Source organism: Ruegeria sp. CDSA021, from assembly GCF_059612325.1.
Genome location: NZ_JBXWQJ010000023.1, coordinates 1 through 48,862, shown reverse-complemented (window position 1 = coordinate 48,862; position 48,862 = coordinate 1). Strand labels below are relative to the sequence as shown.

Here is a 48,862-nt window from a genome sequence, read left to right as displayed (position 1 = left end):
GGCGTGTCGCAACCCGATATGACAGATGCACGAAGGTCTTCCTATCAGCAATCGCGCTGGCCGCTCTCGTCATTTACTGGCTATGAGTCCTGACCTTAGGAAGCCGCTGGTGCCAATTCCCTGCGCGCATGCCGTTCGCATGGCACGCTCTCTTGGACCTTTCCGATTGTATTGCGCTGCATTTCAGGTCTCCATCTGGCTACTCAGGTACTCACCTGTTCGACGGTAATGATCGATCAAGTGCCGGGTTGCGCTGTCTGCGTCGTGATCTAAGGCAGCGTCCAAAATCTGCTGATGCTCGGCGGTGATATCCCGTTTTTTGTAACTCGAGCCGCCGGCCGCCAGATAGCGGTAGCGAATGTTCAAGTCGTAAAGCTGCGAACAATACCGTAACAGCAACGGCAGTTTCGAGTTGTCCAGCAAAGCCATATGAAACGCTTTGTGAGTGTCTTCAAAGTCGTGCGCCCCATTCTGGCTGGCCTTTTTCATGTGGTGGTGACGCAATACAAATCTATCCTCCCATGCGGCATCCGCGTTGGCGATGGAGGCGCGCAGCGCGGTTTCCTCGAGGTTGCATCGCAGCAGCAGGATTTCCTCGAAGTTACACTTGCTCACTGGCGCAGCCCTAAACCCGCGTTGGTCAATCCGTTCAACCAACATGTCTGATGTCAATAGACTCAGCGCTTCGCGAACCGGACTGGCGCCAGTGTCCAAAAGCCCGCGGAGCTGTTCAATCTTGAGTTTTTGTCCGGGAGGCAATTCGCCCGTCAGGATCATATCGCGCAGCCTTCGATATGCACCGTGAGTGGCTGATGTCTCTTTGCCCTCGGTATCCAGCATGGCGTCCATGTCCGACCGTTCCTCTTAGAATTCGCTAATTATGGGTGCTCTTAACTGAGAGCACTCGTTCCAGTCGATAGGCCAACTGAAAGGTTCAGCGAACCTTCGTTTATCATCCAGCGGCGAAGGACAAAGCTGCGCGCCCCGCACTTGTGCATGGGATCGTTCTCGGCCAGCTTGCGGGCAGCCTCAAGGCTGTCAGCGCGATAGATGATCAGGCCCATCCCTTGCATATGTTTACCAGTCTCATCCGACATTGGCCCGGCAAAGGCCAACTTCCCCGATCGTTCCAGTTGAGCCTGATACGCCAAATGATCCTGAAGCGCTGACTTAACATCTTCCGGTGCTTTGGCGGGCGTGCTGTGCGCAACGTATAGCTCCAAGGCAAGTGCGCCACGGCTTTTCGCTTCTGATTTGTAGTCTGCCCAAGCAACCATGGCTATGCTCCAAAATATCGATATTATTTGACATATGGCAAAATAGTCGGCAAAAATCAAGCGAACTGACATGGATGGTGAAAATGAAATACCTGGTGGGAGAGACTTCGGAAGGCACTGCGGTTTTTGCTGTGAACGGTGAAAACGCTGTGAATTTAACGGTTTTGGATCCTGCCGTTGGTTCCGATCTGATGGGTTTGATAGCCATGCCTGAGCTGACCGACTCGCTGGCTGACAAAATCGCCGCTGCAGACAGCGTGCCTCTGTCGTCTATCACACCGGCCTTGCCCGTGGCCGCGCCCGGCACAATCATTTGCATGGGGTTGAACTATACGGACCACATCAAGGAAGGCGGATATGACATCCCCGAGTATCCGACGCTGTTCATGCGTGGGAAAAACTCGATCATGGCGGCAGGACAGCCAATGGTGCGGCCTGCCTGTTCTGAGAAACTCGACTATGAAGCCGAGCTTATGCTGATTGTCGGAAAACGAGGTCGCCACATCTCGGAAGAAGACGCGTTGGACTATGTCTTTGGCTACACGGTGTTCAACGATGGATCACTACGGGACTATCAGCGCAAAACCGTTCAATGGACGCCAGGCAAAAACTTTGATGACACAGGCGCCATCGGCCCTTTCACCGTAACGCCGGACGAATTGCCCGAAGGGGCATCTGGTCTGAAGATCGAAAGCCGTGTGGGCGATGAAATTCTTCAAAGCTCGAACACGGCCAACATGATTTGGGGCGTTCGTCAGGTCATTGCGACGATTTCCGAATACACCACTTTGGAGCCCGGAGACCTGATTGCGCTGGGCACACCCCCGGGGGTCGGCCACGCCAAAAAGCCCAATCCCCGTTGGTTGAAGCCCGGCGAAACCGTCGAGATCGAGATTGAAGGCATCGGTATCTGCGCCAGCCCGATCATCGACGAAAAAGAGGCCAACTCAAAGGTGGCAGCAGCATGAGCGCACCAACCGGGGCAAAGCTGGAGGCACTTCGTGCCAAGGCGCAGCAAGATCATCGCGATCTGCGCGAGCGCATTCCACGCCTGTCGGATGACGCAATCGCTTTGATCCTGCGCGACTCCAGATCGCACTACGCATGGACCGATCAGCCAGTCCCTGACGAACTGCTTGAAGAAATCTATGACATCACGATCAACGGCGCGACCAGCATGAACACCCTTCCAGCGCGCTTTATTTTCGTGAAAAGCGCCGAGGGCAAAGAGCGGCTTGCCAAGTCGCTAAAGCCAAAGAACGTGCCAAAGATGATGGACGCTCCGGTAACGGCGATCATTGCCTATGACTTGGACTTCTGGAAAGAACTGCCCTTTCTTTTCCCGCATGAAGATCGCCGCCCTCTGTTCGAGAACAACCCCAACTATGTGGCCGATACTGCATACCGAAACGGCACGCTGCAGGGCGCGTACTTCATGATCGCGGCGCGGGCCGTCGGGTTGGACGTGGGTGCCATGTCAGGCTTCTCGAACAAGATCGTCGACGAAGAGTTCTTTGCGGGTACGACACTCAAGTCCAACTTTCTTTGCAATCTGGGCTACGCGGACGAAACTGGACTGTTCCAAAAGCTGCCGCGCTTTCCGTTCGAAAAAGTTTGCTCTTATGCATAAGGAGGTGATGCCGTGGCCATGAAAGTGAAACCTGTCGTGACTTACCGCACGACAGCTCAATGCCCGACACATGCGCGCACTGAGATCCCAATTCGCGATCTGGATGTGGTTGTCGACGAACCCGTCGAACGGGGCGGAACAAATCTTGGCCCGTCTCCGACCGAAACCGCAATGGCGGCCCTGATCGCCTGTACCAACGTCATCGGGCACAAGAACGCGCACCGGTTGGGTATTGATCTTGGTACGGTGACAATCGACGCGAAATGCAGACTGGATCGGCGCGGTGTCTTGATGGAGGAGGAGATCAATGTTCCGTTTCCCGAAATTGAGCTCACCGTGAATTGTGAGACGCCCGCCAGTCAGGAGGAACTGACACGCGTGGGCGAAGAAACAGCCAAATATTGCGCCATTGCAAAACTGTTTGAAGCGGCAGGCACTGACCTGACCGTCAACTGGGTCAAAATTAACCACTAAAAAAAAGACCCGACTTTCTGGGAGGAGAGATAATGAAAAATTGGACCAAACGCAGCCTTATAGGAGCTGCTCTGACAGGCGTCATGGCCTTGCCTCTTGCCGCAGAAGAGACCATTTCCGCTGTTGTAATAGACGGTTACCCCGACCGCGCGTTGTGGGTGAAAGAATTCTCCAATTTCTTCATTCCGGAAGTGGACAAACGGCTGGCCGAGTCCGGCAGCTATAAAATGAACTGGCAAGAGAATTATGGCGGTTCAATCGTAAAGCCGAAAGGCGTTCTGGAAGGGATCCAGCTGGGCCTTGGCGACATAGGCATCGTCACAACGATCTTCCATTCCTCGAAGTTGCCCAGCCAGGGTATTTCGGGTTCGACGCCATTCGTTGCAACGGACGCGCGCGCCGTGGCCAAGGCCGTGGACGAAATCGCACGAGAATATCCGGCGATGCAAAATGAGTTCGCTGCGCAGAACCAGGTCTATCTGGCAACGGGTGTTGTTCTGGACACCTATCAGATCTTTTGCTCAAAACCGGTTGCTGCCGTCTCGGACCTGGAAGGGCGCAAGATTGCTGGTGCAGGACTCAACCTGCGTTATCTTGAGGGTATCAAAGACGCAGCTGGCGTTCGTGGTGGGCTGACGGACTTTTACAATATGGTCCAAACTGGTCTGGTTGATTGTGCGATGCTCTGGCCCGAAGCCGCCAAGACCTTCAAAATCGCCGAAGTGGCTCCTTACATGCTCAAAGCTGACTTGGGTGCCGTGAACTCCAAGACGATCACCGTGAATTCTGACTATTGGGCAAAGTTGCCAGATGAAGTCAAAGACGTTCTGAAGGCCGTCGCCATCGACTACCGGGATCACGTGGCTGGTATCGCTATGGACCGCGCAGCGGCCTCAAGAGAAGCATATACCGAAGCTGGTGGGACGATTGTCGAAGTTTCGGACGAAGACCGCGCCGCCTGGGCAAACGCCATGCCGAATGTTGCTCAGGAATGGGCGGCCACGCTGAATGAGAACGGCGAACAAGGCGACGCGATATTGGCCGCCTATCTTGGCAAGCTTCAGGACGCCGGTTTCACCGGAGTGCGTGACTGGACGGCCGAATAACCGTCCGGCGATCCGGGAAAGGGGCCTTTCATGCTGAAGACCGCAGTTGCTGGCCTGTCGCGGGTCGCCAATTCACTCGCAATCGCCGCCAATGCTTTGGGTACGCTCGTCGTTCTTGCGTTGGTGGTTGTTCTGAATGTCGACGTCATTGCACGTGGCCTGTTTTCGGCCCCACTGCGAGGCACTTATGAGATGGTGCAGTTCTCGGTCGTGATGATCGTCTTTCTGCAGTTGGCAGACGTGGTCAGGGTGGACCGGCTGACACGTTCGGACGGGTTTTTGAACCTGCTGCACCACCGACGCCCCGGCTTGACGGCCAACCTGAGGCGTATCATCAACGCGATTTCAGCGATCTTCATGGCCCTGATTGCTTATGTGACCTTTCCCGAATTCCTGCACATGTGGGAGACGCAGGACTATTTCGGAGTGCCGGGTCTTTTCACATTGCCCTGGTGGCCGGTCAAACTGGTCATCGCGTGCGGTACTGCGCTTGCCTGCGTGATCTTCCTGCTCAAGGTCGTCACGGCGCAGGACCGCCCGCAACTTATTCGCACCCCTGAACATGACGAGGCCTCAGAATGACGCCGATTGAGATTGGCCTGATCTCGGTCGTTGCCATCGTCTTTTTGATCTACGCAGGCGTCTACATTCCCATTGCTCTGGGTGTCGTCTCGTTTGTGTCGATCTGGCTGATGCGGGACAATTTCACCCTTGCGCTCAACCTGTTGAAAGTGGCGGTCGGCGATAGCGCGATGGAATACAGTTTCGCGACTATCCCGCTGTTTACGTTTATGGGCCTCATCGTTTCAAAGGCCGGGTTAGGCAAGGACATCTACGAAGTCATGACCATGCGGTTTCGCAAGGTCAAAGGCGGGATTGGAATGGCCACGGTCGGGGCCAACGCCGTCTTTGCCGCAGTTACCGGATCATCAATTGCGTCAGCATCGGTGTTCACCAAAGTCTCGGTGCCGCAGATGATGGCGCAGGATTACAACCCACGTTTTGCTGTTGGCGTGGTGGCCGGGTCATCAGTGCTGGGCATGATTATCCCGCCTTCCGCGATGCTGATCATCTACTCCTTTGTTGCTGAACAATCCGTAGGGGACATGTTCCTTGCCGGGGTTATTCCGGGGATCATGTTGGCGATCGCCTATGTTGGCGCGATCTGGGCCATGGGCCGATTCACACCGGCGTTCGTCGGTGGCCGCATCGTGGCAGATACCGAATGGATGTCCGGGCGCGAGATTGCGTCCAAAACGCTACCAACTCTGTGCATCATTACTATCGTTCTTGGCGGGATCTACACCGGCTGGCTTACTGCGGTCGAGGCAGGAGCAGCCGGGGCATTTGTCGCTTTGATCATCGCTGTCCTACGCAGGTCCATGTCCCCAAAAGCGTTCTGGGACGCGTTGCTGGAAACCGGTCATATCACAGCGGCGATCCTGTTCCTGATCACAGCGGCGTCAATCTACAGCCGCATGTTGGGACTGGCCGGGTTGCCTAACCAATTGCAGGATATGCTTGCAGGGAATTCCGCATCCTTCTGGTCGATCATGCTGCTTTATGTGCTGTTGATGCTGTTTCTCGGAACATTGCTCGACACGGCATCGATCATTCTGATCGTTGTCCCGTTGTTCCTGCCTATGGCCGAAGCGCTGGATATGTCGCTGATCTGGTTTGGGATCATCACCGTAGTCGGAGCCGAAATCGGACTTTTGACCCCGCCGCTGGGCATATCCTGCTTTGTTATCAAATCCACGATAAACGATGACCGCATCTCGCTGAAGGACGTGTTTATGGGCGCGCTTCCCTTCGCCTTTGTGATGCTGATCGTTCTGTTCATTCTGATCGAGTTCCCGATCCTCAGCCTTGCCCTGATTTAAGGAGACCAAGATGCGCTCTGTCACCAAAGACAACATCACCGACGTGTTCATGGGGTACCTGTCGAAGGACACCGATCCGCGGATGCGTGAAATCATGGGGTCTCTGGTCAGGCATCTCCACGATTTCGCCCGAGAAACCAACCTGACGCATGACGAATGGCGCACGGGAATTGCATTCCTAGAAGGTTGTGCTGCTGTGGAAACCGAGGACAGGCATGAATTCGTGCTGGCCTCGGACGTAATGGGCCTGTCATCGCTGGTGGACATGCTGCATTCAAGTCCGGACGCAACAAGCTCATCTGTTCTTGGGCCTTTTCACGTCTCTGGCGCGCCCCCACTGCCAATTGGAGGCGATATGAAGCGTCATTACGGAGGGCCGGTTCTGCTTGCAGAAGGCGTTATCCGGGATACCGAGGGTAATCCGATTGCTGGCGCTGAACTCGACATCTGGCAAACTGCGCCAAACGGAATGTACGCGAGTCAGGATGAAGAACAGGACACCTATTCTTTTCATGGTCTGATGACCACCGGTGAGGATGGTAAATACGCCTTCACAACCGTCAAACCAGTTGAATACACGGTGCCGTCGGATGGACCTGTTGGGGGCATCCTGCGCGCCTGCGGTCGTCATCCCTGGCGACCGTCGCACCTGCATTATATCGTCAAGGCACCCGGCCACAGATCTTTGGTGACCGAGATCTTTCCGGACGACGATCCATACCTGGATCAGGATACAGTGTTTGGCGTTCGGGATGACCTGGTGATGACGTATGTTGAACGACCAGCTTCAGAATTTCCCGATAACATGGAACTTTCTGGTAAGATTACCGAACCTTTCTTGTACGTGAACTTCGATGTGAAGCTTGCCAGAGTCTGAATTCTGTTGAGGATGCTTAAGGTGCTGAAACACACTTTCCTTTTAGGTGCAGCGCTGTTCTGCGGTACGGCATTCGCAGAAGAGCGACCGATCTTCGATGCACATATCCACTACAGCCATGATGCCGTAAAACTGGTGCCACCCGAACAAGTGGCCAAAATTCTCCGGGACGCGGGCGTTCGGAAAGCGCTCGTTTCCAGTTCGGACGACAATGGTACGCAACTGCTGTTGGCCGCTGCGCCGGACATCGTTGTTCCAGCGCTTCGCCCTTATCGTCGTCGCGGTGAAATCAACACCTGGATGCACGATGAAACGGTCATCGACTATCTGCAAGCAAACCTGGCCAAGAACGACTACGAAGCCATCGGCGAATTTCATGCCTATGGGGACGATATCAAAACGCCAGTTATCCAGCGCATGATTGCGATGGCAAAAGAACAGAACCTAATTCTTCACCACCACGGCGATCGCGAGGCAGTTGATTTGATCTTCGAAACCTGGCCTGAGGCACGGGTATTGTGGGCCCATTCTGGCTTTGACGACCCGGCCAGTGTGGTCGATGCCTTAGACGCCTATCCCAGGCTATGGGCCGATCTGGCCTTTCGTTCGGATATGGTTTCGCGAGGCCGCGTCGACCCAGATTGGAAGGCAGCGTTCGAAGCGCACCCCGATCGTTTCATGGTTGGTACAGATACGTTTGCACCGGAGCGTTGGTACTACGTAGGCCCTCATGCGGACTTTTCGCGTGAATGGCTGGATTTGCTTCCGGATCAGATCGCTGACAACATCGCTTTTGCCAACGCAGAGCGTCTACTGGCGTCAGAATGATCCGCTGGATTTTAGTGTTTTTGGCATCATCCGGCGCGGCTGTTGCTTGTGAAGCAGAGGGACAACGCATGGGATCGGAAACACAAAACGCACCCGCGGTGCATGTGGCTGCCACTACAATTCCCTTAGCCCAACCGTTTTCCATTTTGGTTACAATTTGCGGTGAAACTGCCGTCAGTGTGGTGCGCGTCGACGCGATCATGCCCGCTCACCAACACGGGTTGAACTACGCTCCAAAGGTCACTGCAATAATCGACAGACTGTTCCGTGTGGATGATATGCTATTCCACATGCCGGGCTTGTGGGAGCTGCAGGTGAACGTCGATTTCAGCGGGCGATCGGTATCATATACGTCTGAAATTGCGCTAAAATGAAGCTGTGGGTGACAGCTGCGTTAATAGTCCTGACGGGTGCGGTGCGCGCCGAAGTCCTTTTATCTGAAGACGAAATTCAAAAAACGCTGCCCTTCGGACCGTGGCCTCCGATTGTTCAATCGGACCCAAGCAACAGGGTTTCACGTGATTCAAGAGCGATTACGCTCGGCGCGGCCTTGTTCAACGATCCGGTATTGTCAGTCGATGGCGCATTTTCTTGCGCGAGTTGTCATGATCCTGAACAGGCATTTGCGACTTCCGAGGCACGGGCGCTTGGCCGCGTCCTGTTAGATCGAAACACACCATCACTTCGAAACCTTACTGGTCTCCGCTGGTACGGATGGGGCGGCAAGAGCGACAACCTTTGGGCAGCCAGCTTGCATCCGATCATCGAAGAACAGGAGTTGGCGCATAGTAAAGAAAGCCTAAAAACGGCCATTTCTGAGAGTTCATATGTCGATGATTATGAAACTATTTTTGGCAGTATCCAGGTTCAAGAACCAGAATTGGTGTTGGTGAATACTGCCAAAACTATATCGGCTTACCTGGAAACGTTGGGGACCGAGCGGACACAATTTGACGATTTCAGGGATGCATTGGAACGCCGAGATGTAGCGGCGGCTGCGAACTATCCGGCAGCTGCCCAGCGAGGTCTTCAGCTCTTTTTGGGACGCGGAAATTGTGTGCTTTGCCACAACGGTCCGAGATTTTCTAACAATGAATTCCACGATGCCGGCGTTCCATATTTTCTGAACGAAACCGAAGTCGACGAAGGGCGGTTCGGTGGATTGAACTTCTTACTTTCAAGCGCATACACATTAGACGGCGACTGGAGCGATGATCCGGATAGGCAAGGTGCATGGGCGGTTCGCAGTGTACGCAGGAGCCACTCCGATTTTGGGACTTTTCGTACGCCAAGCCTGCGGGGCGTGGCCGAAACCGCGCCTTACATGCATGACGGCAGCCTGATCGACTTGGATGCGGTGATCAGGCATTACAGCGAAATTGATGCAGAAAGGTTGCACGCCGACGGTGAAGCCATTCTCTCGGCGTTGAATTTGTCTGAGCGCGAGATAGCAGACTTGGTCGCATTTTTGGCGACACTGTCCAAGGTGCCTTAATACAGCTCTTGTGTTAACGGCTTGGGAATGGGCTAACTGGCTGGCAGCCTTGGCGACCGTTTGAGGTCTTGGGATCTGTGCTTCATCTCACTAAGAAAAACTACTCCTGAGGCTATTCCGATCATCGTGAACGTTTAAGCCAGCTGGGGTGCACGGCTTCGTTGAACCCAGATCTCGCTTTTCAGGTCACTGAAAAGTTTGATGGATATTGGCGGCTGTCTCACGCAGCGCTTGTTCAATTGTTGCTTTTTGTCTTGAAAACCGGGTCGTTGGTACCGGAATGGAGATTGCGTGCAAATCTCCAACCCAATCGACGAAGGAAAAACCTATTGCCGACACGCCAGCGGAATGTTCGTCCAAATCATAAGCTAGACCCTGTTCTCGGATAACAGCCAGCTCGGACAAGAACTCATCTAAGTTCCTCTGGATACCATTCCGGTTCCATTCGTTTCGAATTAGCTTGATCGCATCCTCTTTACTGAGTTGGGCAAGACACGCTTTTCCATTCGCCGTGGTGGTCAACGGAAAAACTTCCCCCACTTGCGAGACGGTTGTCAAACGGTACACGCCGGGAACCTGATCCAGAAAAACCATACCGATGCCACGCATGACTGCGAGGTCTGTTGTTTCTCCGGTCTTCTGGGTCAGTTCCGTTAATAGAAGCCGGCAGTGTTCTACAATATTGTAGTTGGCTGCGCCTGCGAGGACGCTCAGTTCAGGGCCTAGCCGCAATCCGCTTCCATTCGCGTCGGCAATAACCAATTTTTCTTCTGCAAGGGCGCTTGTGATTCTCTGTACCGTAGAGCGGGGCAGATCAACGCGGTCGGCGATTTTCCCCAAGCTCATTCCAGATTGGCTTTCCTTCAGAACACGCAGAATCGAAGCCGCTCGTGAAATAACTTGAATTCCACCTTTTTCATTTTTATCAGACACTTAAGCTGCCCTCACACTTCTTTCTGCCACCGCATGCCGGTATTGGTTATTCAAGCACAATGTATCGCAATGCGGTGCAAGTCAACCGTAATGTGAGTTTATTGTTGACCGCATTGTGGTGCGTGTGCATCATTATACGGGACAGGTGGGGAGGCCACCCAAACAATTCAAATCGACCAACGCCGCTTCGTCGGCGAACAGAGGAGATATGCCCAATGGTTGAAATCCGCGGCATCGAGTTCCAGGGCAACACCGAAAATGACATGGGGTTGGAGTTCTACAACCTTAGCCACAGATACGGGTTTCAGTGTCCGAATTGGCCCTATTTCAAAGACGTTCAGATCGACCGGAAACACTACATGGCCAAGTCGGGCGTCTTGTCGCAGACTATTACCACGACCATGCACGTGACAACGCATATCGATGCACCAGCGCACGTAGTTCAGGGAACGCCGTTCATCGACGAGGTGCCGCTGCCGCATTTCTTCGGTTCGGGACTGGTCGTCTCGGTTCCCAAAAAGAAGTGGGAGCAAATCACAGGAGATGATCTGGAAAAGGCCTGCGGGCACGCGATCCGAAAAGGCGATGTTCTGATCATTAACACAGGTTGGCACAAGCAGTACGAAGATGGTGACTACTTCGCCTACTGCCCGGGTCTTGTTCCTTCAGCCGCTGAGTGGATGATCGAAAAAGGCGTGAAAGTTGTTGGGCATGACACCCAGGCAAATGATCACCCGCTGGCAACGGCCATTGGTCCACAACGCAACGGTCCGATCCTGCCGCACCTTGAGAAAGAGTACCTTGAATGGTCGGGCGGAACCCCATGGGAGGTTGATTTCCCAGAATGGGAGCCGGTGCATAACATGCTGTTCTCAAGAGGTATACTCGGCATCGAAAATGTCGGCGGCGATCTTGATGCGGTTACCGGTAAGCGGTGCACCTTCGCGTTTTTCCCATGGAACTGGGACCGTGGTGATGGCTGCATCATCCGCCTGGTCGCGATGATCGACAAGAACCAGTCTTACCGCATCGAGGCTGGCGAAGAATTCTGAACACTCGCGGACCGATCGCTGGTTCGCTGGCGACCGCCAATTCTATTTTCCTGAGCGGAGACGAACATGCATCTAAAGCGGTTTCAAGATGCCCGGCCCTACGAAGCACCGAACCACTTTGGATGTCACGGGCTTCGATTGCAGGGGTTCGAGGAGGGCGGGCCAAAAAATCAGTGGATCGGCTTCAGCCAGTTCCTGCCTGGGGGCGGGGCGGGGCCGGACTCTACGCCGTTCGAGAAGGTCTACGTGGTTTTAGAAGGCGAGATGACCGTCATCGTTGGCGGCGCCGAAACTACTCTTGGCCCCATGGACAGCTGCACGATCGCACCGGGCGAAGTGCGAAAAATTGAAAACCGCGCAAACCACATCTGCAAAATGCTCGTGGTCATTCCGTATCCGCCAGAAAGCTGAGGACTATAAGAATGTCTAATCCACTCAAGATGTTTGACGTTAAGGGAAACGTCGCGCTGATCACAGGAGCCTCGGGCGCTTTCGGGATGGTGGCTGCGCGTGTTCTGGCCGGGGCAGGTTGCGACCTGGTTCTGGCTGCGGGCAATCAAGATGCGCTTGATGAGATTGCTAATGAATGCCAGGCGATTGGTGCAACCGTCGTCACCGTAAATACCCGTCCTGCTGACGAAGCATCATGTGATGCTTTGGTAGACGAAGCCGTCAACAACTTTGGAAAGCTGGACATTCTCGTTGTCGCGTCGGGTATGAACAAGGTTGCGCCGATCAACGAAATGGCACCCGAAACTTTTGACGCGGTAATGGATGCCAATGTAAACCAAAGCTGGTTGTTGGCCCGCGCAGCAGCGGCACAGATGAAAGCCAGCGAATACGGCAAGATCATCTTTGTCAGTTCAGCTCGCAGTATCCTTGGCCATCCGGCCGGTTACACGGCGTATTGCGCGTCAAAGGCCGCAGTAAATGGGATAACCAAAGCCTTGGGCTGTGAGTTGGGGCCGACGGGAATAACCGTCAACGCCATCGCACCCACGGTCTTCCGTTCGCCGCTGACGGCTTGGATGTTTGAGGACACCGACGAGGCCAAAGCGGTGCGTGATGGTTTCCTTACCCGTGTCCCGAAGGGTCGGCTGGGCGAGCCTGAAGACCTTGCCGGTCCGCTCCTGTTTCTCGCGTCGCGGGCATCTGATTTTTACACCGGGCATATCCTTCATGCCGACGGTGGATATACGGCGGGTTAAATGATGGCGCGCAAGAAGCAGCAGATGGCGGTGATTGGTGCAGGCCTGATGGGCCATGGCATTGCCCTGACTTTGGCAAGAGCAGGCCAATACGTCGCTATCACGGACCCCATAAGAGAAGCTCGGGATACAGTGTCTGAGCGCATTCGCGCCAGTATGGCGGCGATGGGGGATGACGAGGTTACAATCACTAAAACCCTCAAGATGATTGAGATATTTGCGACAACGGAAGGTGCGGTTCGAAATGCTGACGCCGTGTTCGAAGCCGCGCCGGAAAAACTGAATCTCAAGCGTACGATTTTTGCTGAGATCGAAAAGCATGCCCCACAGACGTGCATTCTCGCGTCCAATACATCCGTCATGCCGATCACTCAAATCATGTCTGGATTACGGCTAAAAAACCGGGCACTCGGAACGCATTGGTGGAACCCACCGCACATGATCCCGCTGGTCGAAGTCATCAAGACCGAGTGGACGGACCCTGTGATAGCACAGACGATGATCGATCTGTTGAAGGACGCTGGTAAAACACCGGTGATGGTCGAAAAGGATGTGCCCGGCTTTATTGGCAATCGTCTTCAGCACGCCTTGTGGCGCGAAGCTGTCAGCCTGGTCGAAAACGGTATCTGCGATGCGGAAGCAGTCGATACGGTAGTCAAATCCAGCTTTGGACGCCGACTAGCGGTGCTCGGGCCGCTGGAGAACGCTGACCTTGTTGGCACTGACCTGACGCTCGATATCCACGAAAATGTGCTGCACGATCTTGAGGCGCAGAGGGGACCTTCATCCTATCTCAAGTCGCTTGTTGATGCGGGCAAGCTGGGCATGAAATCCGGCGAAGGGTTCAGGAAATGGGCCGAGGGCGAGGCAGACCAAGTTCGCCAGCGCGTCGCGAACCATCTGAAAAATCTCGAGAAGACTTTGTAGGATCAATCAAACACTGGCGGGAGGCCGGTGAAGGGAGGACGCAATGACAAGGACTTTCAAAACGGCCACAAGGCGCAGTTTCATAGCTGGGGCAACGGCGGCGATTGCCGCTCCGGCCATCCTTCGGGCGACGCGCGCCTATGCTGCAAACCCGACGCTTCGGATCGGCAATGTCAGCCCGCGCACCGGACCACTGGCCGGTTTTGCCGAGGCCGATGAATATGTGCTGCAAGCCATCCAACAGGTCTTTTCGTCGGGCTTGGACAACAACGGCAAAACCTGGAATGTCGAGATCATCTCAAAAGACAGCCAGTCCAACCCGAACCGCGCAGCAGAGGTCGCCGCCGATCTGATCCTGGGCGATGAGGTCGATATCATCGTGGCGGCATCCACGCCGGACACGGTGAACCCCGTTGCTGATCAGGCCGAGATCAATGAAGTTCCCTGCATCACCACCGACTGCCCCTGGCAGCCATACTTCTTTGGGCGCAACGGTGTTCCAGGGGAGGGATTTGAAAACACGTATCATTTTTTCTGGGGTCTTGAGGATGTGATCGCAGCGTTCCTCGACATGTGGGACAAGACTGGCGTGACCAAGACTGTGGGCGGTCTTTTCCCCAACGATGCGGACGGCAACGCTTGGGGTGATCAGGAGCTGGGTCTGCCCAAGCCTCTGGCAGCCGCCGGTTATACACTCACGGATCCCGGCCGCTATCAGCCGTTGTCCGACGACTTCTCAAACCAGATCGCAGCGTTCAAAGCAGCTGGTTGTGAAATTGTCACCGGCAACATGATCCCACCAGATTTCGCGACATTCTGGAGCCAGGCGGCCCAGCAAGGGTTCAATCCGAAGGTCGTCACAATTGGTAAGGCGCTACTGTTTCCGTCCGTTATTGAATCGTTGGGTGACCGCGGCGATGGATTGTCGACCGAGGTCTGGTGGTCTCCGCACCATCCATTCTCGTCTTCGCTGACAGGCACCACTTCGAAGGAACTGGCAGAAGGGTATACGGCAGAGTCAGGTCGTCCGTGGACCCAACCGCTTGGTTTCAAACATGCTCTGTTCGAGGTCGTCGCTGATGTCATCAAAAGAGCTGATGATCTGGAAGACCCGTCTTCGATCATTTCGGCGATCACGTCCACGAACCTGAACACAATCGTCGGGCCGGTGAACTGGGGTGATGGACCGATGAATAACGTCACCAAAACACCGCTGGTTGGCGGTCAATGGCAGAAGTCCGGAGACGCGTACGAATTGCAGATTGTTGCAAACAGCACCGCGCCCGAAGTTCCGATAACGGCAGACATGAAATTGCTGGGCTGACCAGACATTCGGTGCCGATCACGGCGCCGAACCTTCCATCCGAGAGAAGCATGACAACGATCCTGAAACTCCAAGATCTGAGGAAGGCATTTGGCGCAGTCACGGTCGCCGATACGCTGAGCTATCAGGTCCAACAAGGTGAGGCGCTGGGGGTGATTGGCCCCAATGGCGCCGGTAAAACGTCGATGTTCAACCTGATCACAGGGACGCTGAAACCAAACTCTGGACGTATCGAGTTTGATGGGCAGAACGTCACCAAGTGGAGCGCGGCAAAACGCAGCCATGCAGGGATTGCACGTTCGTTTCAGGTTCCGCAGCCGTTTTCGGGAATGACTGTTTTCGAAAACGCAATGATAGCTGCAACACAGTCGGCTGGACTGCATGGGCACCAAGCTGAACGATTTTGCCTGGAAATTCTGGACCAAACGGAACTGCTGCCAAAGGCAAACGTACTTGCAGGTAGCCTGACATTGCTGGAACGAAAACGTTTGGAACTAACGCGCGCGCTATGTGCCAAGCCCAGATTGCTGTTGTTGGACGAAATCGCCGGTGGCCTGACGGAAGCCGAGTGCAAATCTCTGGTTCAAACCATCAAGGACATCCACACGTCCGGCGTCACCATCATCTGGATCGAACATGTCGTGCACGCCCTGCTGGCCGTTGTGGACCGCCTGATCGTTATCGACTTCGGAAAGAAGATCGCCGAGGGCGAGCCACAGGCAATCATGGAAAGCGCCGAAGTCAAAGAAATCTACCTGGGGATCGAAGCCGATGCCTGATCCAATTCTGCAGACACGCGGCCTGAACTCCCACTACGGCGACTTTCAAGCGCTCTACGATGTCGAACTGGACGTGGGCGAGGGCGAAGTCCTTGCCATCATTGGTGCAAATGGTGCAGGCAAGACGACCCTGATGCGGTCTATCACCGGATTGCTGACGAACGGGCCGGGGCAGATCCACTACCGGGGTCAGGATATCAGCCGTCTACGCGCGGACGAGGTTGCGGAACTTGGCCTGGCGATGGTGCCAGAGGGTCGTCAATTGTTCCCTTCCTTGTCAGTCAAAGAAAACCTGATGATCGGTGCCCAAGTTGGCCGCACAGGCCCTTGGGATATGCAAGCCGTCTATGATCTGTTTCCGATTCTTGAAGAGCGGAAAGATCAGGCCTCTACGTCGCTGTCAGGTGGTCAACAGCAGATGGTTGCCATCGGGCGCGCACTGATGGCGAACCCCGACCTGATCCTCTTTGATGAAATCAGCCTAGGACTAGCGCCGATAATTATCAAAGACATCTACGAGGCGCTGCCCGGCATCATAGGCGAGGGCATGAGCGCGATCATCGTCGAACAAGACATCACCAAGGCACTGTCGGTCTCGAGCCGGGTCTACTGCCTGCAAGAGGGCCGCGTTTCGCTTGAAAGCGCGTCTGACACCGTTTCGCGTGAGGATATCTCGCGCGCATATTTCGGGATCGAATGAAATGGAATGGCTGAACGCGATTGTGCAGGGAACTTTGCTGGGGGGGCTTTATGCTCTGTTCGCGGCGGGGCTGTCCTTGATCTTTGGAGTTATGCGGCTGGTCAATATTGCCCATGGCGACCTGATTGTGCTGGCTGCGTATCTCGGGCTGACCGTCACGACCGCGACGGGGATGCACCCGCTGGCCGCCTTAGTGATCGTTGTTCCCGCTATGGCGTCGATCGGGTATGCCCTTCAACGCGGTCTGCTGAACCAGACACTGGGCGACGATATACTTCCGCCCTTGCTTGTCACCTTTGGGCTGAGCGTGATCATTCAGAACGGGTTGCTAGAGGTCTACACCGCAGACCCCCAAACATTGAATGCCGGTGCGCTGGAAACAGCAAGCGTTGCCGTGGGCGGTGTGGCACTCGGAATCTTACCGCTTCTCACCTTCGGTATCGCCATCGCAGTGATCTGGGGGCTGCAATGGACCTTCTATCATACCGCTCTGGGACGCGCGTTCCGTGCCGTTTCGGACAATCAGGACATCGCCCAGCTCATGGGCCTTAATCGCCGACACATCTTTGGCCTGGCCATGGCTCTGGCCCTGGGCGTGACGGCAATAGCCGGTATCCTGTTTGGTATTCGGACAAGCTTTGACCCTTCAATTGGCGGCGGTCGCCTGATCTTTGGCTTTGAGGCCGTGATAATTGGTGGGCTCGGAAATCTTTGGGGCACGCTGGTTGGTGGCGTCATTCTTGGCGTCGCTCAAACCATCGGCGCCAAGATCGATCCGGGTTGGCAGGTACTTGCTGGCCATATCGCATTTCTTGTCATTCTTGCCGTTCGCCCGAACGGTCTCTTCCCGAGGATCTCCGGATGAACCTACAGGACTATTCTGTATCTCGATCATCAAATGCAGCCCGGGTTGCTGCGATCCTCGCTGCCATTGCGCTGCTTGCTCTGATCGCTGCGCCTTGGTGGGCGGGTCGCGCCGACATGCGCCTGATGGGTGAACTGTTCCTCTATCTGTCCCTTGCCACGCTATGGAACCTTATGGCGGGATACGCCGGTCTCGTGTCAGTTGGCCAGCAGGCCTATGTCGGCTTTGGCGGTTACATGCTCTTCGCGCTTACGATGTTGGGCGGGCTGCATCCATTGGCCGCCATTGCAGCTGCAGGAGTGCTGGGGGCTTTGATCTCGATCCCTGTCGCTGTTCTGATCTTCCGGCTCCGCGGCGCTTATTTCGCGATAGGTACCTGGGTCATCGCTGAAGTCTTTCGATTGAGCTTCGCACAAATCACTGCGCTTGGCGGAGGATCAGGGTCTTCGCTGCCCGTTGCCATTGTGAAATCACTGGCGTCCGGTCGTGCGATGCGAGAGGCGTTGAGTTATTGGCTGGCGCTTGGGGCCGCTGTGCTGGTGGTCACAGCCGTGTATCTCTTCCTACGCTCGCGGCAAGGGTTGGCGTTGACGGCAATTCGCGACAACGAACTGGCAGCCGGAAGTTTGGGAATCGATATCTGGCGCACAAAGTTCATCGTTTATGTCGTAACGTCGGCATTCACGGCAATGATAGGTGCGCTCATCTTTCTGCAAAAGCTGCGCATCTCGCCGGACGCGGCATTCAGCGTCAATGATTGGACTGCCTTTGTCATCTTCATCGTGGTGATCGGCGGTATCGGCACCATCGAAGGCCCGATCATAGGCACGCTGGTCTTCTTTGCCTTGCGCGAAACGTTGGCCGACCTGGGTACAACTTACCTGATCGTTCTCGGCGTGGTTGCGATCGTCGTCATGCTCAGGGCACCGAAAGGCATCTGGGGTCTCGTCCGCAGCCGCTATGACCTACAACTTTTTCCGCTGGGCTACCGCGTGAAGCACATCGGACAATCCAAGGAAAACTGAACCCATGGCCCGACAGAAAAAGACCATAATCACCTGTGCCGTAACTGGTGCAATCCACACGCCGACAATGTCGAATGCGCTGCCCTACACTTATGACGACATCGCACAACAGGCGGTTGAAGCGGCCGAGGCCGGTGCGTCGATCCTGCACCTGCACGCGCGAAACCCCGAGAACGGATCGCCATCAGTCGACCCGAGTGATTTCTCGCCTTTCCTGCCGCGCATCAAACAAGCCACCGACGCAGTTGTGAATCTATCAACCGGTGGATCACTGACATTGTCCATTCAGGATCGGATCACCCCAGCCAAGACCTTCAGCCCCGAAATGTGCTCAATGAATATGGGTTCAATGAATTTCTCGTTTCACCCATTGGCTAACAGGTATGGCGATGACGATTGGAAATTTGATTGGGAAAAGGACTATGTCGCGAACTCCGATCAAAACATCTTTCGCAATACATTCCGGGACATTCGTGAAGCTGCAGAGACCCTGGCGCCGCATGACATCAAATTCGAACACGAATGCTATGATGTCGGCCATTTGTACAACCTAAAGTTTTGTATGGATATCGGGCTATTCAAAGCGCCCATATTTATTCAATTCATCTTTGGTATCCTAGGTGGTATCGGACCTGAAGTAGACAACCTGATCTTCATGAAACGCACGGCTGATCGGCTTTTCGGTGACGACTACCGATGGTCGGTATTGGGAGCGGGAGGAGCACAGATGTCGCTTGCCACGACGGCAAGCCAAATGGGTGGCAATATTCGTGTTGGACTGGAGGACAGCTTATTCATTTCTCGTGGAAATCTGGCAGAAAGCAATGCGCAGCAGGTGTCTAAAATTCGTCGCATCGTAGAAGATCTGGGCAGTCAGGTTGCCTCGCCCGACGAAGCCAGAGAAATTCTGGATTTGAAGGGCGGCGATCGGGTAGCGTTTTAGCCGAAAAGGCGGCCGGTACATTACAAAACTATATTGTGGATTGGTTCAAGTTTAGGTTTCGACATGAGCAGCAGAATCGGTGAGAGGCCGTTGGTTGATCTGGGTCAGAAATACTTGACGTTTGGGCCAGAATTGAATGACGTGTTAAACTGATTTATTGAGGTTTTGGCCGTTGATTAAGTCCAAGATCTGTGACGTTCCACAGTAAATGTTGAACGTCACACGAACCTGACCCAATCGTGACAGTTGGGCCAGAAATGTGAAGAACGTTCGACATCAGAAGGCGCCCCCAACGTTGGACATCAGTTGAATTTGACCTTTGTGTCATTAACTGACCTAACGAGACCATTTCATACTCCCTCAGACAGTTTCGTTTGATCTGACTTCCCTTTTGGATAATCAGGGTTGATTTGCATATCAGACAGCGAAGCAGCCTTATCCTGCCAATCTGCCACGTGGCGAACGCGGGAAGGGGCGAGGCAATACTATTCGACAGGGGTGGTGCGGCCCGTAGGCGTATCCGAGGATACGGCCCTGTCTAACAGGGTTGCCCGAGGGGGAAGGCAGCGCCCTCACCCTGACGGCCTGGGGCGTTTGGCTTGTCCAAATCCCGCTGGCCCACGAAAGGAAAGTGGTGGGGAAGAGGACCTGCCGCCGTTCGCTATTGTACCATTCTGTCGAACCGCAAAGTGTAAAAGTCGGCCATAGAGCTGCCGTTCGCGCCCATGCAATACTATTTGCTAGTAACGGCAGCTTTGCACAAAAAGCGTACTTTTGGTCAAAGATGCGGTGTGTTTGTGCCGGGCTCCTGAAAGGCGAGTTTCTCCAGGAGGCCAGAGAGTTCCAACCGGAAAGTTGATTTTTTAGTTTTCCATTGCCGAAACCGGTTTCGGAACGAACAAATAGTCAGATGATAACGAATCCCAGTCCACCAAAGCATCAACCAACGTTCCGTCGCCTCTCCGCATCTGGACGGGTGAAACTGGACGAACTGGCTGATCATCTCGGTCTTTCGAAAAGCACCGTGTCGCGCGCTTTAAACGGTTATTCGGATATCTCTGAATCCACGAGAAAAAGGGTTGAAGCTACTGCTCGGAAGATGGGCTATCGCCCGCTCAGCCACGCGCAGGCGATCCGCACAGGAAAGGTGCGTGCTATCGCAATGGTCGTAAACAGCGGAGAACCAGACAGGCACAATCCATTTCTTCAGGATTTTCTGGCAGGCGCTTGTGAAGCCGCCAGCGCATTCGATTGGACGATGACAATCTCAACGGCCAAGTCCGAAAAAGACATGCTGAACGTTCTGGGGCGCCTGGTGGAAGAGCGCAAGGCTGATGGGTTCATCTTGCCAAGGACGGAAGTCGAAGACGCCCGTATCGAGTACCTGCGGGCGTCGAATGTTCCATTCATACTCTATGGTCGAACCGGATATGGGCAGACCGACCCTGATAGCGATACATCATGGTTTGATATCTCAGGCGAAGCGGCAATCTGTAGTGCTGTCACCCGCTTGTGTGCGTTTGGCCATAGTCGCATAGGCTTTGTTGGCAGCGATCCGAAATTCAATTACAGCCACCTCCGCCGCGAGGGGTATCTTGAGGGTATAAAGGCCGCTGGAATGCCAGTTGACCCTGAACTGATCCGCGAAGGCGCCCGTAGTCGAGATGAGGGGGCAACCCAAGCGCGGGCGCTGCTTGAGCTTGACCACCCGCCAACCGGAATCGTCTTTGCGACTGATCTGGCCGCCTTGGGTTCTTATTCTGTTTGCGCAGAATTTGGCCTGCAAATCGGTCAGGATGTTTCGATCCTTGGATATGACGGCATACCCGAATGCCAATATGTCAGCCCGGGGCTGACGACATTCAGTGTGGACTCAAAGCGGGCCGGCGAACGCCTTGCTGAAATGCTCATACGGCAGACCCGTGGCGAAGCACCTGAAGGTCTACGCGAACTCGGCCAAGCCGAGCTTGTAGAGCGGAAATCTGATGGACCACCGCGCCTGACACCCGAGGAGTTGGCGCACAAAGTTACTCAAATAAAAAATGGAAATCGGGGAGGAGACCGACCATGAAACTTACACCAAAGGCATCTCGACTGATGCTGAGCACATCGCTGGCGCTGGCTTTGGCGGCGGTGTCCGCTCAGGCAGATACAATTCGTTTCTGGACAACTGAAGAGCAACCTGAACGGCTTGCAAAGCAGCAGGAAATGGCGGACCAGTTCAAAGCGGAAACAGGCACTACGGTCGAGGTGATCCCGGTGACCGAAACCGATCTGGGCACCCGCGCAACCGCAGCTTTTGCCGCAGGCGACTTGCCCGATGTGGTCTATCACCCGTTGCAGTACGCCTTGCCATGGGCTGAAGCGGGAATTCTGGACACCGAAGCCGCGACTGAAGTGATCGAAGAACTGGGAACTGACACCTTCGCCCCGGGCGCACTGGGTATGGCTGCGTTCAATGATGAAACCGCCTCGGTCCCGGTGGACGGCTGGACGCAAATGGTTGTCTACCGGAAGGATCTTTTTGACGAAGCCGGTCTGGAAGCGCCCGACAGTTTCGCGGACATTCAGGCGGCACTTGAGGCGTTGCACAACCCGCCTGAAATGTATGGTTTTGTCTCAGCCACCAAGGTTGATGAGAACTTCATGAGCCAGGTGCTGGAGCATGTGTTCCTGGCAAACGGCGTCTCGCCGGTCGGGCCCGATGGGTTCCAGCCGCTGGACGAAGCCAAGACCACCGAGGTTCTGGATTTCTACAAAGCGATCTCCGAGGCATCGCCTCCGGGAGAGCTGTACTGGAAGCAATCGCGCGAGCTGTATTTCGACGGCAAGGCGGCGATGATCATTTGGTCGCCCTTCATTCTTGATGAATTGGCCGGTCTGCGCGACAGTGCCCCGCCGACGATCAATGATGATCCGACCTCTCGTGATCTGGCCAGCAAGACCGGTATCGTGACCAAACTGTCCGGCCCATCAAACGCCGATGGTGCGGCTTGGGGCGACGTGCGGTATTTTGGTATCACCAATGATGCGGACACCGACGCGGCCATGGAGTTCGTAAAGTTTGCCATGGATGACGGCTATACTCAGACGTTGGCCATTGCGCCCGAGGGTAAGTTCCCGGTACGCCGCGGCAACGCAGACAACCCGACCGCGTTCTCCGAAGCCTGGGCCGAACTGCCCGTGGGCGTCGACCGCAAAGCCCCGCTGGGCGAGCTGTATGAACAAGCCATGATCGACGAGATCGTTGGCGGTCTGGACGTGGCGCAACGCTGGGGTGTGGCTGAAGGTCAGTTGGCGCTGGCGTCGAAAATGATCAACTCTCAGGCGATCAACCGTGTTGTGCGTCAGTACATCGATGGTGAAATCGATGCGGCCGCAGCCGTTGCAGCCATGAACGACGAACTCGCCAAGGTCGAGTAACACCGCCGCTCACTGGCATCTGCAGCGGCGCGCGCGCCGCTGTACCCAACCCTTCGAGGTATCCCATGACTTCGACCACCCCACCGACCGGAACCGGGGCATTAGCCAAACGCGAAGCGCGTCTGGCCTGGACGCTGCTGGCTCCGACCGTGATCAGTGTATCGCTTGTTGTGATCTTGCCTTTGCTGGCGATTTTCTGGATCAGCTTCAAGCCATTTACCCTTTCCGATCTACGCCCACCCGCACCAGTTGTACGTGAAAGCCTGCGCGGATCGGGCGACGATCTGCGGATTGAATACCGCTTGCGCAACTCCAGTCAGGAGATCGCAATCGACGGTGTCACCCTCAGCGATGTTCTGCCCGATGGTGTCGTTGCAGGGGATGTTGCTGCTCCCTGCGTGTTGGACGGGCAAGAGCTGTTTTGTGACTTCGGCACTCTGGAAGGTGGGCAGCGCGAACGTATCCGTATTCCTGTCGCCATTGACGGCGACCCCGAGGCGTTCGAAGACGTGGTCGAAACGTCAGAACCGCGTGTGACCGGAAGCGGTCCGAATGTTCTGACCAATCTTGATTTCAGCCTCGAAAATTATGCCCGCGTGTTTGACGGGTCCGAGTTCTGGGGCGTGCTTTGGGTCACTCTGTTTTACACGGTGTTCGGGACCGTTGGCGCATTGGTCATGGGTTTGTTTGCGGCGTTGTTGCTGAACAAAAGCTTCAAGGGGCAAGGGTTCATCCGGGGGCTCTATTTGTTTCCCTATGTTGCACCGGTCATTGCAGTGGCCTTTACCTGGGTCACGCTGTTTGATCCGTTTTCGGGTTCGGCCAATGCGCTTTTGATCCAGATGGGGCTGACCAACGCACCGATCAACTTTTTCGGCGAACGCCCTCTGGCGCTGATCATGGTTACGGTGTTCGAGATTTGGCGCTATTTCCCGCTGTCCTTCCTGTTCATCCTGGCGCGGATGCAATCCATCGATAGCAGCATGTATGAAGCGGCGGACATGGATGGGGCGTCGCCCTTCCAGAAGTTCTGGTTGCTGAGCATCCCGCAACTGTTGGGTATCCTGTCGGTGCTGTTCCTTTTGCGCTTTATCTGGACGTTCAACAAGTTCGACGACATCTTCCTGCTGACCGGCGGTAATGCCGGCACCCGCACACTGACCGTGAATGTCTATGAGCAGGCGTTTGCGATCTCGAATATCGGGGCAGGTGCGGCGGTGGCCGTGGTCATCCTGCTGTGCCTGATCGCCTTCAGCTTTGTCTTCTTCCGCTACATCAGCCGTGAGGAGGGTCTTTGATGCGAAAAGGTTACATAACCGGTCCGGTTCTGGGCGCGCTCTGGCTCGTCATTATTGCCAGCACCATCGCCGTCACCATGTCTTTCGCGACTGGCGCAACCTTTCGCCCGCAGGTGGGGCTGTCCCTGGTCTGGGGGGCAGTGGCAGGTCTTACTTATGTTGCGTTTCCAGCGCGCCATGCTCTGGCGCGTCTGGCGGTCTCCGTGTTGCTTGGCTTGTCTTGTCTAAGCGGCCTGGGTCCGGTTCTGATTGGTCCCGATACGTCGGTTCAGGCCAGTTTCATCACGATCATCGCTGTTGCAGTCGTGATGCATCTGTCACTGGCCGAGATCCTCAAAGAGCTACCCTTCGCCGAACTGACACGCCATGAATTCGAAGACGCGGTGATCCGATTCTGCACTGGATTTGGCTATATCTTTTTCACGGCCATCGTCGTCATCCCATTCTACGTGATGGTGATGACCAGCCTGAAATCGCAGCAGGCGCTGTTGCAGAACCCGCTGGATTTCTCTGTTGACTTGAGCCAGGGCACCGCGTTGTTCCGCAGCTATACCGAGCTGTTCCGCGACTTCAATTTCGGCACCTATCTCTGGACGTCCTTCTACGTCTCGGTCCTGACGGTGTTCATTACACTGCTGTTCAGTGTCCCTGGTGCCTATGCCGTGGCGCGGTTCCGGTTCAAAGGGCAAAAGGCGTTTTCGCGGTCGATCCTGCTGATCTACATGGTGCCGATGATCGTTCTGGCGCTGCCGATCTATATCGCGTTTTCGATAACGGGCCTGCGGAACTCGATCCTCGGCATCGTCATGGTCTATCCGGTCACGACGATCCCTGTCGCGCTTTACATGCTGCAGGGTTACTTCCGTGGTCTGCCGACCGAAGTGGAAGAGGCTGGTCTGATGGATGGTCTGTCGCGTCTGGCCGTGATCTGGAAGATCACCCTGCCGCTCAGCCTGCCTGCGCTGGCGTCGGTTTCGCTCTATGTCTTCATGATCGCCTGGAATGAATTCCTGCTGGCCTTCATGCTGTTGGACGATCCGTCGAAATTCACCCTGACCCGAGGCGTCACGATGTTGAACTCTTCGGAAATACCCCGTCAGCACCTGATGGCCGGTGCGGTGATCGCCACCCTACCGATCATGGCGTTGTTCCTGGGGCTTGAACGTTTCATGACCAAGGGCCTCACAGCGGGGTCTGTCAAAGGATGACACAGATGAACCAACATACGAACCCCGACCGCGAGGCGCGCAATATCCTGATTGCCAACGATCGCGGAGGCTACACCATCCCGACCGAGGGGCTGTATCCATACCAATGGAACTGGGACAGCGCGATTGCCGCGCTTGGCTTTGCCCAGTTTGACCTTGACCGCGCCTGGACCGAGATCGAAACGCTGTTCACCGGGCAATGGAAAGACGGCATGGTTCCGCATATCCTGTTCCACCAGCAGGATGAAGGGTATTTCCCCGGCCCCGACGTTTGGGGATGCAATGGCCCAATCCCGTCTTCGGGCATCATCCAACCCCCCATTGCTGCGACCATGGTACGCAAAATCTGGGAACAGGATACCGCGTTTGGGGATGCTCGCATGAAGGCGCTGTTCCCAAAAATGCTGGCGTGGCATCATTGGATCATGAAATGGCGCCTTGATGAATTTGGCGCCGTATGCACGACCCATCCCTGGGAAGCGGGCCGCGACAACGCGCCCGATTGGGATAACTCCATGGCGCGTATGGACGCGTCGGATGTAGGCGAATACCAGCGCCGCGATACAAGCCATGTGAACAGTGACGATCGGCCCACAAAGTTCGATTATGACCGGTACATCAAGCTGGTTCAGATCGGCCGAGGTGCGGGGTGGGACCAGCAAGCCCTGTTGTCCCTGAACCCGTTCAGAGTCGCGGACCCCACGATGACCTTCACGACGCTACGCGCTGCACGGGACCTGCTTGCGGTCAGCGAACAGCTGGGGCTGGAGGCTGAAGGCCTCACAACCGATATCGAAAAGCTTGATACCGGCGCGCGTTCGCTTTGGAACGATGACCTAGGCAGTTTCGACTCTCGTGACGCGCATACCGGGGAAGTGGCCAACAGTGTTTCGAACGCGTCATACCTATGTTGGTACGCGGGCATCGAATCCGACCAGATGCTTGAGCGGCTGAAGTCGACGTTGGAGACCGCTCCATACCCCGTTCCAAGCTATGACCTCGAGATGCCAAAATTCGATGCGCGCAGGTATTGGCGCGGCCCGACATGGGCATTCATGAATATGATGATTGGGGTCGGACTGGCTGATATGGGGCATACACAACAGGCAGAAGAGCTGCGCCGGAAAACTGCCGAGTTGATCTCGGGTTACGGATTTGCAGAGTATTTTGATCCAAAGTCGGGCAGCCCCGCAGGTGGCAATGCATTTACATGGACAGCCGCCGTCTGGCTTCACTGGGCAGGGAGGGCCTGATGGGTAGCATCGAACTAAAGTCTGTCGAAAAATGGTTCGGCTCGGCGCAGGTTATTAAGGGCGTAAACCTCAAGATCGAAGAAGGTGAGTTCATTGTTTTCGTCGGCCCGTCTGGTTGCGGGAAATCTACATTGTTGCGAATGATTGGCGGGCTCGAGGACATTTCGCGCGGGTCGTTGTTGATCGATGACGGCGATGTCACGGATCATCCACCTTCAAAGCGCGGTCTGACTATGGTCTTCCAGTCTTATGCGCTTTACCCCCACCTGACGGTTGCGGAAAACATGGGATTTTCCCTCAAGGTGGCCGGTGTGCCAAAGGTCGAGATTAACGAGCAAGTCGGTAAGGCCGCCGAAGTTCTCAAGTTGGGGGATTTCCTGGAGAGACGGCCAAAGGACCTATCCGGTGGCCAGCGACAGCGGGTGGCCATCGGCCGTTCTATCGTGCGTGACCCGACGGCGTTTCTTTTCGATGAACCGCTTTCAAACCTTGATGCTGCGCTTCGGGTTGAGATGCGTTACGAAATCGCCAAGCTGCACCAAACTCTTAAACGCACGATGATCTACGTGACGCACGATCAGGTTGAGGCAATGACGCTCGCCGACCGGATTGTCGTTCTGGAATACGGAAAGATCGCGCAGGTCGGCACCCCACGAGAGCTTTATGAGCGCCCCGCAAACCTGTTTGTGGCTCAATTCATCGGCAGCCCGAAGATGAATATTCTACCCTGCACCACCGAAGGCGGTATCTACCGGCTGGAACACGGTGGCAGTGGCGCGTTCGACCGGTCCGGCGTTGCAACCAAACTTGGTGTTCGGCCAGAGCACATTCAGGTTGTCCCCACGGGTGAAGGTCAATGCGATGGCGTCATCGAGGTGATCGAATACCTGGGTGCAGATACTTTCTTGATCGTTGATTGTGGTGGCGAGGAAAAGGTCACAGTGCGGTTAAATGGCGATACCGATCTTGAGCCGGGGGCTAACATCGGTCTGCATTTCCCAACCGAAAAACTGCACCACTTTGGTGAAAATGGACAAGCCTTGGGGCTCAAATAACACAGTCACCAATCTGCCCTTTTCATACCACACCATTGGAAAGCTCTAGCTCTTCTCCAAGAGTCTGCAGCGAGCCTCGGATTGGATCAGGAACATCGCAAAAAATGCGCCCCTTCTACTAATCCGGGGCAAAAATCTTCCCGTCCATGCTAGTGCACTTAATCGCTAAGGGCTAAGTGGCAAAAACTATTCGGTCAGTATTGCGAGAGGGGTCCTGACATTCAGCGAGCCCGTTCTGACCAATGCTGCGCTATGCTTGAACGGCTGCTTTTGAGAATTTGAAACCTTAGGCTCGAACCCAATTTACGCGACGGTCATCTGCTCGACGGCTCTTTTTGCCGAAAACGCAGCGCCTTGCACCGTTGACTGGTCATCTTGGCCTAGAGCTTCACCGGCAAAGAAAACGCGTCCCCTTACTGGCGCCAAAATTTCAATGATGTCATCGTTGCCGTAATTCTCCATCGAGTAGCTACCCATAATGTAGCGTTCGCGGCTCCAGTTTTGGACGACACCATCAATGAATGCCTCTCTCACGACTGAACCGAAAATTTCTGTCAGTTCTGCGAGAACATCCTGCAAGAGGGCTCCATCATCCAATGATACGCGGCCGAGTGGCTCATCCGACACGGTAAAGAGCCCCAAGATGTTCTGGCTCGTCGGTTTGCCGAAAGCGGCATCGTAGTAGATCTTTTCTGACCATGTATTGGCCAAAACACTCGCACGAGACCCTTCAAACAGTATGTCGGGATAGAAGCGCTCACTGAATTTGAGGAACACTTTGAAACCGGACCCAAAACCGATGTCTTGGAGCGCGTGCAGGCTGTGCGGCGCAAGCCCATCCTGAAATGCGATCTGATCGCGTTGCAGTACGGACAACGGCACTGTGACCAACACTTTGTCTGTGTCCAGCGTCCGACCGTCGGTGAGCCGAACTGAAACCCGCGACCCTTGTTTTGAAATCTGCGAGACAGCCGCACCAACCGCAATCTTTTCACGAACCGCAGGCAGTACAAATGTCTCGAAGAAACCATACCATGTCGTGTCGAAGAATTTCACTTCCCCATAGCCGTGCCGCAGCGCATTGAAGTTTTTCAGCTTTCCGTTGTGCCAGAACTGGTATGTTTGCGGCTGGTAATTGATGGTCGCAACACCAAGATCGGTCTCGCCTTGATCAAGAATACGCCCAAGGATCTTAGGATCATCATGGATCCACTCCGCCCCAAGATCGAGGGGCACATCAGCAAATCCCGTGAGGCGCTTCAAGCGACCTCCCCATGACGGTGAGGCTTCGAGGATGTGAACCTGAACGCCGGTTCTTGTTAGATGGTAGGCCGCCGTCAATCCGGCGGCACCCGCGCCGATGATCGTGACGTGCCGGGGCTGTTGCGCCGAAATTAAACCCGGCGAGCACACTAGTGATGACGCTGCTAAGCCTGCAAAAGTTCTACGATCCATGGCTAAATCCGAATTCGTTCATCTCAAAACTGCCACTCCTTGGATGGAATGCAAAGTCTGTTTTGTCCGCACATCGGACATCGACGCTCCATTTTGTTGACCTTCGAATGACGGCTCTGAGCCCACACAGGTCCTCCAGCGTCGGTTGGTAAGAGGCGGGAGAGCGGACTTTCCAGTCATGGATTGCGATGCAGCAATAGCCACGGCGAAAACTACAAATTCGATCTTCTCAGACTCGGGAAAAGATCGAAATTTCGCAGATGCATTACAGAAATTTTTGTTAGCGCAGATGTCGCACAAAAGTGGCGGTGCCGTGACGAAAAAGACCGGGTTGCTGTCATCAAAACGTGGGGAAAGCCTCAAACAGAATGAAGAAGTGGGGCTTGTTCTTGCCACTCTCTGTATCGCTACTCGACTAGGTCTTCGAACTCAATCCGGCCGCACAGGCAGCAGATTTGCACAAAGCGCAACCTCACTAACCAACACGCTCATCACTTCTTTGAAGTAATCAATTCGCTGGCTTTTTCACCGATCATGATCGCTGGAGCATTGGTGTTCCCGCTGACGATCTCCGGCATGATCGAGCAGTCAGCTACGCGAAGATTAGTAATCCCCCTGACTTTCAAACTTGGGTCCACTACGGCATTTTCGGAGGTGCCCATCGCACAAGTTCCCGTGGGGTGATAGATAGAAACAGAGTTCGATCGCGCCCAATCCAAAGTGCCTTCGTAGTCTTCGCTGGAAAGATCGGAAGATGGTCGAAACTCTTCCGAAATCTTAGAAGCTAAGGGGTTATGCCGGGCTATACCACGTGCGATGTTCACGCCGTCGACGATGGTTCTGCAATCCGTTTCGGTCGAAAGATAGTTCGGGATGATCTTGACGTAGTCACTTGGATCAGGGCCATCCAAACGCAACTCCCCCCGGCTTTCAGGCCTGAGTTGGCAGACGGACATTGTGAACGCTGAAAATGGGTGCACGCCTTCTCCGGGGCTGTCGGCTGACCAGGGCTGGACGTGGAACTGAATGTCAGGTGATTGCACCTCGGGACGGGTTTTCAGGAACCCGGTGGCCAGACTGGCCGCCATCGTCATGGGTCCAGCACGAAATAGTGCGTATTTCAACGCGATGCGGGCCTGATTGAACAAGCTTCGCACTTCATCATTCAACGTGGGCTCGTTGCACTTGAAGACAAGGCGCGCCTGCAGATGATCCTGCAGACGTTTTCCCACACCGGGTAGCGAATGGACGGGTTCGACACCATTAGCCTTCAGGTGATCGGGATCTCCGATGCCCGACAACATCAATATCTGGGGAGAATTGATGGCACCGCCAGACAAGACAATTTCACGCCGCACTTTGATTGATTGCATTTTGCCTGATCGGTCTCGGTAAAGAAGCCCCGTTGCTTTCTTTCCGTCCAACTCTACGCGTGCCACCAAGGCATGTGTGATGATGCTCAGGTTTGGCCTGTTCTTAATGGGCTTGAGGTAAGCAACCGCAGCGCTGCATCGGCGACCATTTCGCGTGGTTAACTGAAAGTAGCCAACACCTTCCTGATCGGCCCCGTTGTAGTCAGGGTTGAACGGGTAACCCGCGGCTTGCGCAGCGGAAACCCATGCGTCGCAGATTGGTCTCTGAATGCGCATGTTCGAGACCGACAGAGGCCCGCCGGTACCATGAAATTCGTCCTCTCCGCGTTCCTGATCTTCACTGCGTTTGAAGAGAGGCAAGACGTCGTCCCAACCCCATCCGACATTTCCCATCTGACGCCAGCGGTTGTAGTCCTCTTTCTGTCCGCGAACGTAAAGCAACCCATTCAACGAGGATGAGCCCCCCAGGACCTTTCCGCGCGGCCAGTCAATCGAACGCCCGTTCAAACCTGGATCAGGTTCCGTGCGATAGCACCAGTCCACTGCGGGGTTGTGCATGGTTTTGAAGTATCCAACCGGGATGTGAATCCACGGGTTGGTATCCGGACCGCCGGCTTCCAACAATGCAACCGTTGTGTTGGGGTCGGCGCTCAGGCGATTGGCAATGACACAGCCAGAAGAACCCGCTCCGACGACTGCATAATCTACCTCCATCACTGTCTCCTCCCAAGGTTGTTGAAAAAAACTCTATGCAAATTGCTGGAACTATACTAGCATTTTTTGATACAAAACGTCTCAATAATTGCGATCAGGGAGGTAAGCAATGGAGATCGGTAAGAAACTAAGCGGTATTTCACGGCGGGACTTTTTCCGCGTGGCCGGGCGCTATGGCATGAGCTCTACACTGTTGGCTGCAGGTGGCTTTGGCGGAGCCATGAGTCTGGCCAACTTGGCACAAGCCGCGGAATCCAATTACGAAAAACGTTTCTCGAAAGAACCCAAGCACACACTGAAGTTTGGTGCATCGGGTTTCAACACGCGTAACCTGCTGATCGAACGAGCCGGAGCCATCGAGTTCGCCCGCGATCTGGAAGAGCGCACGGACGGTGAGATTCGGATCGAATTCATCGGCGACAACCAAATCTGCGGGCAGCTAAGCTGTGTCGAGAAGACTCAGCAGGGAATTGTCGACATCTATGCGGCGTCGACCCAAAACTCGGCCGGCGGCGCGCCATATCTGAACGTGCTCGACTATGCTTACATGTTCCCTAGCCGGGCGGCCCAGTATCACTTCTTCTACAGCCCGGAAAGCCAACGCATTTTGCGAGACCCCCTCGAAAAGCGTCACGGGTTGAAGTTCCTGTTTACCCATTGCGAACTGCGCGGACTGCAAATGGGCTCGACCTTTGCTGACAAGCCAACCGTCACCAAGCTGGAGGAGCTGTTCGGAACCAAGAACCGCGTGACGGGGACGCAGCTGGGCCGGATTGCCATGCAACTGCTGAACCTGAACCCGGTTCCTGTGGCGTGGGAAGAGACTTTGGACGCGCTCAAAACAGGCCTGATCGATGGGGCTGAAACATGGGCGTCGGCTGTTGCATACGCCAACATGGCGCCTGTAGTTTCGCAATCAGTTAACCTCAAGTTCTTCTGCGGCACCGAACACACATCGATGTCGGCCAAAGTGTTCGACAGCCTTGGCGGCGAGTTGCAGGATGCGGTGATGGAGTCTTCGTATTTCACTCAGGCCCTGATCCAGGGGGCTAACGAAGCGGCACTGTTGAACACGGTCGGTTTCTCGGAACCTCAGCTTCCCAACACGATCTTCGCTGAAAATGGCGTTCGTCCGGCCTTCCTGCCCGACGATCAGATCAAACTGGCCGAAGAAATGTGCGCTCCGAACTACAACCCCGAACCTTGGGCACAGTGGCGCGAGCGGCTCAACAAGTGGGCCGGTGGTATCGACACCTATCAGGAGATCTACGACATCGCGCGCGAGATCCCCGCAGACACCTTGCCGGAAAATGTCGAGCCACGCCGTTGGTGGATGGGCCAAACCTGATAAACCTGACCGAGCCGGCCTTAATTGGGCCGGCTCCGCTAAACACCGACTGGGAGGACGGGGTTCATGTCTTTATGGGCAGATATCGGCGCGATTTTCAGCGCGTTGCTCACCCGAGATTCATTCGAGATTCAAACCGCATTGGAATCTGATGCCGCCTGGGTTGTCGGCACGGTTGTTGCTGCTCTTGGCGGTCTTCTGGTGACGCTGATCTATCGCAAGGTACCCTTTGTCGAGCGCCATTTTGAGCGTTCGGTGATGGTCTATTCTTACCTTGCTATTGCCCTGATCATCTTCTGGGGTGTGATCGACCGGTTTGTCTTCAATGATCAGGAACCCTGGTCCACCACCATTCCTCCGCTTCTTTTCATGATAATGGCCTGGTTTGGCGCATCCTATAACGTCCGCTTGCGTACTCATCTCAGCTTTAGCGAATTTCGCAGCGCGATGCCACGCGGCGGGCAATTGGCTTGCCTGATTCTTGATGCCGGTTTGTGGTTCATTTTCGCGGTCATCGTAATTGTGACCACAACTCGCCTGGTCGCGCTGTCCGCATCAAACTTTCAGATTGTTTTAGGAACCGACAACATCATGCAGTGGTGGTTCCTCTTGGCAGCTCCGCTGTCATTCTTCCTGATGGTTGGCCGCGTGTTCCAAAACCTGGCCGACGATTTGCATAATTGGAAAACCGGAGAGCCGCTGATCAAGCAGGCCGTAATTGGGGCAGACTGATGACTGACGGAACTTGGGTTACATTGATATCGCTGGGCGTGACGTTCCTGTTCATGCTGGGTGTGCCGGTCTTATTGGTCATCGGTTACTGGGTGATCGGATGCTCGTTCGTCCTTGGGCTGACGCTCGACAACATGGGCGCAGAACTGCTGAACGTCTTCAACAAAGGTTTCGCCTTGTTGGCAATGCCGCTCTTCATTCTGACCGGTGACTTGATCAACAAATCTGGCATCGCGCGAAGGCTCAGCGACTTTGCTTATTCCTGTTTGGGCTGGATACGAGGTGGGTTGGCCATGGCATCGCTCGGGGCTTGTGGTCTGTTTGCAGCGATATCGGGTTCAAACTCTGCAACCACGGCAACGATCGGGTCGATGTTGCATCCAGAGATGGTGAAAGGCGGCTACGACGAACGCTTTAGCGCCGCAACCGCAGCTGCAGGCGGTACGGTTGGGATTATCATCCCTCCGTCGATTATTTTTATCGTTTACGGTTTCTTGATGAATTTGCCGATTTCGGAGCTTTTCGTAGCCGGCATTCTACCTGGGGCGCTGATGGTTTTTGGTATGCAGTTTGCGTGCTGGATCATCTGCCGGATCAATGGCTGGGGGCACCTGATACCATTGCAACTGAACCGCGTCCTCAAAACCGCATTTGGTGCGTGGCTTGGGTTTTTCGCGATCGGCTTGGTCTTGTGGGGCATCTATACAGGCAAATTCTCTCCGACAGAGGCGGCCGGGGTAACCGTCGGTTTCTGCGTCATCGCGGGATTGGTCAGCTATCCGATCAACCGGCTCATGGGTGCGCGTGGCGATGTCTCGCCCACAAACAAGAGCTTTGCCGAGATGATGGTCGTCGAAGGGTTCACCATCCCCGAGATTCCGTCCATCGTTATTCGCTCGGCGCAAATTACAGGCATTCTTGCGCCTCTGATTGCGATTTCCGTGGTCATGCAGCAAATTCTATCGCTGCTAGGCGCGCAGCAAACTATCGGAGACTTCGTGACCTCAATGGGCGGCTACTATGCTGTGTTGTTCACGTCGATGGTCATTGTCTTTTTCTCAGGCATGGTGCTGGAGAGTCTTCCGGTTACGATCATCCTGGCGCCGATCTTGGCTCCGATAGCGGTCTCCGTCGGCGTCGACCCGATCCATTTTTCGGTGATCTTCCTTGTTGGTGCGTCAATAGGTTTCATTACTCCACCATACGGTCTGAACCTTTATGTCGCATCGGGCGTGACTGGTGTGCCCTATTTTAGACTATTGCGCTATACGGTGCCTTACCTTGCAGCGTTGCTGTCTGTCTGGATTTTGGTCTCTCTGGTACCTGATCTGGCCTTGATCCTGCTGCCAAACAATTAGAATGTAGCGAAATGGCAAACGCGGACACATCGGGTAAAGAGACACAAATACCGACTAATCTTCGTTTGCTGCTTATCCTGGAAGAGGTCGCAAGGCGCGGCGTTGCGGTCAAACCGTCTGACCTGATCGAGTCTTTGGGTCTGGCGAAACCAACAATCCATCGTCTGCTTCAAACTGCCGAGACCGAAGGGTTCCTGCAACGTGACATGGATGGCCGATCCTATGGTCCCGGTCCCCGCTTGCGGCAGCTTTCGGTGAACACGGTTTCGTCAGAGCATCTGCGAACGGCCCGTCTCGCAATCCTGCGCGGGATCGCCGATGAAATAGGTGAAACCTGCAATTTGGCTATCCCGGACCGCGAAGGCATGATCTATCTGGACCGGGTAGAAACGAAATGGCCTTTGAGAATTCAATTGCCGATCGGATCGCAAGTTCCTTTTCATTGTACGGCAAGTGGAAAGATGTATCTTTCCACCCTGCGTCGAAACACTTTGGACGGGTTTCTTTCCGCACGGGCGTTAACGGCGAATACGAAAAAAACAATAACTGACCCCGAGGCCCTGCGCGCTGAAATCTTTCAGATCGCGCAAATTGGATATTCAACCGATGATGAGGAGTTCATGTCAGGAATGGCAGCCGTAGCTGTTCCGGTTTTGGATGAAAACGAAAGGTTGGTGGCCACGTTGTCTGTACACGCGCCGACGCAGCGTCATGATTTGCAGAGTTTGATCCAGTTTCAGACCTTGCTACAGGCCGGGTCAAAAAAACTACTGGGTTTGCTCGCATCGTAGAACTGCTGGTACCTAACCTCTTAGTGCGCTCAACAGCTGATTGGGTTAGGTGATATCCGATTGCCCAAATAGCGTCTTTAGCTGCTTGTGTGCAGAAAAACCAACGCGTAGTCGACGGCAAAGCAGGTGGCGCGGCGGTCGCCCTTCAAAGACGTTGTGAATGTCCGGCAAGAACCGCCCTCACATCATTGCAAAGTCTGCTGCACTAAACGTTTGTCAATGCGTTTGTGTTGTGTGCCCGGCCGAGAGCTGAAACCGGACGCGACAGCTTCAACTTTCGGCAGCCAATTGTGTTTTGCCACACGAGGTCAAAGTGACTCTGTATCCAGAGCGACATAATCCGCTATAGCTGCCCGGCTTCCACGTTGCCAAATCGCGGTTAGCCAGAAGGCAAAGGCTTGGGCGAAGCGTGTGTCGTGACCAAAGTCGCCAAAAAACTGACTTTGCTCGATCCATTGTTTTGGGTCTGCCCTGGACGCCCGGGCGGTGTTCTGCAAGTCCTGCCATAGGGGGTCGTTCGGGGGAATTTCTGAACCATCTTCTCGTAAGCCCGCGCACATCCAGCACCAAAATGCTCGGCCAATGCCAGCCCGCTCGGGTTGGCGCCCGATGCAAGTGCATCGCGCAACGACGGCAGCAAGAACGCCGGATGCCGTGAGGATCCGTCAAACGCGACCCGACGCGTTGTGTCGTGAATTGCAGCGTTAGCAAAACGTCTTTCAACCAACCCAAGATATTCGGTCGCTGTGGTTCCGGGAACAGCATCTACATAAGGAAGTATTTCTTCTGTCTGAACCTTTCTGAAAAACGCCAGGATATCCGGGTCCTGCATACATTCCGAAATCGTCGGGACGTTTAGAATTTCACCGACATTTGCAAGCAATTGATGGCCGGGCGAGTGCTTTTCAAGACCTCAATGAGTATGTGGTGATGAGGCAAAAAGCCTTCTTTCAAAGAGCTGCCTTAGGCATTTGCTCGGCCCGTATAGTGTTGAAAAACTCGTTCCTCCGTGGCGAACAAGTGAAATGGCAGAACACTGTTCTTAAAATCGCGTCAATTGCCAAGCTAGGTTTGCATTAAAGCCATCTGAAAGATCATTTTCTCAACACTACCTCCGGGCAACAGGCATCCAAGTAGGTGATACCAATTGGCCCCTCTTACGACGGCCGTTGTTCAAATTAATTGATATTAAATAACTTTTTTTGCCGAATTGAACCCTCGTGTTGCAGAAATCAAAAATCACTTGATCGAATCAAGGCGATGACTGACACTTTTTCACAAATTTAAGGTGTAAATTTTTAGCAATAGTAAAGGGAACCGGTATGTATCATGCCGTCAAATCGCAAGCCATTGGTAAGCTGCTCGTAGTTGAAGGACCGTCGCTTATCGTTTCCATCGCAATCGCTAACACCTTTTATAAATTCGGCTCCTTCTTGTTGGAGCTTCTGGCATTTCTTCCGACCTGGTTTGTTGTGAGCTTTGTTATTTCGTCCATCCTCACCCGGTTTCAGGTGCGAGGCGGGCAATAGCCCAGACTTAGCATGACAGGTTCCGATCAGGTGGAACCCGAGATTTTTTAAATGCGCTGACGTCTGCAACGTATTGGTTGGGCAGCGCGGTTCGCAGGGATGCATGCCCAAAAGTACCGTTACTCGGCACGGCGCGCCACCTGCGTGATGCGTGCCAAGCTGAGCCATGACGCAGAAGAGGGGAGGGTGCTGATATGACATGGACGTCTCAAGGACCGCGACCCGGGACGGGAGGCCAGAGTGAGGGCGTAACAGATCGCGAGATCGTCGGCGCGGTCAACGCCGTGGTGCCACACACAGCCAGCGTGGACATTCTGTATATCGGCGCGGTCAATGGTGGCGTATGGCGCACAGAGAACGCACGGGATCAACAACCTGACTGGGTCAGTCTGATGCCGAATGAAGCGTCGCTGTCTATCGGTGCTCTTTGCCAGGATCGCGATGACGCGACCCTGCGGACACTGGTCGCCGGGACCGGACGCTTCAGCAGTATGGGGCGTGTCGGCGGTGCGTTGCTGGGCGTGATGCACTCTACCGATGATGGGGCGAATTGGACGGTTCATGACAATGGCGGTCTGTTCCGATCTTTGCACATCCGCGCGATCCATGCCCATGGCGATGTGATTTTGCTGTCTGCGAATTTCAGCCATAATTCTGTCAACAGCACGGTGGATGGTGTCTACCGCTCCGGCGATGCAGGCCAGAGCTTCACGCATGTTTCGCCAAATGCGCTTGCCCCTGGGTGGTCTTTGGCTCTGGCTGCGTCCCCCAATGATGTCGACCTCATCTATGCGCACGCAGGAGCTGGCCTTTTCCGCAGTGATGACTCAGGCGTCAACTGGATCAAGATCAGTTCGGTAACCATGGACGCCCAATTGGCCAACGCGACGAATGTGCGTATAGCGCCCGGTCCGGGCGGCACTGTTTTCCTGGCGATCGCGTCTGGCGGTCAACTGTCCCATCTCTATCATTCCACCGACCGCGGCGCGACGTGGAGCGGGCTTGATCTGCCGATGACCTTCGAGGCCGGGAACCACCCATTCGGCATACATCCCGGCCGACAAGCCAGTTTTCATTTCTCGATGGTGGCGGACCGCAACAACGAGAACATAGTATATATCGGTGGTGATCGACAGCCCGCCTTCAATGAAGGTCCGCCGGTTCCGGGTCCTCCCCCTCCCCAGTTTCCGAACTCAATCGGCGCTGGCACCTATTCCGGTCGCTTGTTCCGGGTCGATGCTGGACTGGGCGCAGGCCTGCAGGCCAGCCCGATCACGCATAACCATAGCCTGACGGGCACTGCCCCGCACGCGGACTCGCGATGCATGGCCATTGATTGTGATGGTCACCTGATTGAAGGCGACGACGGTGGGGTCTATCGGCGCACTGACCCGCACTCGGATAACGGTGACTGGGTTTCAGTTATCGGGTCACTGTCCAACACTGAAGTTCACTCTGCAGCATGGGACGGTGCAACCCAGGTGGCATTGGCCGGCACACAGGATAACGGAACTCTGATGCAGGACGCGGCGGGTGATGATCGATGGCCCAGCCTGTTCGGCGGCGATGGCGGTGTGGTGGCAATCTCGACACGCCCGAGCAATGCCGGAACAATTCGCTACTTCAGTTTCCAGAATCTCGGCTTTGCACATCGCGGGTTTTACGATGCCAATGGCACTCCGATCGGTTTTCAGCGGTTACAACTTCTGGAGGTTGGAACCTCGAGTCAATTGGTGCCGCAGTTCTATTCGCCTGTTCAGGTTAACGTTGCGGCCCCCGACCGACTGATCATCTGCGGACGCAACGCTGTCTGGGAATCTTTTGACAGGGGGGACACCCTGCGCATCGTCGACCCTGTGGGGATTGTAGTCAACGGTGCTGCAGCCGTAGCTTATGGTGCCACCAATAACGCGGATATATTGTATGTAGGTGCCGGGCCTAATGTTTTTGTGCGCACTGGCGCGGCACCAGCAACACTCACGCAGACAGCCAATTTCAGCACATCAGAGAATGTGACCGGTGTAGCCTTGGATCCCGACAATCCAGGCACCGCTTTTGCGACCGTGTTCAGTGGCGTGCACATGACCGACGATTTTGGGCAAACATGGCAAGATATCACCCACGATCTGATCGCGCAGGGCGGGCGAACGATGCGCTCAGTCGTCTGGTGTGGCAATATCGGCAACGGTCAGGTCGTGGTGGGCACCAACGCGGGCATTTATTCCGCAGATGCCCCCAACTTCGACCATTGGACCCCGGTTGGAATCGGCTTGCCAGCCGTGCCGGTCATGCAGCTGCAGTATGACGGTGCAAGCAATGTTCTGCTCGCGGCTACGCTTGGCCGTGGGGCATGGTCGATGAACTTGACCCAACCCCAGCCTATGGTTGCGGCTGCAGGCAGTGGCACGGGCAGCGCTGCCACGGCGCAAGGCTAGAAGGAGGTGGAGAGGACATGACCAGTATTGAACTCAGCTCCGGCATCATCATCGACACCGAACGCAACCAGGCTTACGTGATGGCGCCCGAAGGTGGCGTTACGGCAATTGCACTGAGCGATGGACAACCGCTATGGCATTCCGGCGACGCCGAACGACCATTACTTTTGTCCGACAATCTTCTGATCGGACAGTCCGGCTCTAGTGAAGGCGCCCCAGGGGTGACGATACGCATGTTGCGCGTCGAGGAGGCTGGTGTCGCGGCCAGCGAGAGTGTCGTGCCCTTGCCCGGCGCGGTGGATCCCCTGATCGAACCCACTGCGAACCGAGGCTTCAATCTTTCGGCCGAGCCGCTGGATGGGGATGCGGTTCTGCGATGGGAGTTTCGTGAACGGCCCATGCGCGGGTTGGATCTGAGGCCCCAAGAGGTTCTGCCGGGTGAGGCTCTGCCTGGCACGGAAGCTGCCCTTGAGTCGCCGGGCCTGCCGCCACCTGGCGCTGAGGGTGGCGCGACAGCGGGCGAGGACGAAACCATAATTCGCGGCCAGGTACGCATTTCGCCGCTCGATGGCTCAGTGCAGCCGATGGTCGAAGCCACAACGGAAATGACCCTTCCGGGTGTGCCACAGTTTCCAACCAAGCGCGCCGATGTTGCTCCGCCTGCGTTGGAATCCGCACTGGCGGTCGAAGACCCCTTGGTTTTCCGATCCGCCGACGGGACGCATCTGTTGCGCAGTGCGCCGCTGGACAGTGATGATCTTTGGACGAACTACCGTTGGCAGGTGTTTGAAAGCGGCGGCACAGAACCGATTTTGACGGTCACGCTGCATGTCAGCTTTGCGCCCTTCGTCGTGGTCGGCGACCGTCTGATCGTTGAATTGCAGCCCTATTCGCATCGAGACGGGGTGGAATTGATCGAAGAGCCGATGCAACTTCGGGCTTACGCGCTGTCATCTGGAGATCAGGCTTGGTTTGTGCCAACGCGTGATGTCTACGCCGTGCCTGCGCCGCCGCACTAACACGCCTCGCTGGCACAGGACTTTACGCATGAAAGAGGCAAGACGACAGTTTCCGACATCCAGAAACGCACCACCCGTTTACGGGATTTTATATGACTCAGGCGGTTACATGCGCCGCCATTCTGGATCTTCGGACAAAAGATTACATTAAAGGTGATAGATATGCTTGAACTCTTACGTGCCGCCGCGCAAGTGTCTTCGCGGACTGAATCCACAGCTCTTCCGGGTGACATCCTTGCCTTCACACTGGAGTATGCCGAAGCACCCGACCTGAACACTGAACGTGCCAAGCTTGAGGAGGTGTTGGGTGGCGATGGGTTCGATCTGTTCCCCTATTCGTTGGAAGACGATCCTGAGCTATTGATCCTTCAGTTTCAGGGTATCGTACGGGACAACTCTGCGGAGTTTCTGTTCGCTACTGCACAGGCACTCAACGACGAAATTGGAACCGTATCTGTAACGCCCGACATTGACGCGCCATATCGTGATGTGACGTCCTTGCCGCCCGGGGTGGAGGGCGTGGGGGACGCGCTCTGGGCGCTTTGCACATCGAAGGCCCCCGGCTCCAGCGACGAGGAATGGGCCCGCAAGTTGATCCGGGTGGATGATGCCGAACGAGAGCATGGCGTAAGCGGTGCAGGCGTTATGGTCGCACAACCCGATACGGGTGTTGCCGAGCATGATGAGCTGCAATCGGGGATCGACCGTTTGAGAGGTTATGATTTCCTGGCCAACAAGGATGACCCCGAAGATCCGCTGAGCAAGAACATGGGGTCCCCCGGGCACGGTACAGGAACGTCCAGCGTCGTTATCAGCCGACCATCGGGAAGTGTCAAAGGCTCGGCCAAGGGCGCAACCTTGGTGCCCATGCGGGTTGTGAACTCGGTCGTGATATCCTCGGGTGTCGCGATCGCACGCGGGATTGATCATGCGCGCCGCCAGGGTTGCAGAGTGATCACGATGAGTCTCGGGGGGCCTTTTGCCTCTGGTTCGATGCGTCGCGCGATCCGGCGCGCCATCGACGCGGATATGATCGTCCTTGCCGCCGCGGGCAATTGCGTGGGCTTTGTGACGTTCCCGGCATGGGACGCCAACATGATCGCTGTGGCGGGTGTGGACCGGAACAAGAAAAAATGGAAAGGCTCGTGTTCGGGTCCAGCGGTGGACATTTCGGCCCCGGGCGAAAACGTCTACGTGGCTCGTCGTCAAGTCGTACCCCCGGGCCACACGCCGACCCCCGAAGAGAAGGCTGATGTCAACGACCGGGGGCAGGGCACGTCCTTTGCCGTGGCGCTGACGGCAGGTGTCGCAGCGCTCTGGATCGAAAAATGGGGGATCAATGACATCAAGGCGGCGGCAGCGCAGCGCGGTATGTCTGTGCAGGCGCTGTTTCGCATGGCCTTGCAGATAACAGCCGATGTGCCAAGCGGTTGGGACCGTTCAAAGATGGGCGCGGGCATTGTCGACGCCAAGGCGCTTCTGGACAGAGATCTGTCCAGCTTGCCGGGCTCGGCGGCCCCCGCAGAAAGCGGTAATCCTGCGCTCGTGGCGTTCGACAATGACTTCGAAGGCACTGCTTTTGCCACTGAGGCTAGCTACATCGCGTTTGACCGGCAGGTCCGTGCGGACCAGACAGTTGCCGGGACGTTGGAAACCCCGGTCTCGCCGCAACCCTCCCCGCAATTTGCCCGGGAGTTGACGGATGCGCCACTTAAAGAGTTTCCGAGCCCGGCTTCGTTCATCGGTCCTGCCTCGCCTCCCGTCCCATTGGAAGAGGCGGTCAAACGATTGGCTTTGCGCGGCGACAGAACGTTGGAATCTGCGGCCACGGTAAGCCCGGACTCTGCGCTGGAGACGCTTCGGCAAACGGGCACGGCCAATATCGTTGATAGATTGGAAGCCGCCTTGGCCGAGCGTCACGAGGCGGCCAGCGACATCGTCAATAAAGATCTGCAAGCCGAAGCTGTCGAACGCATCGCGCGCACGGTGGATAGCCTGACCTACGCGACCGAAGATCCTGGCGTGCCCGAGGAAGAAGTGCGCGCCACCCTCGAGGCTCTTGTTCGCCTGACCGGCCGCCCAGCCATCCGTGTGAAGGGAGACGGCAGTGAGGTGAGAGATACACGTTTGGGTGACTGGGTCAGCAAGCTTGTGCCCACCCGGCATAGGTGGCAGCGGTTGACCAACGCGGTGGGCCGTATCGACGTGAAACTTGCCAATGGGGAATGGGCCCACGCAGGCACGGGGTTCGTGATGGCTGACGGCAAGATCATGACCAACCGCCACGTCATCGACACCTTTGTCGAAGGATTGCCCGCGCCCGCGGGACAACAGGCGTTTCATCATATGCGCGACGCGTCGATTATTTTCGACCCGGAAGCGGAGGATGAAACCACCCGCTACGCCTTGGGCGAGATACTGACCGCCGGAAAATCCCGCATCGGATCATTTGTCGACCTGGGCAAGCTGGATATGGCGGTGGTCGCCATGGACCCCAACAATGGTCACCAACCGCCGCCGCCGCCAATCGACACCACATTGGTTTCGATGACCGACCCCGATCTCACCGATATCCTGCTTTCCGGCTATCCGGCGCGCCCGGCCGGCAGCAGTGGCCCGAGGGCTGACAGCGAGGATTTTCTTGCCTTCTGGGACCGGTTGGAAGAGCTCTATGGCGAAGAATATGGCAAGCAATATCTCAGCCCGGGTGTGATTATGGCCCGACCTGGCGCTGTTGTCGGCGACCCGCGCGGCTGGGCGTTTACCCATGACGCCACCACCATGCCCGGCAACTCCGGATCTGCTGCGATCTCGCTTCACGGCAATATGCAGTTCTGCGGTCTGCATTTCGGCGGGGCCACGCTGACGCAGAATTTCGCCCATGACATTGCGAGTGTTATGACAGTTGGCGACGGTGTTTTTGATACGGACATTCTGGATTAAGTTACCGTATGGACGGCAGTGCAAACGAAAATTTTGTGGCACGTGTCACGCAGCTTCTGGAGGTCACGCGCAGACTTCCTGTCGCCCGTGCCCGGTTACAAAGCGCCTATGACACATGGGTGCAACAGCGCGGCACGCACCGCATGCCGCCCGGCTTTCTGTATTCCATCGCGGCAGCCATGGATCGCACGCAGGTTCAGATGTCGCCGCCGCCTGATCCGGCGCGAAATGGTGATGCCTTGGCTCTCGCGCTTGCGATGCTGCCTGGCGATAAGGATGTGATCGCTTTTTTTGGTGCCGCCATTGCGGCTGGCATTTTCGATGCACCTGGCCGTGACCTTAAAGCGCGCGACGCGGATCGACGCAAAGCTATGGAAATCCTGATCCAACAACTTGGCCGTGACGCGCTGGAACAGGTGTTGCCCATTGCCAAGCTGCAAAATGCGCCCGTGGCCGAGGAGCAGGCCCATGATGAGCATGCCATCTGGATTGATCCAGGCCATTTGTTGCCCGCGATCATTCTGGCGAGGCGACGGCTTTGCCGCATTGTTCGCATCCGTCGCAGCGGAACGCGGGACACACTTGGCACAGGCTTCCTGATTGGCCCATCGACAGTGTTGACCAACCATCATGTCGTAGAGGACATCAACAAGCAAACGTTGCGCGAGGACGAGCTTCTGTGCTGGTTTGATTACTCTGAAACGACCGGCGGCAAGAAGAGCCCCACCGCCCATCATCACGCCGATCCCGATTGGAAAATCGCGGTCAGCCCTGTCGGGCTCAAGCAGGCGGAAAACCCAACGCACGAGTGGTGGGAAGACGAAGACAAACTTGAAGAATGGCTCGGCCAGGTGAAAGACACGCTGGACTATGCTGTCATCCGGCTCGCCACGACCCCGGGCTTGCAGCGCGGCTGGTATGACCTAAAGTCGCTGCAGGCGTCAACGTCGATGCAGGCGATAGTTCTCCATCATCCGACCGGGACCGATCAAACCATCACCTTGGGCAGGATGAGCGTGTCGAACCCCAAGGACGTACGGCTTTTTCATCAGGCTGCGACGGCGTCTGGGTCATCCGGCGGGTTGGTGCTGAACGAGTATGGCCAACCCATCGGCCTGCACCACATGGGCCTTCATTATTCCGATCAGATCCAGGACCCCACTGATCCGACCAGAAAGATCGAGAAAAAACGCTTCATGAACGTGGCCATAAATCTGCAGAACGTCGCAGCCGATCTTGAGGCCAACGGGATGTTTGACAAGATAGAGAAACTAAGCCCGATCACGCCGGTTCTTGGCTGCATCGATGGCGGGCATCCGATTTTTGGCCGGAGCACGCTTTTGAAGGATCTTCGCACCATGTGGGAAGACGAGAACAAGCGCATTTTGATGGTTCACGTGCGGCAGCCAGACCCTGCTGTGAAGAGCCCCGGTAAAAGCTTTACGACGCAGGTGATCCAGGGCTTGTTTCGCCGCCCTGAGGACCATCATATCGTGTTTAAGGCGGGTCAGACGGATGCCGATGCCTTGGCCTTTGCACGACGCACTGTCAAATCCTTTGCCGAAGATCTTGTCCATGACGTGCCAGCGGAACCCGACACGACGACCACGGCTTACGTTCAGATACTGGTCAATTTTGTCGTGGGCTGCATCGAAGATCGTCTGAGCAACGGCAGCGTCTGGCTGATGATCGATGATCTGGACCGGCACAGCCTGTCGGATGCCTCCGGTCGGGAATTTCTCGCTACGCTTTATAACAGGGTGACGGGCATCAACAACCTGCGGGTTGTTCTGATTGGCTTGCCAGAAGACATCGAGATCAGCGGCATCGATCAGGAGAACCTGCTGCGGAGCACAATCGACAGCGAGGACCTGACCAATTTCGATGCGTTGTTCAAGGCCTGGCTGGAGCAGCGCAGCTCGATGCGAGGGGCCATCGGCGAGGATGCCGTTGATTTGGTTTCCGGTATTGTCGGCTCATATGCACAGCAGAATGAGCCCCTGCGCGCCATGGCTGAGTTTGTCGTGAATCACATGACAGACATAGCCAAAAAGCTTTTCGGAGATCCCGACATGCTGCCTACGACGGAGGAGGATACATGAGCGCGCTTCTGGTTTCCGCCGCCCTGCAGGCCGCCAGCATGACAGGTAGGTTCAAATTGCCAGACCTCTGTCAGGCCATCAGCCTGCCCTCCACGGACACCCAGCTACGCGATCTGGTGTGGCGTGCGCTTGCACCCGAAGCAACCGAACATGTCACCGCGGATGGGACCTATTGGTGGCAAATCGGACCGGATGCCCGACGCGGAGCGCTGGGCGGGATCTATGCCCTGTCTCAGCTTGACCGGTTTCTGGCGCAGGTGCCGCCTGCCTTCAAAGGAGACGCAACGAATGCGCCTGACCTCTTTGGCATCGCGCTGCAACGGATCCTGCGTCGCGACCGCATCAGCTTTGGCGATCCCTCCAGCACGGCGAGCGCGGACGAGTTGCGCATCTCTTTGAGCGAGGCGGCGGCCTATCTAGATGCTGTGCAGTTTGCAGAGGCCATGCCCGTCCTGCGTGAGGAACGGCTTGAGGTAAAAGTGCGGCGCGATGGGCCGTACAATCATGTCACTTTGGAGGAATTCAAGGCTCTTGCCGAGGCCAAGATCAAACAGCTTCAGAGCAGATGCGACGTCCGGACCGTTCTGCCTGCGCATCACTTTGGATATTCGACGCAACGCGAGACAATCAGCCGGTTCGCCCGCGGAGTGCACGAAGACAGTGAGCCACTTTTGCTCACCGGTGTGGCCGGGGTGGGCAAATCAGCGCTCTTGTCGCGCCTGATTCTAGGTTGGCAGCGATCCCAGCCTGACATGATCATTGTCACGCTTGATTTTGATCGGCGCCAGTTGAACGCGGGCGAACCGATCGAACTGATGCAAGAGTTCTTGCGTCAGGTTATCGCGGTATTGGGACTGCGCGGGCGCATGCCAGATGATCCGCTGATTCAGGGTTTGCGTAGAATTCGCAGTGATATTTCCCTGTTCAAGACGTCTGCTTCTAGTGGCGCTCGCGAAACCAATGATCAACAAGCGAGCGACATTCGCAGCGTGCTGCGTGCGCTTGCTGCCGATTGGGCGCAGCCCTTGCGCGAGGCCCGGATTGTCGTTGTCATGGACACGTTCGAGGCCATTGACCGCATTCAGGCCTATGATCGTCTTGCCGCTTCGCAGGACGAGGATCAACTGCCCGAAAACGTGGTTGTAACGCAAATTCTGCGGCTGTTTGGAGATGTGCAGCAAGGCTATCTTGAAAACATGCGCCTCATCATCAGCGGCCGGGAAGAGCCCCTGATGAGAACTGGGCAGGATCGGATGTTCGGTACCCGGCTGCGGCTGCGCGGCCTGTCGAATATCTCTGGCGCAAAGCTTTTGCAAGCAGAGGCCGACACCTATGTATACGCCACAAAAGCTATTTTTGAGGACACGGAAAAGACAAGTCACATCAGTAGCTTGTTGGATGGTCACCCGCTCGCTCTGATCGCTTTTGTGCGCTACGCGGATGACAATCGAGAAGATGTTGATGCCTTGATCGCGGATCTGGAGAAGCGCGGCGGGTTCACTGCGGAATTTGCGCAGGTCTTCCTTTATCGCCGTATCCTTGAACGCATTTCAGATCGTAAAGTGCGTATGCTGGCCCATCCGGGTTTGATGCTGAGGCGGCTTGATGTCGATGCAATCGAATACATCCTTGCCGAGGCGTGTCTGGATCGCGGCCCGGATTCGAAAGCACCGTTGCAGCAAAATGAGGCTGAAAACCTCTTTGAGAGACTGCGCAACCAGTATTGGCTTGTGGAAAAGGTCGAGGGCCGAAGTGACATGGTACGTCACGTGCCTGACCTGCGCCGGATGATGCTGGACGGGTTGCTGGCCGGGCCTTCTGACAACGACAAGGGGGATAGGCGGGCGAATAAAGAAGATCTGCAGCTCCGCGCGCTGGAGGTCTGCCGTCTGGCCGCCAAGCATTATGCCGAGGGTGACGAGAACCAAAAACTCGACGCGACTTACTACGGCGCGTTCAATACACAGGTGCCGGAGGACATGACGAAGGACCTGGCGGCGAGGCTTGACAGACATCTTGGCCCCGATATCGAAACTATGCCCATCGCCTGGCGGGCGCGTATCAAATTCCTACTTGATCGCAGTCTCAACACGCAAGAAACCGCAACCCTTGATGCTCAGGCGCAGCAAGAGGTGTTGCGCCGCGGGTTCCAAAAAGTTCAAAAGGCCGGATTCACGACAAAGGCACGATCAAAGCGCAAGCGTATTAAACCCGCAACCGAGGAGCCTGTGGCGACAGAGCTTTTGGCCGATGCATTTGACGCCGCGGAAGAGACCCCAGAAATCTCTCGAGATATTTTGCGCGGTTCAAATGCGCCGCCGGAATCTGTGAAGCAGGACGAGAAGGTTCCCCTTGCTCAACACGGCGAGACATTCCAGATCGCCTGGGAGACCGGGGACTTGCCGGTCTTGTTCGACGGGATTGAGACCAGAGAGGACGGCCCGGTGTGGCAGCTCTTGAACGCCTTTACAAAGGCGCCGCAGGACGAACAGATGGAGTTCTGCCAGGCGGCCGAAAGAGACCTGCTTCACCATCCGATCTATCTGGCAGCCCTGGCTGTTCTGGGTAAAGGCGGTTCGGACGACTTTCATCGCGACTATACGGCGGATCTTGAGGTCGATGGGTCGTTGAGCGAAACCACGGTTCCACTCTGTCTAACGTTCTTGGCAGAGACTTTGATGAAGGGAGATTTCAACGGCGCCGCGCGATCGTTATTGAACATCGCGGCTTTGGCGCATGACACGTCGCCCATCATTTACAACCGTTCGATTGGCGATCAGGTGCTGGGAGCACTCAACGGGACGCGGAAATCGCCGGGTGAATTGCCTGCAATCGCTTTCAACGGTATGTCCCTGCTCGCAGGCGCACCGCATGACGAATACGGGCGCATCAATGCCAAAGCCATCAGCCCCAGCAACTTTTTCTTTGGCCCGCTGGAGAAACTCTACCGATCTGCCGAGCAGGAAGATCTTTCTCTTTCCATGGTTGAACGTGTCTATCGTTCTGAAATCATGCAGCGGTCTGATCCAAAATCGCTGGATGATGTTGGACTTCAGATGTTCCCGAAAATGTTTCGGGGCCTCACACCAGAGCTCTACGGCCCGCTTTCCGCCATTCTCGGGCGGTTGGATTTCCATGCGGGAGAGGAGATCACACTGTCCATCTCCAGCAGGCATCCGATGTGGCCGTCGGATCTGCGTTTTGACGATCAGTTCCTGTACAGTGCGGAACAGGCCCCCACCATCGTGGAAACCGCCGACCGCTGTGGGGTGTTGCCAGAGCTGATCGAAAAGCTGCGCCCCCATGATCCTGCGGTGATACTTTTGGCCGGTATCTATGATCTGATCTCGTGGCTCTACTTCGGTCTTCGCCCATCCACGCCAACAGCCTGAGCGAGACCTGGTGCAAGAGAGCGGGTATGAACTCTAGGGTCAGGACCCATTGATTTTCGTTTTGCAGCATGATTCACGGTTCTAAAACTGAGCGGTGAACATGTCTGA

The 48,862-nt window shown here is 55.6% G+C and carries 40 protein-coding genes and 2 pseudogenes; 36 read left to right on the top strand and 6 right to left on the bottom strand.

Features of this window, described 5'->3' with window-relative positions:
* Nucleotides 1-86, top strand: a pseudogene (locus AC2FLD_RS20800) (IS5/IS1182 family transposase); the annotation flags it as partial.
* A 97-nt stretch (nt 87-183) separates the two neighbouring features.
* Here the strand turns inward: AC2FLD_RS20800 and AC2FLD_RS20795 are convergent.
* Together AC2FLD_RS20795 and AC2FLD_RS20790 are read right to left on the bottom strand one after the other, a co-directional pair.
* Nucleotides 184-849, bottom strand: coding sequence for a GntR family transcriptional regulator (locus tag AC2FLD_RS20795; RefSeq protein WP_496673600.1), 666 nt, complete (start codon nt 847-849; stop codon nt 184-186).
* A gap of 41 nt (nt 850-890) precedes the next feature.
* The gene (locus tag AC2FLD_RS20790; protein WP_496673597.1) at nt 891-1,277 is read right to left on the bottom strand and encodes a YciI family protein; all 387 of its coding nucleotides are present in this window, start codon (nt 1,275-1,277) and stop codon (nt 891-893) included.
* Nucleotides 1,278-1,360: 83 nt separating this feature from the next.
* On the opposite strand from AC2FLD_RS20790, the gene AC2FLD_RS20785 reads away from it, so the two are divergent.
* The 10 genes from AC2FLD_RS20785 to AC2FLD_RS20740 are packed head-to-tail and all read left to right on the top strand — an operon-like array spanning nt 1,361 to nt 9,570.
* Nucleotides 1,361-2,245 carry a fumarylacetoacetate hydrolase family protein gene (locus AC2FLD_RS20785; protein ID WP_496673594.1) on the top strand — a complete coding sequence of 295 codons (885 nt, stop codon included), beginning with the start codon at nt 1,361-1,363 and terminating at the stop codon, nt 2,243-2,245.
* On the top strand, nt 2,242-2,907 hold the full coding sequence (locus AC2FLD_RS20780; RefSeq protein ID WP_496673591.1) for a malonic semialdehyde reductase: 666 nt from the start codon (nt 2,242-2,244) through the stop codon (nt 2,905-2,907). Before AC2FLD_RS20785 ends, AC2FLD_RS20780 begins: the two co-directional genes overlap by 4 nt.
* Nucleotides 2,908-2,925: 18 nt before the next feature.
* Complete coding sequence (locus AC2FLD_RS20775) at nt 2,926-3,381, top strand: OsmC family protein (RefSeq protein ID WP_496673603.1); 456 nt, start codon at nt 2,926-2,928, stop codon at nt 3,379-3,381.
* Nucleotides 3,382-3,413: 32 nt separating this feature from the next.
* Entirely contained in the window at nt 3,414-4,487 is a 1,074-nt protein-coding gene (locus AC2FLD_RS20770; RefSeq protein WP_496673588.1) for a C4-dicarboxylate TRAP transporter substrate-binding protein, read from the top strand.
* A 30-nt stretch (nt 4,488-4,517) separates the two neighbouring features.
* Complete coding sequence (locus AC2FLD_RS20765) at nt 4,518-5,069, top strand: TRAP transporter small permease subunit (RefSeq protein ID WP_050605364.1); 552 nt, start codon at nt 4,518-4,520, stop codon at nt 5,067-5,069.
* Complete coding sequence (locus tag AC2FLD_RS20760; RefSeq protein ID WP_496673585.1) at nt 5,066-6,370, top strand: TRAP transporter large permease; 1,305 nt, start codon at nt 5,066-5,068, stop codon at nt 6,368-6,370. Before AC2FLD_RS20765 ends, AC2FLD_RS20760 begins: the two co-directional genes overlap by 4 nt.
* Before the next feature lie 10 nt (nt 6,371-6,380).
* A complete protein-coding gene (locus AC2FLD_RS20755; protein WP_496673582.1) occupies nt 6,381-7,247 on the top strand; it encodes a dioxygenase family protein in 867 nt (288 codons plus the stop codon).
* 21 nt (nt 7,248-7,268) lie between these two features.
* Nucleotides 7,269-8,075: an amidohydrolase family protein gene (locus AC2FLD_RS20750; RefSeq protein WP_496673579.1), complete on the top strand. Its 807-nt coding sequence runs from the start codon at nt 7,269-7,271 to the stop codon at nt 8,073-8,075.
* The gene (locus AC2FLD_RS20745) at nt 8,072-8,449 is read left to right on the top strand and encodes a hypothetical protein (protein ID WP_496673576.1); all 378 of its coding nucleotides are present in this window, start codon (nt 8,072-8,074) and stop codon (nt 8,447-8,449) included. Before AC2FLD_RS20750 ends, AC2FLD_RS20745 begins: the two co-directional genes overlap by 4 nt.
* Nucleotides 8,446-9,570: a cytochrome-c peroxidase gene (locus AC2FLD_RS20740; RefSeq protein WP_496673573.1), complete on the top strand. Its 1,125-nt coding sequence runs from the start codon at nt 8,446-8,448 to the stop codon at nt 9,568-9,570. Before AC2FLD_RS20745 ends, AC2FLD_RS20740 begins: the two co-directional genes overlap by 4 nt.
* Nucleotides 9,571-9,756: 186 nt before the next feature.
* Here AC2FLD_RS20740 and AC2FLD_RS20735 read toward each other — a convergent pair whose 3' ends face one another.
* The gene (locus tag AC2FLD_RS20735) at nt 9,757-10,503 is read right to left on the bottom strand and encodes an IclR family transcriptional regulator (RefSeq protein WP_050605359.1); all 747 of its coding nucleotides are present in this window, start codon (nt 10,501-10,503) and stop codon (nt 9,757-9,759) included.
* 215 nt (nt 10,504-10,718) lie between these two features.
* On the opposite strand from AC2FLD_RS20735, the gene AC2FLD_RS20730 reads away from it, so the two are divergent.
* From AC2FLD_RS20730 to AC2FLD_RS20655, 16 genes are all read left to right on the top strand, one after another.
* Entirely contained in the window at nt 10,719-11,555 is an 837-nt protein-coding gene (locus AC2FLD_RS20730) for a cyclase family protein (protein WP_050605358.1), read from the top strand.
* A 138-nt stretch (nt 11,556-11,693) separates the two neighbouring features.
* Entirely contained in the window at nt 11,694-11,966 is a 273-nt protein-coding gene (locus AC2FLD_RS20725) for a cupin domain-containing protein (RefSeq protein ID WP_496673570.1), read from the top strand.
* Between the two features lie 11 nt (nt 11,967-11,977).
* On the top strand, nt 11,978-12,763 hold the full coding sequence (locus AC2FLD_RS20720) for an SDR family NAD(P)-dependent oxidoreductase (protein WP_496673567.1): 786 nt from the start codon (nt 11,978-11,980) through the stop codon (nt 12,761-12,763).
* Nucleotides 12,764-13,690 carry a 3-hydroxyacyl-CoA dehydrogenase family protein gene (locus tag AC2FLD_RS20715; protein ID WP_496673564.1) on the top strand — a complete coding sequence of 309 codons (927 nt, stop codon included), beginning with the start codon at nt 12,764-12,766 and terminating at the stop codon, nt 13,688-13,690.
* A gap of 43 nt (nt 13,691-13,733) precedes the next feature.
* Entirely contained in the window at nt 13,734-15,014 is a 1,281-nt protein-coding gene (locus AC2FLD_RS20710; RefSeq protein ID WP_496673561.1) for an ABC transporter substrate-binding protein, read from the top strand.
* A 50-nt stretch (nt 15,015-15,064) separates the two neighbouring features.
* Nucleotides 15,065-15,793: an ABC transporter ATP-binding protein gene (locus AC2FLD_RS20705; protein WP_496673558.1), complete on the top strand. Its 729-nt coding sequence runs from the start codon at nt 15,065-15,067 to the stop codon at nt 15,791-15,793.
* Entirely contained in the window at nt 15,786-16,493 is a 708-nt protein-coding gene (locus AC2FLD_RS20700) for an ABC transporter ATP-binding protein (RefSeq protein ID WP_496673555.1), read from the top strand. Before AC2FLD_RS20705 ends, AC2FLD_RS20700 begins: the two co-directional genes overlap by 8 nt.
* Before the next feature lies 1 nt (nt 16,494).
* On the top strand, nt 16,495-17,358 hold the full coding sequence (locus tag AC2FLD_RS20695) for a branched-chain amino acid ABC transporter permease (RefSeq protein ID WP_496673552.1): 864 nt from the start codon (nt 16,495-16,497) through the stop codon (nt 17,356-17,358).
* Nucleotides 17,355-18,383 carry a branched-chain amino acid ABC transporter permease gene (locus tag AC2FLD_RS20690; protein WP_496673549.1) on the top strand — a complete coding sequence of 343 codons (1,029 nt, stop codon included), beginning with the start codon at nt 17,355-17,357 and terminating at the stop codon, nt 18,381-18,383. The genes AC2FLD_RS20695 and AC2FLD_RS20690 overlap by 4 nt, the downstream gene beginning before the upstream one ends.
* A 4-nt stretch (nt 18,384-18,387) precedes the next feature.
* Nucleotides 18,388-19,326, top strand: a complete 939-nt coding sequence (gene kce / locus AC2FLD_RS20685; protein WP_496673546.1) for a 3,5-dioxohexanoate:acetyl-CoA acetone transferase — start codon at nt 18,388-18,390, stop codon at nt 19,324-19,326.
* A 976-nt stretch (nt 19,327-20,302) separates the two neighbouring features.
* Entirely contained in the window at nt 20,303-21,397 is a 1,095-nt protein-coding gene (locus AC2FLD_RS20680; RefSeq protein ID WP_496673543.1) for a LacI family DNA-binding transcriptional regulator, read from the top strand.
* On the top strand, nt 21,394-22,749 hold the full coding sequence (locus AC2FLD_RS20675; protein WP_496673540.1) for an ABC transporter substrate-binding protein: 1,356 nt from the start codon (nt 21,394-21,396) through the stop codon (nt 22,747-22,749). The genes AC2FLD_RS20680 and AC2FLD_RS20675 overlap by 4 nt, the downstream gene beginning before the upstream one ends.
* Before the next feature lie 65 nt (nt 22,750-22,814).
* Nucleotides 22,815-24,047: a carbohydrate ABC transporter permease gene (locus tag AC2FLD_RS20670; protein WP_496673537.1), complete on the top strand. Its 1,233-nt coding sequence runs from the start codon at nt 22,815-22,817 to the stop codon at nt 24,045-24,047.
* Nucleotides 24,047-25,255, top strand: coding sequence for a carbohydrate ABC transporter permease (locus tag AC2FLD_RS20665; RefSeq protein ID WP_496673534.1), 1,209 nt, complete (start codon nt 24,047-24,049; stop codon nt 25,253-25,255). The genes AC2FLD_RS20670 and AC2FLD_RS20665 overlap by 1 nt, the downstream gene beginning before the upstream one ends.
* A 5-nt stretch (nt 25,256-25,260) precedes the next feature.
* Complete coding sequence (locus tag AC2FLD_RS20660; protein ID WP_496673531.1) at nt 25,261-26,508, top strand: MGH1-like glycoside hydrolase domain-containing protein; 1,248 nt, start codon at nt 25,261-25,263, stop codon at nt 26,506-26,508.
* Nucleotides 26,508-27,563 carry an ABC transporter ATP-binding protein gene (locus AC2FLD_RS20655; RefSeq protein WP_496673528.1) on the top strand — a complete coding sequence of 352 codons (1,056 nt, stop codon included), beginning with the start codon at nt 26,508-26,510 and terminating at the stop codon, nt 27,561-27,563. Before AC2FLD_RS20660 ends, AC2FLD_RS20655 begins: the two co-directional genes overlap by 1 nt.
* Before the next feature lie 303 nt (nt 27,564-27,866).
* On the opposite strand, the gene AC2FLD_RS20650 is transcribed toward AC2FLD_RS20655, so the two are convergent.
* Nucleotides 27,867-29,018 (bottom strand): flavin monoamine oxidase family protein, encoded by a 1,152-nt coding sequence (locus tag AC2FLD_RS20650; protein WP_496673525.1) that lies wholly within the window; start codon nt 29,016-29,018, stop codon nt 27,867-27,869.
* Nucleotides 29,019-29,509: 491 nt separating this feature from the next.
* Nucleotides 29,510-31,105, bottom strand: a complete 1,596-nt coding sequence (locus AC2FLD_RS20645; RefSeq protein ID WP_496673522.1) for a GMC family oxidoreductase — start codon at nt 31,103-31,105, stop codon at nt 29,510-29,512.
* A gap of 109 nt (nt 31,106-31,214) precedes the next feature.
* Here AC2FLD_RS20645 and AC2FLD_RS20640 point away from each other — a divergent pair, with 109 nt between their 5' ends.
* The 4 genes from AC2FLD_RS20640 to AC2FLD_RS20625 all read left to right on the top strand — a co-directional run bounded on the left by AC2FLD_RS20640 (nt 31,215) and on the right by AC2FLD_RS20625 (nt 35,334).
* A complete protein-coding gene (locus AC2FLD_RS20640) occupies nt 31,215-32,453 on the top strand; it encodes a TRAP transporter substrate-binding protein (RefSeq protein WP_050605343.1) in 1,239 nt (412 codons plus the stop codon).
* Nucleotides 32,454-32,519: 66 nt separating this feature from the next.
* Nucleotides 32,520-33,185 (top strand): TRAP transporter small permease, encoded by a 666-nt coding sequence (locus AC2FLD_RS20635; RefSeq protein ID WP_496673519.1) that lies wholly within the window; start codon nt 32,520-32,522, stop codon nt 33,183-33,185.
* Nucleotides 33,185-34,543 (top strand): TRAP transporter large permease, encoded by a 1,359-nt coding sequence (locus AC2FLD_RS20630; RefSeq protein WP_496673516.1) that lies wholly within the window; start codon nt 33,185-33,187, stop codon nt 34,541-34,543. The genes AC2FLD_RS20635 and AC2FLD_RS20630 overlap by 1 nt, the downstream gene beginning before the upstream one ends.
* Nucleotides 34,544-34,554: 11 nt before the next feature.
* Nucleotides 34,555-35,334: an IclR family transcriptional regulator gene (locus AC2FLD_RS20625; protein ID WP_496673514.1), complete on the top strand. Its 780-nt coding sequence runs from the start codon at nt 34,555-34,557 to the stop codon at nt 35,332-35,334.
* A 308-nt stretch (nt 35,335-35,642) separates the two neighbouring features.
* On the opposite strand, the pseudogene AC2FLD_RS20620 reads toward AC2FLD_RS20625, so the two are convergent.
* Nucleotides 35,643-36,217 (bottom strand): annotated as a pseudogene (locus AC2FLD_RS20620) (mannitol dehydrogenase family protein).
* A gap of 840 nt (nt 36,218-37,057) precedes the next feature.
* Here AC2FLD_RS20620 and AC2FLD_RS20615 point away from each other — a divergent pair.
* The 5 genes from AC2FLD_RS20615 to AC2FLD_RS20595 all read left to right on the top strand — a co-directional run bounded on the left by AC2FLD_RS20615 (nt 37,058) and on the right by AC2FLD_RS20595 (nt 48,754).
* Nucleotides 37,058-39,298, top strand: coding sequence for a WD40/YVTN/BNR-like repeat-containing protein (locus AC2FLD_RS20615; protein ID WP_496673512.1), 2,241 nt, complete (start codon nt 37,058-37,060; stop codon nt 39,296-39,298).
* A 17-nt stretch (nt 39,299-39,315) separates the two neighbouring features.
* Nucleotides 39,316-40,317: a hypothetical protein gene (locus AC2FLD_RS20610; protein ID WP_496673509.1), complete on the top strand. Its 1,002-nt coding sequence runs from the start codon at nt 39,316-39,318 to the stop codon at nt 40,315-40,317.
* A 162-nt stretch (nt 40,318-40,479) separates the two neighbouring features.
* On the top strand, nt 40,480-43,260 hold the full coding sequence (locus AC2FLD_RS20605) for a S8 family serine peptidase (protein WP_496673506.1): 2,781 nt from the start codon (nt 40,480-40,482) through the stop codon (nt 43,258-43,260).
* Between the two features lie 35 nt (nt 43,261-43,295).
* Nucleotides 43,296-45,362 carry a trypsin-like serine peptidase gene (locus AC2FLD_RS20600; protein ID WP_496673504.1) on the top strand — a complete coding sequence of 689 codons (2,067 nt, stop codon included), beginning with the start codon at nt 43,296-43,298 and terminating at the stop codon, nt 45,360-45,362.
* Nucleotides 45,359-48,754: a hypothetical protein gene (locus tag AC2FLD_RS20595; RefSeq protein ID WP_496673501.1), complete on the top strand. Its 3,396-nt coding sequence runs from the start codon at nt 45,359-45,361 to the stop codon at nt 48,752-48,754. The genes AC2FLD_RS20600 and AC2FLD_RS20595 overlap by 4 nt, the downstream gene beginning before the upstream one ends.
* Nucleotides 48,755-48,862: the final 108 nt, after the last annotated feature.

Bases quoted from the DNA above. Each gene is read 5' to 3' on its own strand.
- AC2FLD_RS20795 (WP_496673600.1), bottom strand. From the start codon at position 849: ATGGACGCCATGCTGGATACCGAGGGCAAAGAGACATCAGCCACTCAC.
- AC2FLD_RS20790 (WP_496673597.1), bottom strand. From the start codon at position 1,277: ATGGTTGCTTGGGCAGACTACAAATCAGAAGCGAAAAGCCGTGGCGCA.
- AC2FLD_RS20785 (WP_496673594.1), top strand. From the start codon at position 1,361: ATGAAATACCTGGTGGGAGAGACTTCGGAAGGCACTGCGGTTTTTGCT.
- AC2FLD_RS20780 (WP_496673591.1), top strand. From the start codon at position 2,242: ATGAGCGCACCAACCGGGGCAAAGCTGGAGGCACTTCGTGCCAAGGCG.
- AC2FLD_RS20775 (WP_496673603.1), top strand. From the start codon at position 2,926: ATGAAAGTGAAACCTGTCGTGACTTACCGCACGACAGCTCAATGCCCG.
- AC2FLD_RS20770 (WP_496673588.1), top strand. From the start codon at position 3,414: ATGAAAAATTGGACCAAACGCAGCCTTATAGGAGCTGCTCTGACAGGC.
- AC2FLD_RS20765 (WP_050605364.1), top strand. From the start codon at position 4,518: ATGCTGAAGACCGCAGTTGCTGGCCTGTCGCGGGTCGCCAATTCACTC.
- AC2FLD_RS20760 (WP_496673585.1), top strand. From the start codon at position 5,066: ATGACGCCGATTGAGATTGGCCTGATCTCGGTCGTTGCCATCGTCTTT.
- AC2FLD_RS20755 (WP_496673582.1), top strand. From the start codon at position 6,381: ATGCGCTCTGTCACCAAAGACAACATCACCGACGTGTTCATGGGGTAC.
- AC2FLD_RS20745 (WP_496673576.1), top strand. From the start codon at position 8,072: ATGATCCGCTGGATTTTAGTGTTTTTGGCATCATCCGGCGCGGCTGTT.
- AC2FLD_RS20740 (WP_496673573.1), top strand. From the start codon at position 8,446: ATGAAGCTGTGGGTGACAGCTGCGTTAATAGTCCTGACGGGTGCGGTG.
- AC2FLD_RS20730 (WP_050605358.1), top strand. From the start codon at position 10,719: ATGGTTGAAATCCGCGGCATCGAGTTCCAGGGCAACACCGAAAATGAC.
- AC2FLD_RS20720 (WP_496673567.1), top strand. From the start codon at position 11,978: ATGTCTAATCCACTCAAGATGTTTGACGTTAAGGGAAACGTCGCGCTG.
- AC2FLD_RS20715 (WP_496673564.1), top strand. From the start codon at position 12,764: ATGATGGCGCGCAAGAAGCAGCAGATGGCGGTGATTGGTGCAGGCCTG.
- AC2FLD_RS20710 (WP_496673561.1), top strand. From the start codon at position 13,734: ATGACAAGGACTTTCAAAACGGCCACAAGGCGCAGTTTCATAGCTGGG.
- AC2FLD_RS20705 (WP_496673558.1), top strand. From the start codon at position 15,065: ATGACAACGATCCTGAAACTCCAAGATCTGAGGAAGGCATTTGGCGCA.
- AC2FLD_RS20700 (WP_496673555.1), top strand. From the start codon at position 15,786: ATGCCTGATCCAATTCTGCAGACACGCGGCCTGAACTCCCACTACGGC.
- AC2FLD_RS20695 (WP_496673552.1), top strand. From the start codon at position 16,495: ATGGAATGGCTGAACGCGATTGTGCAGGGAACTTTGCTGGGGGGGCTT.
- AC2FLD_RS20690 (WP_496673549.1), top strand. From the start codon at position 17,355: ATGAACCTACAGGACTATTCTGTATCTCGATCATCAAATGCAGCCCGG.
- kce (WP_496673546.1), top strand. From the start codon at position 18,388: ATGGCCCGACAGAAAAAGACCATAATCACCTGTGCCGTAACTGGTGCA.
- AC2FLD_RS20675 (WP_496673540.1), top strand. From the start codon at position 21,394: ATGAAACTTACACCAAAGGCATCTCGACTGATGCTGAGCACATCGCTG.
- AC2FLD_RS20670 (WP_496673537.1), top strand. From the start codon at position 22,815: ATGACTTCGACCACCCCACCGACCGGAACCGGGGCATTAGCCAAACGC.
- AC2FLD_RS20665 (WP_496673534.1), top strand. From the start codon at position 24,047: ATGCGAAAAGGTTACATAACCGGTCCGGTTCTGGGCGCGCTCTGGCTC.
- AC2FLD_RS20660 (WP_496673531.1), top strand. From the start codon at position 25,261: ATGAACCAACATACGAACCCCGACCGCGAGGCGCGCAATATCCTGATT.
- AC2FLD_RS20655 (WP_496673528.1), top strand. From the start codon at position 26,508: ATGGGTAGCATCGAACTAAAGTCTGTCGAAAAATGGTTCGGCTCGGCG.
- AC2FLD_RS20650 (WP_496673525.1), bottom strand. From the start codon at position 29,018: ATGGATCGTAGAACTTTTGCAGGCTTAGCAGCGTCATCACTAGTGTGC.
- AC2FLD_RS20645 (WP_496673522.1), bottom strand. From the start codon at position 31,105: ATGGAGGTAGATTATGCAGTCGTCGGAGCGGGTTCTTCTGGCTGTGTC.
- AC2FLD_RS20640 (WP_050605343.1), top strand. From the start codon at position 31,215: ATGGAGATCGGTAAGAAACTAAGCGGTATTTCACGGCGGGACTTTTTC.
- AC2FLD_RS20635 (WP_496673519.1), top strand. From the start codon at position 32,520: ATGTCTTTATGGGCAGATATCGGCGCGATTTTCAGCGCGTTGCTCACC.
- AC2FLD_RS20630 (WP_496673516.1), top strand. From the start codon at position 33,185: ATGACTGACGGAACTTGGGTTACATTGATATCGCTGGGCGTGACGTTC.
- AC2FLD_RS20625 (WP_496673514.1), top strand. From the start codon at position 34,555: ATGGCAAACGCGGACACATCGGGTAAAGAGACACAAATACCGACTAAT.
- AC2FLD_RS20615 (WP_496673512.1), top strand. From the start codon at position 37,058: ATGACATGGACGTCTCAAGGACCGCGACCCGGGACGGGAGGCCAGAGT.
- AC2FLD_RS20610 (WP_496673509.1), top strand. From the start codon at position 39,316: ATGACCAGTATTGAACTCAGCTCCGGCATCATCATCGACACCGAACGC.
- AC2FLD_RS20605 (WP_496673506.1), top strand. From the start codon at position 40,480: ATGCTTGAACTCTTACGTGCCGCCGCGCAAGTGTCTTCGCGGACTGAA.
- AC2FLD_RS20595 (WP_496673501.1), top strand. From the start codon at position 45,359: ATGAGCGCGCTTCTGGTTTCCGCCGCCCTGCAGGCCGCCAGCATGACA.